Below are 56570 nucleotides of genomic sequence, written 5' to 3'. Positions count from 1 at the left end.
CCGGAATCGGCACGATCGGCGAGGCGTTGCGCCTCGATGTGACAGCCGTCGACCACCTCGGCCCCGACCTGCGGCTGACCGCCGTGCCAGGGCCCGCGCCCGAGCCGCCCGCCACCAAGGAGAGCTGACGTTGTTCACCGGAATCGTTGAAGAGCTCGGCGAGGTCGTCGCCGTCGAAGAGCTGCCCGACGCCGCCCGCTACCGGATGCGCGGCCCCGTCGTCACCGAGGGCGCCCGGCACGGTGACTCCATCGCCGTCAACGGCGTCTGCCTGACCGTCGTCGACCTGGAGGGACCGGAGTTCACCGCCGACGTGATGGCCGAGACCCTGAACCGCTCCAGCCTCGGCGGTCTCGGCCCCGGGGACCGGGTCAACCTGGAGCGCCCGACCGCCGTCGGCGGGCGCCTGGGCGGGCATCTGGTGCAGGGTCACGTCGACGGCACCGGCGAGATCATGAAGCGCAAGACCTCGGACAACTGGGAGGTCGTCACCGTCTCGCTGCCGGGGGGCCTCACCCGTTACGTCGTGGAGAAGGGCTCCATCACCGTCGACGGCGTCAGCCTCACCGTCGTGGACGCCGGGCCCGACTTCTTCACGATCAGCCTCATCCCCACGACGCTCGCGCTGACCACGCTCGGCGTCAAGCAGCCCGGAGACAAGGTCAACCTGGAGGTCGACGTCGTCGCCAAGTACGTCGAGCGGCTGCTCGCCCCGCACGCCGCCCGCGCGGGCGGAGCACGGGAGTGAGCGCACTGGACTCCCTCAACGGCGTGGCCTTCTCGGTGTTCGGCGAGGACATCAAGTGGGCCGACATGACCGGCAACGTGCTGGGCCTCGGCGCGCTCGCCCTCGGCTGGCGCCGCTCCGTGGCCGTCTGGCCGGCCCAGTTGCTCTCCGGCGCGGTGCTCGTCGTCGCGTACGCCTCCGCCGGCCTCACCGGCGGCGTCGGCAAGCAACTGCTGGTCGTCGGCGTCTCGGTGTGGGGCTGGGCGCAGTGGGCGCGCGGCCGGCGCGAGAGCGGTGCGATACGGGTGCGCTTCGCCACCTGGACCGAGCGCGCCTGGCTCGTCGGCGCCACCGCGGTCGGCACCACCGCCGTCGCGCTGCTCTTCCTCGCCGTCCCGTCCCTGTCCTGGAACCCCTGGCCGGACGCCTACCTGTTCACCGGCTCCGTCGCCGCCATGGTCGCCATGGCCCGCGGCTGGGTCGAGTTCTGGTTCGCCTGGCTCGCCGTCGACGCCGTCGGCGTCCCGCTCGCGTACTCCAGCGACCTGAAGTTCTCCGCCCTCGTGTACGTCGTCTACGGCGTCGTCGTCCTCCTCGGCCTGCGCGCCTGGTGGACCGCGAGCCGCCGCACCGCCCCGCCCGCCACCGGGCGGCCGGAGGCACTGGAAGGAGCCGCCGCATGACCGCCCTGCAGACCTGGCAGCACGCCGGGGACGTGGAGGACCTCCGCCTCGACCCCGTTGAGCGCGCGATCGAGGAGATCGCCGCCGGCCGGCCCGTCGTCGTCGTGGACGACGAGGACCGCGAGAACGAGGGCGACCTCATCGTCGCCGCCGAGCTGATCACGCCCGCCACCGTGGCGTTCATGATGCGCGAGTGCAGCGGCATGATCTGCATGCCGATGGAGGGCGAGGCGCTGGACCGGCTCGGCATCCCGCAGATGGTCCAGCGGAACACCGAGTCCATGCGCACCGCCTTCACCGTCACCGTGGACGCCGCCGCGGCCCACGGTGTCACCACCGGCATCTCCGCCTCCGACCGGGCGACCACGATCCGGCTGCTCACCGACCCCGCGGCGGTCGCCACGGACTTCGTCCGGCCCGGCCACATCTTCCCGCTGCGCGCCCGTGAGGGCGGGGTGCTCGTCCGCGACGGGCACACCGAGGCCGGCGTGGACCTGGCCCGGCTCGCCGGGCTGCGGCCGGCCGCGGCGATCGTGGAGATCGCCGGCGAGGACGGCGAGATGCTGCGGCTGCCGCAGCTCGTCCCGTTCGCCCGCAAGCACGGCATCGCGATCGTCTCCATCGCCGACCTCATCGCCTACCGCCGCACCACGGAGTCCGTCCCCGCCGCCCCCGGGCCCGCCACCGTCCCGGCCGCTGCGGAGTCCTTCACCGTCCCGGCCCCCGCCCCGGCGGCGGCCCCCGGCGTACGCCGCGAGGCCGAGACCCGGCTGCCCACGGCGTACGGCGACTTCACCGCGTACGGCTACCGCTCGGCCGCCGACGGCGTCGAGCACATCGCCCTGGTCATGGGCGACGTCGCCGGTGACGACCGGGACAAGGGGGTGCTCGTGCGCCTGCACTCCGAGTGCCTGACCGGCGACGTCTTCGGCTCCCAGCGCTGCGACTGCGGCCCGCAGCTCCACGCCTCGCTGCGGCGCGTGGCCGCCGAGGGCCGCGGCGTCGTGATCTACCTGCGCGGGCACGAGGGCCGCGGCATCGGCCTGCTGTCCAAGCTGCGCGCCTACGAGCTGCAAGAGCGCGGCCGGGACACTCTCGACGCCAACCTGGAGCTGGGCCTGCCCGCGGACGCCCGCGACTACGCAGCCGGGGCCCGTATGCTCGCCGACCTCGGCGTCACCTCGGTGCGCCTGATGACCAACAACCCCGAGAAGGTCGAGGCCCTGCTCCGCCACGGGCTGACCGTCACCGGCCGCGAGCCCACCCCCGTCGAGGCCGGTGAGCACAATCTGCGCTACCTGCTCACCAAGCGCGACCGCATGGGCCACCACCTGCCCTGGCTGGAGGGCGCCCCCGTCGCGGTGTGCAGCAACCAGTGACCCCGTAGCGGCACCCGATATCAGGCATATGTCACCTGTTCCACCACCACCCACCCCGGCAGAGAGCGAAAGAGGAGAGCCGTGAGCGGCAAGGGCGCACCCGAACTGACCGTGAAGAACTGCGAGGGCCTGCGGGTCGCCGTCGTCGCCGCGCTCTGGCACGAGCAGGTGATGGACGGGCTCGTCGACGGCGCCCTGCGCGCCCTCGGCGAGCTGGGCATCACCGAGCCCACTCTGCTGCGGGTGCCCGGCAGCTTCGAGCTGCCGGTGGCCGCCAAGGCGATGGCCGGCCGCGGCTACGACGCCGTCGTCGCCCTCGGCGTCGTCATCCGCGGCGGCACCCCGCACTTCGACTACGTGTGCCAGGGCGTCACCGAAGGGCTGACCCGCGTCGGCGTGGAGACCGGGGTACCCGTCGGTTTCGGCGTGCTCACCTGCGACACCGAGGAGCAGGCGCTCGCCCGCGCCGGTCTCGCGGACTCCGTGGAGGACAAGGGCCACGAGGCGGTCACCGCCGCCGTGGCCACCGCCGCGGCGCTGCGCACCGTGACCGAGCCCTGGCGCTGAGCGTCCCCGCGGACCCCGTAGACTGGGCCCACCATGGCCAGCAAGACATTCGAGGAGCTCTTCGCCGAGCTCCACCAGAAGGCCGCCACCGGCGACCCCGCCACCTCCCGCACCGCCCAGCTCGTCGGGCTGGGTGTGCACGCCATCGGCAAGAAGGTCGTCGAGGAGGCGGCGGAGGTCTGGATGGCCGCCGAGTACGAGGGCGAGGAGCGCACCGCGGAGGAGATCTCCCAACTCCTCTACCACCTTCAGGTGATGATGGTCGCCCGGGGCATCTCCCTCGACGACGTCTACGCCCATCTCTGACGCCCGTACGCACCCGCCCTCAGCCACCGGCAGAAGCCCACCGGCAGAACAGGAAGAGTCACGACCATGCTGCGCATCGCCGTCCCCAACAAGGGTTCCCTCGCCGAGCCTGCGTCGGCGATGCTCCATGAGGCCGGCTACCGGCAGCGCACGGACCGCCACGAACTGGTGCTCACCGATGCCGCGAACGACGTCGAGTTCTTCTTCCTGCGCCCCCGCGACATCGCCGTCTACGTCGGTTCGGGGCGTCTGGACATCGGCATCACCGGCCGCGACCTGCTGCTCGACTCCGGTGCCGGCGCCGAGGAGATCATGCAGCTCGGCTTCGGCGCCTCCACCTTCCGCTTCGCCACCCGCCCCGGCACGGCCGCCGGCGTCGCCGACTTCGGCGGCAAGACCGTGGCCACGTCCTTCTCCGGGCTGGTCGCCAAGCACCTGGCGGACAACGGCGTCGACGCCGAGGTCGTCCACCTCGACGGCGCCGTGGAGACCGCGATCAAGCTCGGGGTCGCCGAGATCATCGCCGACGTCGTCGAGACCGGCACCACGCTCCGGCAGGCCGGACTGGAGATCATCGGCGAGCCGATCCTCACCTCCGAGGCGATCGTCATCCGCGGCACCGGCTCGCGGGAGGAGCCGAAGGTACGGCAGTTCCTGCGCCGGATGCAGGGCGTGCTCGTCGCCCGCCGGTACGTGATGATGGACTACGACATCCGCGCCGAGCACCTGGAGCAGGCCGTCGCCCTCACCCCGGGTCTGGAGTCGCCGACCGTCTCGCCGCTGCACCACGAGGGGTGGGTCGCCGTCCGCTCGATGGTGCCCACCGCCGACGCCCAGCGGATCATGGACGAGCTGTACGAACTGGGGGCCCGCGCCATCCTCACCACCACCATCCACGCCTGCCGCCTGTGACCGCCGCCGAACTGCCGGTCACCTTCCGGCCGCACCGCACCCGGGCGGTGCTCGTCGCCTCCGGCTTCACGATCTTCGCCACGCTCACCGCGATCGGCTTCACGCTCAGCATGAACCTGGGGGAGCGGATCAGCTTCGTCGTCGTCGGGCTGTTCTTCCTCGGCGGGCTGCTGCTCCTCGGCCGTCCCCACGTGGTCGCGGCCGACGACGGTGTCACGGTCACCAACCTGACCCACCGCCGGCACCTCGCCTGGGCCGAAATCCTCCGCGTCAACCTGCGGCCCGGCGACCCCTGGGTCTCCCTCGACCTCGCCGACGGCACGAGCCTGCCGGTCATGGGCATCCAGCCGGGCATCGGCCGGGAGCAGGCCGAGCGGGACGCGCGGGTGCTCGCCGGGATGGCGGCGGAGCGCGGCACGGGCGCACCCGGCGCCTGAGGCTGCCCCCAGGCCCGGGTCGTGTTTACTCTGGTGCGCAGGGCCCTCCAGGGGCCTTCCCGGAGCCGAGCGCACCGGGTCACCCGGCGACCCGAGGAGTGAGCCCCCCAGGGCGATGGACGGATCCTCCTGTAGTACCGGCGCCGCCTCCCGCGTGGCGGCGGCGCGATGATCACCTCACTGGCCCTGCTGGGCCTGGCGTTCCTGCTGATCCTCGCCAACGGCTTCTTCGTGGCGGCCGAGTTCGGGCTCGTCGCCGTGGAGCGCCCGCAGGCGGAGCGCGCCGCCGCGGCCGGCGACCGGCGCGCCGCCCGTGTCGTGGCCGCGCTGCGGCAGTTGTCGTTCCAGCTCTCCGGTACGCAACTCGGCATCACCCTCACGTCGCTGGTCGTCGGCATGCTCGCCGAGCCCGCGCTCGGAAGGCTGCTGCGCGGCCCGCTGACGGCCGCGGGGCTGCCCGCCGGCGTGGTGCCCGGCACGGCGCTGGCCACCGGGGTGCTGCTCGCCTCCGCGGCGCAGATGGTCCTCGGCGAGCTGGTGCCGAAGAACTGGGCGGTGTCCCGGCCGCTGGCCGTCGCCCGCTTCGTCGCCGGGCCGCAGACCCTGTTCTCGCGCTTCTTCCGGCCGCTCATCGCGCTGCTCAACGCCGCCGCAAACCGGCTGGTGCGGCTGCTGGGAGTCGAGCCGGCCGAGGAGCTGGCGTCGGCCCGTACGCCGACGGAGCTGGGATCGCTGGCGCGCAGCTCGGCGCAGGCCGGGATGATCGAGCCGGACGCCGCCGACCTGTTCGTCCGTACCCTCTCCCTCGGCGGGCTGACCGCGCAGCACGTGATGACCCCGCGGGTCCGGGTGGTCGCGCTGCAGTCCTCCGCCACCGCCGCGGACGTCCTCAACCTCACGCGCGCCACCGGCCTGTCCCGCTTCCCCGTCTACACCGACCGGCTCGACGAGGTCACGGGCATGGTTCATCTCAAGGACGCGCTGGCCGTCCCCGCCGGGCGGCGGACACGCACGCCCGTCGCGCGGATCGCCGTGCCGCCGCTGCTCGTGCCCGGGACGCTGCCGGCGCAGCCGCTGCTGGAGAAGCTGCGCGGCGGGCAGCCGATAGCGGTGGTCGTCGACGAGTACGGCGGCACCGCGGGCGTCGTGACGCTGGAGGACATCGTGGAGGAGCTGGTCGGCGAGGTCCGCGACGAGCACGACCGGGAGGTCGACGGCGTACCCGACCTGCGCGCCGCGCCCGCCGCCGACGGGCATCCGGCCTGGGACGCCGACGGCGGCTGCCGCCTCGACGCACTGCGCCGGATCGGGCTGACGGCGCCGGAGGGCCCGTACGAGACGGTGGCGGGACTCGTCGCCGCGCTGCTGGGCCGGATTCCGGCGGCCGGGGACGCGGTGGCCCTGCCAGGCTGGCGGCTGGCCGTACGGCACGTCGACCACCATCGGGCGGCGCTGGTCCGGCTGGTGCGTACGGCGGACGCCGTGGCCGCCGCGGTCCCGCGCCGGACCGGGGGGAGGGCCGCGTGAGCGCGCTCCAACTGGTCTTCGCGGCGCTGCTGGTGCTGGCCAACGGGTTCTTCGTCGGCGCCGAGTTCGCCCTCGTCTCCGTACGGCGCAGCCAGATCGAGCCGTACGCCGCCGGGGGCTCCGCGCGCGCCCGGCGGGTGTTGTACGGACTGGAGCACCTGCCGCAGATGATGGCCGCGGCGCAGTTCGGTATCACCGTCTGCTCGCTGACCCTCGGCGCGCTGGCCGAACCCGCCATCGCCTCGCTGCTGGAGCCCGCCTTCCACGCCGCCCACGTGCCCGACGGCCTGATCCACCCGCTCGGCTACGCCGTCTCGCTGGCTGTCGTCGTCTGCCTCCACCTCGTCGTCGGCGAGATGGTGCCCAAGAACATGGCGCTCTCCGCTCCCGCCGGCGCGGCGCTGTGGCTCGCGCCCGCACTCGTCGCCTTCGCCCGGCTGTGCCGCCCCGCCACGGCGCTGCTCGGCGCCCTGGCCCGGCACCTCCTGCGGCTGGTCAGGGTGGAGCCGCGCTCCGCGCTCACCAGCGTCTACACCACGGAGCAACTGACCGACCTGGTCGCCGACTCCCGCGAGGCCGGGCTGCTGGGCGACGGCGAGCAGCGCCGGCTCAACGACGCGCTCGGCCTCGGCTCGCGGCCCGTGACCGACGTGCTGCTCGCCCCGGCCTCGATGGTCGTCGTGGATGCCTCGGTCACCCCACGGCAGGTCGAGGAGCTGACGGTACGGACCGGCTACTCGCGCTTCCCCGTGCGCGGCGCCGGCGGCGGCCCGACGTACCTCGGCTATCTGCACGTGAAGGACGTCCTCGACCTGGACGAGCGCGAACGGGCCGTGCCCGCCCACCTGTTCCGGCCGATGACCGTGCTGCACCCCGGTCTGCCGCTGGACGACGCGCTGGCCGCGATGCGGCGCGGCGCCTCCCACCTGGCGGCGGTCGCCGACCCGGCCGCGCCGGGGCGGGTGCTCGGGCTGGTGGCGCTGGAGGACGTGCTGGAGCTGCTGGTCGGCGAGGTCCGTGACCCCGCCCACCGGCTGACGGCGCGTCAGCGGACCGCGGGCGGGAGCGCCGCGGAGTCCGTGCCCACCTCGGTCGGCTGACGCAGGGGCGGCTCAGCCGGCGTCCGGTTCCTGGGTCGGCTCGCGGCCGGAGAGTATCTCGCCGTACGCCTGCATCAGGTCGGGCAGCCGCAGCGTCGCCAGATCCTCGCGGCCCGGCGGCCCCGGGTAGGCCGACAGCCGAAGATCGCGGTAGGCGCAGCTCTTCTCGTACAGCGTGCGCAGGAACCTGCCGTTGCCCAGCTCGTCGATCCAGCCCTGGTCGACGACGTGCCCGCAGATGCTGCGCAGCTCCTCGACCGACTCCTCGTCCCACGAGTCGCCGTTCTGCGCGGCCAGCACCTCGCCGATGGCGGTCAGCTCCAGCGGGCGGTAGCTGGGGAAGTCGACGCGCGTCGTGAAGCGGGACGTCAGGCCCGGGTTGCTGTGGAGCAGGCGGTCCATGCCCTTGGGGTAGCCGGCGAGGATGACGACGAGCCGGTCGCGGTTGTCCTCGGCGCGCTTGAGGAGCACCTGCAGGGCCTCGTCGCCGTATGCATCGCCGCGCGAGTAGCCGACGCCCGCGAGGCTGTACGCCTCGTCGATGAAGAGCACGCCCCCGAGCGCGGAGTCGATGAGGTCGTTGGCCTTCACGGCGGTCTGGCCGAGGAACTCGCCGACGAGGTCGGCGCGCCCGGCCTCCACCAGCCGGTCGCTGGCGAGCAGCCCGAGCGCGTAGAAGACGCGGCCCAGGATGCGCGCCACGGTGGTCTTGCCCGTGCCGGAGGGCCCGGAGAAGACGAAGTGTCGCTTCGGCGGCTGCACCGGCAGGCCCTCGCCGGCCCGCAGGCGGGCCATGTTGAGCTGCGCCGACAGCGCCCGTACCTGCCGCTTGACGGGATCGAGGCCGACCATCCGGTCGAGGTCCGCCAGCGCCTCGGCGAGCATCGCGGGGTCGGCGGCTGCCGGCTGGTAGGGGGAGCCCGCGTGCAGCGAGGTGCGCTCGCGCTGCACGCCCGGGCCGCCGGCCGGGGCCGGCGGGCGCAGCACCTCGTCGGCGGGCACCAGCTCCCGGCCGTCGGGCGCCGGGGGAGGAGGATCGCCCGGCGCGGTCTCCTGCTCGGCGCCGCCCAGGGGCACCGACGCCAGGCCCGGCACCGGGTCCAGGCCGTCGAAGTCGTCGAGGCCGTCGATGGCGGCGATCCGGGCGGCGGTGTCCATGAAGGAGGGGTCGATCCGGTGCACCGCGCGGTACAGCGGCAGCGCCGCGGCGCTGCGCCCGGAGCCCTCCTGCGCGCGGGCCAGCCAGTAGCGCAGCTCCTTGCGCTGGGGCTGCTCGCTGCGGCAGCGCATCAACGCGGCGGAGAGCATCGGCACGGCCTGCCCGTACATCTCCAGCCGCACCCGCGCCATACCGGCGAACAGCCCGGCCTCGATGCCCAGCAGCGGGTCATCCGTCAGCGGCACGGTCAGCCGGACGAGCTGCTCCCAGTCCTTGACCAGATAGGCGCGGCAGGCGTGCAGGAAGCGCACCTGCGGGTCGGTCTCTGCCGGGGGACAGGCGGCGAGCGCCTGCTCCAGCTCGGCCACATGCCGCCCGTCCAGCCAGTGCGAGGCGTGCGCGAGCAGCAGGTCGCGGCCGGTGTCGAGCACGGGCTGGACCCACCAGCCCAGCCAGTACCAGGAGTTGAGGGGACGGCGGTGCCGGGCGCGCTGCTCGCCGAAGCGGTCGCGATGCCGGTACATCTCCAGCAGGGCCGTCGCGGTGTCCGCCCGCAGCGCGTGCAGCCCCAGCCAGGCGTCGGCCATCTGCGGGTCAAGCCGCACGGCGGACCTGAACTCCTCCTCGGCCCTGGTGTACGCGCCCATCGTGTAGGCGTCGACGCCCCGCAGCCAGGCGAGCTCCGCGGGGGCCTCGGGCCCGCGCGCGCCGTTGTCCATCACGTAGCCACCAACCGTTCCCCCGCGGATCTCCTCGGGTCGCTGGTCGGCCGTCCCTCGCGAACTCCCCTGCACAAAAGGGGAGTTGCGGCAAAGACGGCCTGCTCGCATGGTACCCGCGGCGGCGATGCGGGCCGACGGCACGTATCGGACGCGCGCGCGGGGGACCCGGCCGCCCGCCGCGGTGACCGTGGGTGAGGGGCGCCCGGTCCGTAAGTCATCCCATTGTTCCCTCTTTGGACAGAACGAAGCCCCCGATCACGGGGGAACAATCGGGGGCTTCGCGCGTGAAGCGGTGCCGGTGGGGCCCGCTCACTGAGAACGTAAGTCCTGTACTACCCCTGGGTCAAGCGGAGTTGGGGCGTGGAGGGGTCTATTCCGGCCGGGCCCGGGACCGGCTACGTACGGTGTGCGCCCCGCGCGGTCACCGGGCGTGCGCAGGCCCCGGGACCAGCCGGTACGCGTCCTTGCGGCGCACCACCAGAAGGCCGGCGTACGGGCGGGACGGGTCGGCCGAGAAGTGCGCCCGCTCCGCCCGCTCCCACTCGTCCCAGAAGCCCCCGAGGCCCGGCCCGTCGCGCCGCCGCCCGCGCGCCCACGCCGCCGCGGCGGGTACCTCCATCCACAGCAGCCGGGCCAGATGCGGGCGCAGCTCCCGGCGGCCCGCACCGACGCCCTCGACGAGCACCACGGACGCCGGCGGCACCGTGCGCTGCGCGGTGAAGGCGCGGGCGTGCCAGTCGTACGCGTCGTGGACCGCCGGGCGCCCCTCGGCCAGCGGTGCGAGCACCTGACGGCGCAGCCGACCGGTCCAGCCGAAGAAGTCGCGGTGCGTCGCGAAGTCGTCCAGCCGGAGTACGGGCGCCCCGCCCAGCGCCGCGGCGAGCCGGCCGGCGAACGTCGTCTTGCCGGACCCGGCGTGCCCGTCGACGGCCACCAGCCGCACGGGCCCGCACGAAGGCGCGAGGCCGCGCAACTCGCGGACCAGGGCGGCCGGCACGGGGTCGGGGGCCGGGTCGTGGGTGGCGCTCATCGCCGCAAGGCTACGGCGACCGCTCCGCGAGGTCCTTCTCCACCCCAGGTCACACCAGTGGTATGAACCAATGTTCACCCATCTCGTAGCACGGATTGACTTCCTAACGGCAGACCGAGGGTGAATAGTTGTGGCCTGCCCCCCAGCATGCGCCGCAACTGTCTGGAGAGTCTGCCATGCCCTCAAGTGCGTCACGGCGTACCGTGCTGGCTGCCGCCCTGGCAGCCGCAGCGGCCGGTGCCGCCCCGGCCGCGTCCGCCTCCGCGCTCCCCGCCCCCGCCGTCCCCGACGGCGCCGCCGCCGGCCGGCCGCCGCTCGGCAACTCCCTCGCCGACTACCGCGGCTGGGCCTCCGCGCCGGCGTGGCGCCGCGGCAGCGCCCGCGGGACGAAGGTCGTTTCGGGACGCCGTCCCGGCATCGTGATCGGCCGGCCCGCGGGCCGCAGCGACTACGCCGACCCGCACACCGGGACCACCGCCTCCTGGGAGTACGCCACCTGGACCTCCCCGGTCCACCGGCTGGCCCTGCCCGCCACCGAGGTCGTCGCCTCCTGGAACGCCGCCACCCCGGCCGGCACCTGGCTGATGGTCGAGCTGCGCGGCACGTACAGCGACGGCGGCCGCACGCCCTGGTACGTGATGGGCCGCTGGGCCGCGGGCGACGCGGACATCCGCCGCACCACGGTGGACGACCAGTCGGACGGCAAGAGCAGCATCTGGACCGACACGTTCGCCATCGACGACGCCGCCGGCGGATTGCGGCTGGTCGACTACCAGTTGCGGGTGACCCTCTACCGCAAGCCCGGCAGCGACGCGACGCCGCAGGTGTGGCGGGTCGGCGCGATGGGCTCCGACGTACCGGACCGCTTCGAGGTACCGGCGAGCAAGCCGCGGCTCTCCCGCGAGCTGGTCGTCCCGCGCTACTCGCAGAACGTCCACGCCGGCCGCTACCCGGAGTACGACAACGGCGGCGAGGCATGGTGCAGCCCCACTTCCTCGCAGATGATCATCGAGTACTGGGGCCGCAAGCCCACCGGCGGGGACCTTCAGTGGGTCAACCCCGACTACGACGACCCGCAGGTCTGCCACGCTGCCCGCTCCACGTACGACTACCAGTACGAGGGCTGCGGAAACTGGCCGTTCAACACCGCCTACGCGAGCACGTACCGCGACATGAACGGCGTCGTCACCCGGCTCGGCTCGCTCGCCGACGCCGAACTGCTCGTCGCCGCCGGCATCCCGCTGATCACGTCCCAGTCCTTCATCGAGGAGGAACTGGACGGCGCGGGCTACGGCACGTCGGGCCACCTGATGACCGTCGTCGGCTTCACCAAGGACGGCGACGTCGTCGCCAACGACCCGGCCTCCCCGGACAACCCGGCGGTGCGGCACGTCTACAAGCGCCGCCAGTGGGAGAACATCTGGCTGCGCACCAAGCGCTACGACGCGACCGGCGCGGTCCGCTCCGGCACCGGCGGCATCTGCTACGTGCTGTGGGGAAGCGAGATCACCGCAGCTCAGCAGGCGGCGCTGGCCGCCGTCGGCATCCGCTGACGCCGCGGCGCCACGTCACCGCAGGACCCGCCCGAAGGACAGCGGGCGGGTCCTGGTGTGCCCGCCGGGGAGCGCCCGGAGGATCGCCAGCCGGCCTACCGCCCCCACCGGAATCCCGAACGGCCTGCCCGCCGCCCTCGCGTCCGTGCACCGGACGAGTCCCGGTGGGCGCGGTGTTCCGTGCGCTCAGCCCTCGACGAACTTCAGGCCGACGACACCCGCGAGGATCAGCCCCAGGCACGCCAGCCGGGCCGGCGATGCGCTCTCGCCCATCGCGAGGACGCCCGCGGCGGCCACCCCCAGCGAGCCGAGCCCGACCCAGACGGCGTACGCGGTGCCGACGGGCAGGCTGCGCAGCGCCATGGTCAGCACCACGACGCTCACCATCGCCGTCACCAGCCCGATGGCCGAGGGCCAGAGGCGGGTGAGGCCGTCGGAGTGCTTCAGGGCCGTGGCCCAGACGAGTTCGAGGCCGGCGGCGATCAGCAGGAATATCCAGGGCACGGGGTCTCCCGGGTTCTGTCGTTCGGGTCGTACGGAGGCGTTGCGCGGGACCGCGGGCGGGCGCGCTACGCGGCGAAGCCGCCGTCCACGGCGATCGCCGCGCCGGTGATCTGCGCGCCGCCGGGTCCGGCGAGGTGCGCCACGGTGGCGGCGACGTCCTCGGGGCGTCCGTAGCGGCCCAGCGCGCTGATGGCGCGGGCGGCGTCGGCGTCGGGGGAGTCGGCGGGGTTCATCTCGGTGTCGGTGTCGCCGGGGTGGACGACGGTGACCGAGATCCCCTGCGGGCCCAGGTCGCGGGCCAGCCCGCGGGTGAGGCCCGTCAGCGCGGACTTGCTGGCGGCGTAGAGCGTCCAGCCCGGTATCGGCACCCGCTCGGCGAAGCTGCTGCCGATGCTGATGATCCGGCCGCCCGGGCCGAGGTGCCGGGCGGCGGCCTGACAGGCGAGGAAGACCGCGCGGACGTGGATGGCGAGTGCCGCGTCCACGTCCTCACGGCGCACCTTGGCCAGCGGCCCGTACGGCGCGATGCCGGCGTTGTTCACCAGGATGTCCAGCCGGCCGAGTCCGGCGGCGGCCCGGTCCACCGCGGCGACGACGGCGTCGGGGTCGGCGGCGTCGGCCGGGAGGGCCAGGCCGCGCCGGCCGGTCCTCTCCACGGCGTGTACGACTTCCGCGGCCCGCTCGGGCGAGCGGTGATACGTCACGGCCACGTCGGCGCCCTCCTCGGCCAGCCGCCGCGCGATCGCGGCACCGATGCCGCGGCTGCCGCCTGTGACCAGGGCCGTCCGGCCCGCAAGCTGCGTCATGATCGTCCCCTTCGGTATCCGGAGAGTTCTCCGGTTGGTGTCTGCCCGAAGGGTAACCGGAGAGTTCTCCGGATGTCGAAGGGAATCGGAGAACTCTCCCCTTCGCTATCCTCCGGACAGGAAGGAGCGCAGGTGACACAGGACGACACCACCGGGCGGCGGCGCCCGGCCGGCACCGAGCTGCCCGTGGTCGGCGGCCCGCCGCCGGAGCGCGCGGACGCCGCACAGAACCGCCGCAGGATCCTCGCCGCCGCCGCCGCGATGGTCGCCGAGCGCGGCCCCGACGCGCTGTCCATGGACGAGGTGGCCAAGGCCGCGGGGGTCGGCGTCGGCACCGTCTACCGCCGCTTCGGCGACCGCGCCGGACTGGCGTACGCGGTCATCGACGACCGCGAAGTGCAGTTCCAGACGGCGTTCCTGAAGGGCCCGCCGCCGCTCGGGCCGGGCGCCGGCGCGCGGGAGCGCATCCGTGCCTTCCTGCACGCCCTCGTCGACCGCACCGAGGAACAGCTCGGGCTGCTGCTCGTGGCCGAGACGGACTCCGCCGACGCCCGGTTCACCGAGGGCTCGTACGAGCTGTACCAGCAGCATCTCGCGCTGCTCCTCGGCCGGATCCGGCCCGAGGCCGACGTACGCTGGCTCGCAGACGCGCTGCTGGCGCCGCTGGCCGCCAACCTCTACGACTACCAGCGCCGGGCCGGCGGCATGAGCGTCGCCCGCGTCAAGGCCGGCTACGACGACCTGCTCGCCGGACTGGTGCCCGAGGCCGGTTCCGCCGCCTCCTGACGACGCCGGGAACCGCCCCCGCGAACCGGCCGGTTCGCCACGCACCCCGTCTGTGCCGCCGTACCGCCGATCGGGCATACTCCCCTTCACCGCAGCCGTACATGCCGGCTCGCCGCAACCCGGCGGGGCAGCATCGTGCTGCAGCAACACAACGGGCGGCGCCGCCATATCCCGGCCGGAGCCGCCGTCGACAGCGCCGTACGCGCGCCCGGCGAAGAAGGAGTGCACCGCATGGCCGTACGTGGTCCGCTGCCCGTGGAACGCGAGCTGCCCACCGAGGAGTCCCGCGACCTGCTGGCCCTCGTCCGTGAGCTGGTCCGGCGGGAGATCGCGCCCCGCGCGGCCGAAGAAGAGGAAGCGGGCCGCTTCCCACGGGAGTTGTTCGGCACTCTGTCGCGGTCGGGACTGCTCGCGCTGCCCTACGCGGCCGAGTACGGCGGCGGGGAGCAGCCGTACGCGGTCTACTTGCAGGTGCTGGAGGAACTGGCCGCCGCCCGGCTGACCGTCGGCCTCGGCACCTCCGTGCACACCCTCGCCACCCACGCGATCGCCTGCCACGGCACCGAGGGACAGCGCAAGGAGTTCCTTCCGGCGATCCTCGGCGGCGGCCTGCTCGGCGCGTACTGCCTCTCCGAGCCCGCCTCCGGCTCCGACGCCGCCGCCCTGACCACCCGCGCCGTACGCGACGGCGACACCTGGACCCTGGACGGCACCAAGGCATGGATCACCCACGCCGGCGTCGCCGACTTCTACACCGTCCTCGCCCGCACCGGCGGTCCCGGTCCCGGCGGGATCACCGCCTTCCTCGTCCCCGGCGACGCCCCGGGGATCAGCGCCGCGCCGCCGGAGAAGAAGATGGGCATGAAGGGCTCGCCCACCGGCCTGGTGCACTTCGACGGGGTCCGGATCCCCGACGCGCGGCGCCTGGGCGAGGAAGGGCAGGGTTTCGCCATCGCGCTCGACGCGCTCGACTCCGGCCGCCTCGGCATCGCGGCATGCGCCATCGGCGTGGCGCAGGGGGCACTCGACACGGCGCACGGATACGCGCTGGAGCGGCAGCAGTTCGGCCGGCCCGTCGCCGACTTCCAGGGACTGCGCTTCATGCTCGCCGACATGGCGACGCAGATCGCGGCCGGACGCGCGCTGTACCTCGCCGCCGCGCGACGGCGCGACGCCGGGCTGCCCTTCGCCCAGGACGCCGCGATGGCCAAGCTGTTCTGCACGGACGCGGCGATGCGGGTGACGACGGACGCCGTGCAGGTGCTCGGCGGCTACGGCTACACCGCGGACTTCCCCGCGGAGCGCTACATGCGCGAGGCGAAGGTGCTGCAGATCGTGGAGGGCACCAACCAGATCCAGCGCGTGGTCGTCGCTCGGCACCTGCTGGGCGCCGAGGCGGACCGGGGATAGCGGCCGGTCCGTGCGGCGCCGGGAGGCGCGGGACGGGGCCGGTGCGGGCGGGCGCTGCCGGCCCGGGTCCGGGCGTCAGCCGCGCCGGCGCATCCCCGGCAGCCGCCGCCGCGCCGGCCCGTTCCCCGGGCCGCCGACGTGCGAGAAGGGCTGGCGGCGCCAGTCGAGGCCCTCGGGCAGCGTGAGCAGTGCCGCCGGATCCTCCGCGCGCGCGTCCAGCCGCGCGTCCTGCGGCACCGCGGCCGACAGCGGGCTGCCGGAGCCGGTGCACACGGTCAGCCCGAACGGGTTCGCCGGCGTGACCCGGGCGTGCTCGGGCAGCACGTCCTCGCCCTCCAGCAGGGCGATGGGCTGCACGCAGTCCGGGCAGAGCACCCGGAAGATCAACGAGGTCTCGGCGTAACCGCCGTCCTCGTCATCGACGGCATCAGGATCGACGAGCTCGACATGCTCGGAACGGCGCATGCTGCTCCCCCTCGGGTTGGGCCACCTGGTCGGTCACGTGGTGGTCTCGACCACAGCAAGGATTTCCCTCGCTGTCATCCGAATAATCGTCCGCGGGGCACCCCCGGCTCCCGGATGGACTGTGGCCTTCGTCACACACGGCCGCGTGCGCCGTAAACGCCCCCGCACGGCGCTTCCCCGGCGCCCCGGTGGCCCCGGATGTACCTGACCCCCGCAAACGAAGTAGGTTGATGCGTTGTGGAGGAGTTGGACAGGCACATCGTGGAGCTGCTCGTCAGGGACGGGCGCATGAGCTATACGGACCTGGGCAAGGCCACCGGCCTGTCCACCTCGGCCGTGCACCAGCGGGTGCGGCGGCTGGAACAGCGCGGGGTGATCCGCGGCTACGGGGCCATCGTCGACCCGGAGGCCATCGGCCTGCCGATGACCGCGTTCATCTCGGTCAAACCCTTCGACCCCAGCGCCCCCGACGACATCGCGGACCGGCTCGCCGACGTCCCCGAGATCGAGGCGTGCCACAGCGTGGCCGGGGAGGAGAACTACATCCTCAAGGTGCGCGTCGCGGCCCCCGCGGAGCTGGAGGACCTGCTCGCCCGCATCCGCTCCCTCGCCGGGGTCTCCACCCGCACGACGGTCGTGCTCTCCACGCCGTACGAAGCCAGGCCGCCGCGCATCTGACGGCGCGGCACCCCCGATCCGAATCCGAGGCACCGCAGCCGTGACCGCCGAGAGTCCCGCCGCCCGATCCGCCGACCCCGCCGACTCCGCGCGGGGCCGGGCCGGTTCCGCCCGCCGCACCGTCCTGCTGCGCGGCGGCACCGTCCACAGCCCCGCCGACCCGTTCGCCACCGCCATGGTCGTCGAGGGTGACCGCGTCGCCTGGGTCGGCTCCGAGGGCGCGGCCGACGGCTTCGCCGGCGCCGGGACCGTCGACGAGGTCGTCGACCTCGAAGGCGCTCTCGTCACCCCGGCGTTCACCGACGCGCACGTCCATCTGACCGCCACCGGGCTGGCGCTGACCGGCCTGGACCTGTCCGGCGCCACCGGGCTGGCCGACGCACTCGCCCGGATCCGCGCGCACGCCGCCGCCCGCCCCGCGGGCCGGGTGCTGATCGGCCAGGGGTACGACGAGACCGGCTGGCCGGAGGGCCGCCCGCCGTCCCGCGCCGAGCTGGACGAGGCCGCCGGCGGCCGGCCGCTCTACGTCACCCGCGTCGACGTGCACTCCGCCGCCGTCAGCACGGCCCTGCTCGACCTGGTGCCCGGCATCGCCGGGCGCGACGGGTACGCCGCCGACGCGCCGCTGACCCGCGACGCCCACCACGCCGTACGCCGCGCCGCGTACGCCGCCATGTCGCCGGCGCAGCGCGCCGCCGCGCAGGGCGCCGCGCTCGACCGGGCGGCGGCCGTCGGCATCGGCTCGGTGCACGAGTGCGCGGGCCCGGACATCAGCGGCGCCGACGACTTCGCGGCGCTCCTCGCGCTGGCCGCCGAACGGCCGGGGCCGCGGGTGACCGGCTACTGGGGCGAGGCCGTCTCCGGCCCCGAGGACGCCGGGCGCCTGCGCGAACTCGGCGCCTTCGGCGCGGCCGGCGACTTCTGCGTTGACGGCTCCCTGGGCTCCCGTACCGCCCATCTGACGCAGCCGTACGCCGACCGCCCCGGCCACCGCGGCAACGGCTACCTCGACGCCGCCGCCGTCGCCGACCATGTGGCCGCCTGCACCGAGGCGGGGCTCCAGGCCGGGTTCCACGCCATCGGGGACGCCGCCGTCGCCGCCGTGGTCGACGGCGTACGGGCGGCGGCCGGGCGGGTCGGCCTGGACCGGGTACGGGCGCTGCGGCACCGCGTGGAGCACGCGGAGATGCTCACGCCCGAGACCGTCGCCGGGTTCGCGGAGCTGGCACTCACGGCGTCGGTGCAGCCGGCCTTCGATGCCGCGTGGGGCGGCGAGGAGGGCATGTACGCACGCCGGCTGGGGACCCGGCGGGCGCGGACCCTCAACCCGTACGCGGCGCTCCTGCGCGCCGGCGTGCCGCTCGCCCTCGGCTCCGACGCCCCGGTGACCCCGCTCGACCCCTGGCGCACCGTCCGGGCAGCCGCGTTCCACCACACGCCCGAGCACCGCATCTCCGCCCGCGCCGCCTTCACCGCCCACACCCGCGGCGGCTGGCGGGCCGTCGGCCGCGACGACGCCGGCGTGCTCGTACCCGGCGCGCCCGCCGACTACGCCGTCTGGGCGGCCGGCGACCTCGTCGTGCAGGTGCCCGACGAGCGGGTGGCGAACTGGTCGACCGACCCGCGTTCCGGTACCCCGGGCCTGCCGGACCTCACACCCGGCACGGAGCTTCCCGTGTGCCTGCGTACCGTCGTGGCCGGAAACACCGTCCACCCGGGGCCGATCGGGTGAGTTAACGATCTTCGATAGGCCGAACGAACGCCGTCCCGGGCGTGGGACCGCGGCCTGATTTCGGGACTGACCAGCCGCTTCGGCGAAACGCCACAGGTGACACGGCTGTTGACACGAAGCGGGCAACGGCGGGTAGTTTCGGCCGAGTCCACCACAGGAAGTCCGGCCGGATCACCTCCGCGCAGTCGTGGAACGCTCTGGGCCACGGATGGTGTGCCGCACCGGCGCCCCATCGCAGGCAGCCAGGTCCAGGACTCCGGCACGGGGCGAGGGAGGATGGCATCCGCCGGGCTGGTGTGACCCCGGGTGGGGCCCGGACGCTCAGTAGACAACGGCCCTCGGTCGATCCGCAGCCAGCGGGTCCCAGGTCGGACCGAAGGGCGCCGGGCCCGACCCGCAGCGGCATCGCCCGCATCCGGGGGAGGGCCCACGGGCCGCGCCGTACGCGGTGCCCTCTCCGTTCCCCCGCGGCGTGTGCGTTCCGCGCAGAGGCGAGACCCGCGACACCCGCGGCCCGTCCCGCGGTACCGTTGCGGACCGCCTCGGTGCCGGACCGCAGTGGTCTCTGGCTATGGTGGGCGTCCCGTCCCACGCGGCCGTGTGCGCGCGAGGACGGCTCAAGCGGGAATTGCGGAAGGGACGGCAGTGACAGACGGGGTTCAGGGGCGCTACGGCCCGCTGGGCGGGATCCTGGTGATCATCCCGACGTACAACGAGGCCCTGAACCTCGAGTCGATCGTCTCCAGGGTGCGCGCCGCGGTGGCGGACGCGGACATCCTGGTCGTCGACGACAACAGCCCGGACGGCACCGGGAAGCTCGCCGACGAGCTGAGCGCCGACGACGCGCACGTACACGTGCTGCACCGGGCGGGCAAGGAGGGCCTGGGCGCCGCCTACCTCGCCGGCTTCGGCTGGGGCCTGGAGCGGGGCTACGGCGTGCTGGTCGAGATGGACGCCGACGGCTCGCACCGGCCGGAGGAGCTGCCGCGGCTGCTCACCGCGCTCAAGGGTGCCGACCTGGTGCTCGGCTCCCGGTGGGTGCCCGGCGGCCGGGTGGTCAACTGGCCCAGGTCCCGGGAGTTCATCTCCCGCGGCGGCAGCGCGTACTCGCGGATCTGGCTCGGGCTGCGCATCCGGGACGTCACCGGCGGGTACCGCGCCTTCCGCCGGGAGACGCTGGAGGGTATCGGGCTGGAGAGCATCGCCTCGCAGGGGTACTGCTTCCAGGTGGACCTGGCCCGGCGGGTGGCCGACGCCGGCTACCACATCGCGGAGGTCCCGATCACCTTCGTCGAGCGGGAGCGCGGTGACTCCAAGATGAGCAAGGACATCTTCGCCGAGGCGGCGTGGCGAGTGCCGGCCTGGGGCGTGCGGTCCCGGCTGGGACGGATTCTCGGCCGCAGGCACACTTGAGTCATGAGCGATCGCATTCCGCAGCCGTACGAGGACCCGGCAGGCTCCGACGACCGGGGGGCGGGCCGCGGCGGACCCGGTGACGGCCGCGGCCGTCCGCCGCGCCGGCGCCGCTCGCCCGCCCGCACGGTGGCACCCCTGGGCCTCGCCGCCTGGGCGCTGCTGGAGCTGTGGCTGCTGATCGTGATCGGCTCCGAGATCGGCGTCCTGGGCGTCTTCGCCGTGCTGGTGGGCGGATTGATCCTGGGCGCGGTCGTCATCAAGCGGGCCGGCCGGCGTGCCTGGCGGTCGCTCACCGAGCAGCTACAGCGGCAGCAAAGCGGTGCCGCGCCGGAGGCGGACCGCGGGAGCGGCTCGGGCAACGGGCTGACGATGCTCGCCGGGCTGCTGCTCATGGTGCCGGGACTGGTCACGGACGCCGTGGGTCTGCTCCTGCTGCTGCCGCCGGTACGGGCCCTGGTGCGCCGGGGGCTGACCCGGTGGATCGAGCGGTCGGCCGCGGGCCGGGACCTGGGGCGCGTGTACACGCAGGCGCGCATCCACCGCCCGGACGGCAAGGTCGTCCAGGGCGAGGTGCTGCGGGACGACGACGAGGACCGGCCGCCGCGGCGCTGAACCCGGCGTTGTCCGGCCGTTCCCCCTCACGGGCCCGGCGGTCGTCGCGGCCTGCGGCTCCCGGGGCCGCCCGCCCCGCCGTTTTCGGGCACCCGGAAGGGCCCGTCCCCCTCGGGGACGGGCCCTTGCCGATGCCGTTCGTCGGGAGCGGCGCCGTCTCTCAGGCCGACTTGCGGCTGTCGCGCGGATGCACCGCGATGTTCATCGCGCCGGAGCGCAACACCGCGAGCCGCTCGGCCAGGACCTCTTCGAGCTCGTCGCGGGTGCGCCGCTCCATGAGCATGTCCCAGTGCGTCCGGGCGGGCTTGACCTTCTTCTCCTCCGGTCCCTCGCCGTCGACGAGCAGCGCCTGGGCGCCGCACGTCTTGCACTCCCACTCCGGCGGGATCTCCGCTTCGACCGAGAACGGCATCTCGAACCGATGGCCGTTCTGGCATGCGTACTCCACCGCCTGGCGCGGGGCCAGGTCGATGCCGCGGTCCGTCTCGTAGCTGGTCACCACGAGTCGCGTGCCGCGAAGAGCTCGCTCACTCATGAATCGTTGCCTCCCGGGCTTGTCGCCCACAGGACAGGTGTCGCTGTCGTCGTCATCCGGTCAACGTCCGGTCGGCGATGAAGATTCCCGTTCCGGGACATGCGTCGCCCGTCGTGCCGCCCCATTGCTTCTACCCATAGGCGTCCGCTTTGTCACGTGTGACGGAGATGTCACCGACTGATTTCATCTCACTGCATGCTGTAACGATCCGCCTGCCGAGCCGGAGGCGTACACTACCGCTCCGCGCCAGGCAGCACATAATTCACCTCGCGGGTGTCGCGTCACGCTCCGCCCCGCCGACGGGCTCCGGCTCGCCGTCCCCGGGCCCCGGGACGGCGAAGACGCGCATGAAGAACTGGGCCAGCGGGCCGATCGCCAGGGCGTAGACGACCGTACCGGCGCCGACCGCCCCGCCCAGCGCCCAGCCGGAGGCCAGGACGGTGACCTCGATCAGGGTGCGGACCAGCCGTACCGACAGGCCGGTGCGCCGGTTCAGTCCGGTCATCAGGCCGTCGCGGGGGCCGGGGCCGTAGCGGGCCGATATGTACAGGCCGGTGGCCACGCCGTTGAGGGCGACGCCGGCGAGCATCTGCGGTATCTGCAGGGCGAGCCCGTGTACGCCGGGCAGCACCGCGAGCGAGGCGTCCATCGCGAGACCGATGACCACCACGTTGGAGACGGTGCCGAGTCCCGGGCGCTGCCGGATCGGGATCCAGAGCAGCAGCACGGCCGCGCCGACCACGATCGTCGCAACCCCCATCGACCACCCGGTCTGCTTGCCGAGACCCTGGTGGAAGGTGTCCCAGGGGTCGAGCCCGACCCCGGCGCGCACCATCAGCGCGCAGCTCAGCCCGTACAGCGTGAGGCCGACGTACAGATGCCCGAGTCTGCGGGCCGTACGGGCTTCCCTCCAGCGAGACAAGACTGGCTCCCCTCTGGTCCTGTTGGATGGCTGCGTGCCACTATGTGGACTGCACTTGTGTGAGTGACATGGCCAATCGGGGAAGGGTGGCCTGGTTTTCATGGCGGAATGGACATCAGCCGTCGGTGCGGTTCAGCTCGCACGGCTGCTGCGGTCGCAGGAGAGCGCGGGCGCCGTCGCGCTCGACCGGCCCGGCCGCCGTGTGCCCGCGTACCGTTCGCTGGCCGACGGCGTGCGCCTGCTGGTGCTCGAAGGCCGCATCCCGGTGGCCACCCGGCTGCCCGCCGAGCGCGAGCTGGCCGCCGCCCTGGGCGTCAGCCGCACCACCATCGCGGCGGCGTACGAACATCTGCGTGCGGCCGGGTTCCTCGAATCCCGCCGCGGCGCCGGGAGCTGGACCTCCGTGCCCGCAGGACACCCGCTGCCCACCCGTGGCCTGGAGCCGCTGCCGCCGGACGCCACCGGCTCGATGATCGACCTCGGCTGTGCCGCGCTGCCCGCACCCGAGCCGTGGCTGACCCGCGCCATGCACGGCGCCCTGGAGCAGCTCCCGCTCTACGCCCACACCCACGGCGACTATCCCGCCGGACTGCCCGGGCTGCGCGCGGCCATCGCCGAGCGGTACACCGCACGCGGGGTGCCGACCATGCCGGAGCAGATCATGATCACGACCGGCGCGATGGGCGCGATGATCGCCATCTGCCGGCTGTTCGCGGGCCGCGGCGAGCGCATCGCCGTGGACTCGCCCAGCTACGCCAACATCCTGCAGCTCATGCGCGAGGACGGCGCCCGTCTCGTGCCCGTGGCCATGGCCGAGGGGCTGACCGGCTGGGACATCGAGACCTGGCGGCAGACGCTGCGCGACGCCGCTCCCCGGATGGCATACGTCATCCCCGACTACCACAACCCCACCGGTGCCCTGGCCGGCGACGACCAGCGGCGCGCGCTCGTCGACGCCGCCCGGCGCGCGGGCACCGTCGTCGTCGCGGACGAGACGATGAGCGAGCTGCACCTGGACGACATCGGCGAACGACCGCGTCCCGTGGCCTCGTACGACCCGGCGGGCGCCACCGTCGTCACCGTCGGGTCGGCCAGCAAGGCGTTCTGGGCCGGCCTGCGCATCGGCTGGGTGCGAGCCGCCCCCGAGGTGATCCGCAGCCTGGTCTCCGCCCGCGCGTACGCCGACCTCGGCTCGCCTGTGGTGGAGCAACTGGCCACCACCTGGCTGCTGGAGGGCGGCGGCTGGGCCGCGGCAACCGGCCTGCGCCGCTCCCAGGCCCGCGCCAACCGCGACGCGATCGTGGCCGCCCTCAAACGCCGCCTGCCCGACTGGGAGTACACCGTGCCCCACGGCGGGCTGACGCTGTGGGTGCGCACGGGCGGCCTGTCCGGCTCGCGGATCGCCGAGGCGGGCGAGCGTGTGGGCGTACGGATTCCGTCGGGCCCGCGGTTCGGCGTCGGCGGAGCTTTCGAGGGGTATGTACGGCTGCCGTTCACCGTCACCGGCGCGGTCGCCGAGGAGGCGGTCGGCCGGCTCGCGGCGGCGGCCCGTGCCGTGGCCGAGGGCGCCGGGCCCGTGGCGGCGGAACCGGCCGGGGCGTTCATCGCGTGACGCGGTGGCCGCGCCGCCGGCCACCGCCGTGCGTCAGCCGCCGACCTGCTCCGCCGTCGCGCCGGCCGCCGACCCGCCTGCCGGCGGCTCCGGCAGCAGCTCCAGCACGGCCCGCCGCAGCGCCTCCGGAGTCTCGCGGTGGTGCGGGTCCGGCGTCGCGGGCACCTGCAGCCGGTGCACCGGGCCCTGCCCGAGGCGTACGTAGCCGCGACCCGGCGGGACGTCGTACACCGGTGTGGTGTGCGGCGCGGCGCCGAGCACGGAGGCGACCTGCGCCGCCGAGGCCGCGCCCAGCACGACGCGGGCGCGGGTGTGGTCCCGTACCGCCGCACCCAGTGAGGCGGCGCAGTCGAACTGGTCCGCCACCACCACGGTGACGTTCGCCGCCCGGCCGTGCCGCAGCGGCACCTCCAGCAGGCCCTGCGGGTCCTCCCGTCCGCCCGCGGCGGCCAGATGGCTCAGTGCGGCGGGCCGGTCCACGATGATCCACAGGGGCCGCGGTCCCGGTGACCGTGCGCCGTCAGCCGCCCGGCCCCCGGTGGCGGCCGGGCGCCGCAGCCGGTGCTCCGTCTCCTCCGCCGCCCAGCGCAGCAGCGCCAGGGAGCCGGCGACCGTGGACTCCACCGCGAGCACCCCCGTCCGCCCCGCGAGGAAGCCGAACTCACCCGTGGATCCGCCGTCGACCACCAGCACCTCACCGTGCGGCAGCGCCTGCAGGGCCAGCGACCGCAGCAGTGTCGTCGTGCCCGTGCCGGGCTGGCCGAGGGCGAGCAGGTGCGGCTCCGTGGAGCGCGGGCCGGTCCGCCACAGCACCGGCGGCTCGTCGCGGTCGCCGGTCTCCGTGCGCACCGGCAGCGTCCGCCGCACCCCCTCGGCGTCGGTGAAGCCGAGCACCGACTCGCCCTGTGCCGTGACGTACGGCTGCGCACCGATGTCGGTGGGCAGCGGGCCGAGGACGGTGAGGTCGAGGCGGTTGTCGTCCTCGTGCCAGTCGAAAAGGTACTCGCGCCCGCGCCCGCACTTGGCGTACAGCACGTGCTCGATCCGCGCCCGGGCCTCCGGCTCGCCGTCGCGGAAGTACGGCGGATAGCGCAGCCGCAGCCCGGTCAGCCGGCCGTCGCCGTCGAACTCGGCGCCGCCGAAGACCTGCTCGGCGTCGCCCTCGTGCGCGTAGAGGGGGTGCGGGTCGTCGGGGGAGGAGAGATACGGCACCAGCGCCTCGTACAGCGCCGTGAGCCGCTCCTGCCGCCGTGCCGCCTCGTCCTCGTTCTGCGCCCGCTTGGACGGGTCCCGGTCGCGGCCGGCCCACCCCACCGCGGCCAGCAGCGCGATGCCGGCGGCAGGCGGCCCGTACGGCAACAGGTACACCAGCAGCAGGCAGGCGCCGGCGAGGAAGGCGGTCGGCCCCCGCCGCTGCGGCGGGGTCGCGCCCCAGCGCCGCCGGGCGGCGATCAGAAGCCGGCCGGAGCCGCGGGCCAGGACCACCACCGGCCGCAGCACGTCCGCGGCGCCCTCCGCCGCCGTCCCGGCCGGCTCGCGGCCACCGGCCGCCGGGGGCGTCTCGCGGCCGGGCAGCCGGAGGAACGGTCGTCGCATGCGTCGGGTCTCCGAGTCCTGGTGCGGGACGCCGCGGGCCGGGGGCGTCCTAGAGCTTGATGCCGCCGAGCAGGCTGGCGAGGCTCTGCCCGCCGGCCTTGATGCTGGGGGCGATCGCGGTGCCCGCCAAGTAGAACCCGAAGAGGGCGCAGACGATGGCATGAGCCGGCTTCAGCCCGTCCTTGCGGAAGAACAGGAAGACGATGACTCCCAGAAGGACAACGCCTGAGATCGAAAGGATCACGGAAATCTCCAGGGGCAATGGAGCCGTCAGAGGTCGTGTGCCAGCCTGGCAGTGAGATTTACCGAAGAAAAGCGGCAATTGGGTGATTTGATCAGTCGTCACCCGAGTGGCCGGAGAGTGCTCGCGACCCCGCCCCGGCCGTGCACGGGCGGGCCCGGCGGCCGACAGCGGAGGGCGTCACCCGTCCAGCCCGGGCTGGTGCGCGGGCGCGGGGCAGACGCGGCGGCCCTGCTGGTCGAAGACGTACAGGTGCTCCAGGTCGATGAGCAGCGGCACGTGCGTGCCGGGCCGCACCTGAACGTCGGGCCCGGTCCGTACGACGAGGTCGCCCCCGGCGATCGCCGCGCGCTCGGCGCTCTGCGGCGGCGCGGCCGGCACCACGGGTGCGTCCAGCACCCCGACCGCCCTGCGGTCGCCCCGCTCGTCCTGGCCGCGGCCGTGCAGGTGGGCCACCGCCCTGTCGCGCAGCCGCCCGAGCACGGTCCCCTCCTTGCCCTTGCGGTGGCCGCCGGGAGCGGTGTCGGCACGGGGCCCTTCCAGCGCCGGTACGAGGGCCGCGCGCGAGCCGGTGTCCAGATGCAGCAGCGCCTCGTGGCCCAGGTACTCCACGTGCTCGACGATGCCGCTCATCGCGCACTCGCCGGCGCGCGCCAGCGACGGCCGGGCGATGCGCACGGCCTCCGAGCGCAGGCCGACGATCACCGGTCGCCCCTGCTGGATGCGGAGCATCTGGTGGTCGGGGGAGAGGGGGTCCGGCAGCACCAGGTTCTGCCGGCCGAGGTCGATCGTCATCCGGCCGGGCAGCGGCGCGTGCACGACGGCTTCGAGGAGGTTGATCCGCGGGGTGCCGATGAACGCGGCGACGAAGATGTTCTCCGGCAGGGCGTACGCCTCGCGCGGCGAACCGACCTGCTGCAGCACGCCGTCGCGCATCACGGCGATCCGGTCGCCCAGCGACATCGCCTCGGCCTGGTCGTGCGTGACGTAGACCGTGGTGACCGCCAGCTCGCGGTTGAGCCGGGCGACTTCGGCGCGCAGGTGGTTGCGCAGCTTGGCGTCGATGTTGGACAGCGGCTCGTCCATGAGGAACGCGGTGGGCTCCCGCGAGATCGCCCGGCCGATCGCGACGCGCTGCCGCTCGCCGCCGGAGAGCTGCGCGGGGTAGCGGTCGAGCAGGTCCTCGATGCCCAGCAGCCGGGCGGTGGCGTCCACGCGGGGGCCGACGTCGCCGCGGGCCTCCAGCTTGAGCGGGAAGCCGATGTTGTCGCGGTTGGTCATCCGCGGGTAGAGGGCGAAGTTCTGGAACACCATCGCCATGCCGCGCTGCCCGGGCGCCAGTTCCGAGGCGTCCTCGCCGTCGAGCAGCAACTGCCCCTCGGTGACGGACTCCAGTCCGGCGATCATGCGCAGGACGGTGGACTTGCCGCATCCCGAGGGTCCGAGGAGGACGACGAACTCGCCGGGCTCGATGTCGAGCGAGAAGCGGTCGACCGCCCGGATGCCGCGCTCGTAGACCTTGCTGACGCCGTCCAGCGATATCGCACGTGACATGGGTATTGTTCCGTATTTCGGTGATAAGGATGCGGTAGACGTGCACAGTTGGGTTACGGGCCCCGAAAGATAGCGAAATTCACCCGGACTGGGAACGCCTTGCGCAGCCCTCGCACGCATCGGCGCGCGTATGGCCGGGAACCGGCCTACCGCCGTCGCCGCGAGGGCTGTTGCAGCAGCTCCCGCTCGTCGGCCCGGACGAGCCGGGCGCCGCCGCCGTCCTCCTGGCGGGCCTGCTCCAGGCGCAGCAGGGCGGTTTCACGGCCGCCCAGGGTGAGCGTCATCACCTGGTTGCCGAACCACGGCCCGCCGGTCTTGCGCCAGCCGATCGGCGGGGCGCCGAGCCTGCCGTGCCGGGCGAGGGCACGGCCCAGGAGCCGGCCGGCGCGGCTCCAGCCGAAGCGGAAGCCGGCCCTGAGGGGGGCGGGGACGCTGTTGTGCATCGGCGAGCAGGTGAGCTGCGCGACCACCGGCCGCGCTCCCTCCGCAGGCTCCGGCTGCGGCCAGCGCGGCTCCGCCACGTAGGCGTGGTGCACGTCGCCGGAGAGCACCAGCACCGAGGCCGGTGCCCGGTCGGCCCGGCCCACCTCGGCGATGAGGTCCGTCAGTTCGGCGAAGGACCGCGGGAAGGCCGCCCAGTGCTCCAGGTCCGCGCGCCGCCGCAGCTTCTCGCCCAGCCGCGCCCAGCGTGCGCCGCGCTCACCCGCGCACAGCGCGGCGTTCCACCTCTCGGCGTCGTGCACCGCGGGCGGCAGCAGCCAGGGCAGCGAGGTGCCGACGAGGAGGTGGTCGTACGCGCCCGGGTCGGCCAGCGCCTGCCGGCGTACCCAGTCCATCTCGGCCGGGTCGACCAGCGCCCGGTCCTTCTCCTCCAGCACGCGCGCGGCGCGCGAGTCGACCATCAGCAACCGGGTGCGCCCGAGGTCGCGGCGGTAGCTCCAGCGCACGGCGGCCGGATCGGCGTCGGCGCGCTCGGCGAACTCCCGCAGCGGCTCCGTGCCGTCGCCGGCCTCGCGGACGGCCGCGTAGAGCGGATCGGACGCCAGCTCGTCGGGGGAGAGGTTGCCGAGGTGCTGGTAGACCCAGTACGACATCAGCCCGCCGAGGATCCGCTCGCGCCACCAGGGCTCGCCGCGGATCGACTCCAGCCAGGCGGCGGACGTGTTCCAGTCGTCGATGACGTCGTGATCGTCGAAGATCATGCAGGAGGGCACGGAGGCCAGCAGCCGGCGCACCTCGGGGTCGAGCCAGGACTCGTCGTACAGGTGGGTGTACTCCTCGTAGTCGGCGATCTGGTCGCCCGGCGGGACGCCGAGGTCGCGGCGGCCGGCGAGCCATGCGTGGGTGGCGGCGGAGGTCTCGTCCGCGTACACCTGGTCACCGAGGAGGATCAGGATGTCGGGCCGCTCCGCGTCCGGGTCACTCTCCAGCCTGCGGGAGAGGGTGTCCAGGGCGTCGGGCCCGACGGGGTCGTGGCCGCGGCCGGGCTTCGCGGCCCAGCGGCAGGAGCCGAACGCCACGCGCACCGCGGCGCCGGGACGGGGGCTGCGGATGGTGCTGGCGGGGGCGCCGGGCAGCGGCCAGACCTCGTCGCCGTCGAGGAGTACGCGGTACGGGGTGGGAGCGCCCGGCGTCAGACCGGTCACGGTGATCAGCGCGTAGTGGTGACCGCCGACCTGCCAGGTACGCGCGCTGCCCCCGGCGCCGTCCGCGCAGCGGACCTGCGCCTCGCAGGGGCCGCCCGTCTCGACCCAGACGGTGGCGCGGGTGTCGTCGGCGTACCGCAGCAGCGGCCCGAGCCGCAGTTCCGCCATCGTCGTCTCCTCATCCCGGTGGCCGCGCGCCACTGCGGGGGAACGCGCGGACCGGCCCGGAGGTTCCGCGGGGGACGGTGCTCCGGACCTGACGGGTCAGGCTGCCGTGGCGGGGACGGCGCGCCCGGGCACCAGCGACTCCAGCAGAGCCAGGCAGCGGGCGAACGACTGCCATTCCCGGTCCCGGTCGCCGTCCCCGTCGGCGTCCACGTCCGCCGGGCCGCCGGTCCCGGCGGGCGCGGTGAACCGGGACCACACGGCCTTGCCGAACGGCCCCGGGGCACTCCAGCCCCACGCGTCACTGAGTGTCGCCACGATCTGCAGACCCCGCCCGGACTCGGCCACCTCGTCGGCCTCGCGCGGCGCAGGCACGCCGTCGCCCGGATCGAAGACCGCGCAGACGACCTCCCCGCCGCGGCGTACGAGGGTGAGCGTCACCGGCTGAGGTTCGGCGACGGGCAGCGGGGGACAGCCGGGCACACCGTGGCGGACGGCGTTGGTCACCAGCTCGGAGACCACGCACTCGACGCTGTCGGACAGTTCGTCGAGTTCCCAGTCACGCAGCGTGGCGCGAACCGTACGACGGGCCTCCGCTATCGACCGTGGATGGGCATCGAGGGCGCAGGCAGCGAACGCCGATGCCTCGGCCCGCTCCCCGAAGGCTGCCGGCATGCCGATTCCCCGATCACGATGTGTCGCTGTGGAACGTGCTGGTTGTTCAATGGTGAGCGATATCGACCTCCGGATGCAAGTACAGATGCACTTTCATCCGCAAGGACAGGTGCACGGCCCTCCGGGAAGCCGGGCATACGGGTCGCGCCGGGCACCGGGGGCGTCCGCGCGGACGCGTGCGGGGGGCGGTCAGTCACACAGCGCGTTCGCCGCCGCCGCCGTGACGGTCTCGACAACGTCGATCCCCGCCTTGTAGGAGGCGTGGCCGTCGGAGAGGACGGCGACGAGGAGCGTGTGGCCGCCGTGCTCGACGCGGCCGATGCTGTTGACGTCCCACAGCCCGGTCGCCGAGCGCGGCAGCCAGCCGTTCTTCAGCGCCGCCGCGCCGGCGTCGTCCGCCGCCGCGGACACGCCCCAGCGCTGGTCGTCGACCACCGTGGTCATCAGCTTCTCGAGGACGTGGCGGGAGTCGTCGCTGAGCGGCGAGCCGCCCTCGCCGTACACCGCTTCGAGAAGCGCCACCTGGTCGGCGGCGGTGGTCTGCGTCAGCCCCCAGGTGCCGCCGTCGCCGGGCTCGGTCGCGGTCAGGCCGAGGCGCCGGTTGGCCTCCGCCAGGCCGGCGCCGCCCCCGATGTCCGCCCAGAGCGCGTCGGTGGCGTCGTTGTCGCTGCTGCGTATCATCGCCGCGGCCAGCTTCTCCTGCCCGGCGCTCAGCTCCCTGCCGTCGTCCTGTGCCTGGAGCAGCAGGGCGGCGAGAATGTCGACCTTGACGATGCTCGCGGTGTCGAACGTGCCCTTCCCCGACGCGTATGTGGCCCGTGCGCCCGAGTCGAGGTCCGTGACGGCGATGTCGTACTCCCCGGGCGCCTCCGGCAGCGCCTTGAGGGCCTTCGTCACCGCCGCGTCGGGGGAGGAGGACGGCGTCTCGCCGGCGGGCGTGTAGCGGACGTGGAGCGTGCGCGGCGTGCCGGTGGTCTGCGCGGTGTCCGCCGCGAGGGGGACGGAGGACGACGCGGTGACGGCGATCACGGCGAGCGTGACCGCGGCGAGCCCGGCGGACCGCGGCGAGGGGAGGTTTCTCGGCACGCTGCCGGAGGCTAGGCGACCGGGGTTGCCAAACAACTGGGAATCAGATGAACATTCGATGAGAAAAGGGACACCTATGGTACATGTCACGATCTGGCGTGACGTCCCCTGCGGTGACGGTCAGCGGTGACGGCACGATGCGCGGGCGGCCTGTGCCAGGCCCGGCCGCCTCCGGCCGCGGCGCCGTGACGGTGCCCTCGCCGGCCCGGCGGATCAGAAGAGGCGGATCAGCGCCGAGGCGTCCACCGCGTGCAGGGGGTCCTCGCCCGCGAGCAGCCGCAGCACCTCGGTGACCGCCGACTCGCCCAGCCGCCGGTGGCACTCCGCCGTAGCCGCCGCCCGGTGCGGGGTCAGCAGCACGTTCGGCAACCGCCGGAACGGGTGGCCGGCGGGCAGCGGCTCGGCGTCGAAGACGTCGAGGGCCGCGTCGATACGGCCGGTGCGCACCTCCGCCAGCAGCGCGTCCTCGTCGACGAGCCAGGAGCGCGCGGTGTTCACCAGCCCCGCACCGTCACGCAGGAGGGCCAGTTGCGGTGCGCCCAGCAGCCGGCGGGGCGCCTCCGTTGCCGGGGCGTGCACCGCCACCACGCGGCTGGTGCGCAGCAGCTCCTCCAGTGGCAGCACCCGTGCGCCCAGCTCCGCGGCATCCGACTCCGGCAGGAAGGGGTCCGTCACCGTCACCCGGGCGCCGAAGGCACGGACCAGCTCGATGTACGCGCGGCCCGTGCGGGAGGCACCGATGACGCCCACCGTGCTCGCACCCAGCTCGTGCCGCGGCGGTGCCTGCCCGGCGCTCTCCCAGTCGGCGCCGCCGCGCATCGCGTGGTCGAAGCGGTGGATCCGGTGCAGCAGCGCGAGGGTGAAGGCGAGCGCGACCTCGGCGACCGGCCGGGCCATCGCGTCACCGGCCTGCGTGACCCGTACGCCGCGGCGGAAGGCGTCCTCCGTGACGTACGGGGCGACGGCGGAGCCGGTGTGCGCGAGGAGTTCGAGGCGGTCGGCCGCCGCGAGGAGCCCGGCGTCCAACTGCGGCGCACCCCAGGCGGTGACCAGCGCCCGGGCCCCGGGCAGGGCGGCGGCCAGAGCCGCCCGGTCGCGGTGCTCGTCGAGCACGGTCAGCTCCGCGGCGTCCGCAAGCCGCCGCCACACCGCGTCGGTGAAGAACTGTGCGCGCAGCTCGGGCGGAACGCACACCACCACCCGGTCCCGGGCGGCGGCCCGGTCAGCGGGGCCAGTCATCCAGGTGCTCCTTCACGACGTCGTCGCGGGTCGGCCAGGGGTACGCGGTGGAGACACGGGTCAGCTCGTCCTCCTGGCCGGGGGAGAGCGCCTCAACGGGGTTGCGGCACCAGGTGCCCGCGAGCAGCCCCTGCTGCCGCAGCACCTCATGTACCCGCGATGCAGCCGCGGAACCCGCCCCGCACGTCAGAAAACACGCTGGTGGCGTCCGTGAGCTGCGGCCGGCGGGCCGGGATCGTCGTGGCCGGCGGCGTCCTCGCCGGCCGGATGCCGCGCATGGGCTTCATGCCCCGCACCGCAGCAGCCTGAGCCCGCGAGACGGCGGCTGACCGGCCCGGTCAGCCGCCGGCCACCGGGCGGAGGGCCAGCCTGGCGCGCTTCGGCGGCAGGTACACCTCCGGCAGGTCCACTTCGGGCAGCGTCACCTCCGGGCCCACGGTGAAGCCCTCGCGGCTCAGCCGGTCGATCGCGGGCCCGTTGCCGGTGTCCGGGTCCGCCACCAGGCGGCGTGCGCCTCCCGCCGCGGCGAATCCGATGATCACCTGCATCAGCGCTCCGGTGAAGCCGGGTCGCGCACCGCCGGCGGCCGGAGCGACCAGCAGGTGGATGCCGAGGTCGCCTGACTCGGCGGGGTAGCACTCCGAGACCCGGTCGGCGGCCGGCTCGTACGTCTGCAGCAGCATGACCGGCACACCGTCGCGCAGCAGCAGATGGGCGTGGTGGGTGGAGAGGGCGTCCATGTGCGCGTAGACGTCGCGGACTTGCACGCGCGTCAGCCCGGCCATGCCCCAGAAGCGGGCACGCTCCGCGGTGACCCAGTCGTGCAGCAGGCCGGCGTCCGCGTCCGGGACGACGGGCACGACGCGCACCGTGCCGAAGCCGTCGGGCTTGTGCTCGTAGCTCGGGGCCCGGTCGCGGGGTGCGGGGTCAGCGGTCGCCATGGGACTCCTCCAGGGCCTGCCAGTCGGTGAGTACGGGGACCAGTTCGCCGCGCACCCACGGCGCGAGCTGGTCGCGGTGGTGCGGGTCGCCGGGGACGCCGCAGGCGCCGAACGGAACCACCCAGCGGCTCTCCTCGCGGCGGTCGACGTCCCACACGTAGCGGGCGGCGGGGCCGCGGGCGCACAGGTCGGTGATGCCGGGGACGGCGGACGTGGCCAGCACGCAGTCCTGGTCCCCGGCCAGGCCGGGCCACGGCCCGCCGCCGGCGCCGCCGGGCTCGCCGGGCAGCGCCTGCCAGGGCGCCAGCCGGTGCGCCTCGCCCCAGGTCGCCGGGTCACCCGGCGCCGGGGCGGCGAGTTGCGCGGCGGCCTCCTCGGCGGCGGCCCGTACCAGCGCGGCCCGGTCGATCTCCGGCAGCCGGTCCGTGGTGAGCAGGGCGCCCAGGGCGTAGGCGATACGGGTGTGCAGGTCCAGCCAGGGCATCAGCAGTGCGGGGTACGGAGGCGGGTCGGCCAGCGGCGCCAGCGCGGGGTGCGTAGCCAGGGCGCGGACGACGGCGGAGCGCAGCCGTGCGTACGCCAGCGCGTCGGCGCTGCCGGCGTCCATCCGCAGATCCCACCGCACCAGCCGGTCGCGCAACGCGGCGGCGGCGGGGCCGAGTCCGCCGAGTCCGCCGAGCAGACCGACCAGCGGGCGGGCCGCCGCGGCAAAGGTGTCGGTGTGGACGGCGGCCATGTCCCCGGCGTGCCGGGGCCTGCCGCCGGTCAGGAGTTCTCGGATGCGCTCGGCACGGTGCGGCGCGGCGAACTCGGCGCCGAACGGGGCCGCGGGACCACGTTCGTTGGCCATCACCGCGATCCCGCCGGTCACCGGCACGGACGGCATCGGCGCGTGCCGCCCGCGCCACGCGTATGCCTGCTCCCACGCCGGTACGACGCCGCGCTGGTTGGCCTCGTGGCGTATCGGCACGGTCCCGGCGACGCGGTGCAGCAGCCCGCCCCGGGTGTCGGCCGCGAGCACCACGTTGACCGGCTCCGCCCAGCGGTCCAGCGCCGCGTCCACGTCGGCGACGCTGCGCGCGGCGAGCAGCGCGGGCAGCGCCGGAAACCCGAGGTCGCCGTACACCCGGGGCGGATACCTGAGGCTCAGCGCCTCCCACTCGCCGCCGGCCGCTCCGTCCGGCTCCTCGGCGATCACCGGGCCGCGGGCGGTCTCGACCACCTCCACCTCCACCGGCTCCGCCCCCGCGACCTCGACGGTCTCGGTGTGCGCCGCCGCCGGCCGCCAGCCGTCGGGGCCCAGCGCCTCGACGCGTCCCGCGCGGCGGCGCAGCCGCTCGCGGTAGAGGTCCTGATAGTCGGCCATGGCGTTGGTGATGGCCCAGGCGACACCGCCGGTGTGGCCGAAGTGCGGCAGCCCGGGCACGCCCGGGACGGCGAAGCCGACCACGTCGTACTCCGGGCAGGCCAGATGGACCTGCTGGTAGACGCCGGGATTTTCGATGAACCGGTGCGGGTCCCCGGCGATCAGCGCGCCGCCGCCGGCGGTGCGCTCGCCGGACAGCAGCCAGCCGTTGCTGCCCGCCGTGCCCGGCCCGTCGGTGGCGAACAGCTCCACCGCCTCGGCGCCCAGCCTCTCGGCGACCATCCGGCGCCAGAGCTTGGCCGGGAAGCCGGCGAAGAGGATGTGGGTGGACAGCCAGAGGGCCAGCGGCGTCCACGGCGACCAGCGGCCGGGCGCCAGGCCGGTGGCCGCGAACTCCGGGGCCCGCGCGGCGCCTTCGGTGAGCCCGGCGTTGACCCCGTCGACGTACGACGAGACCCAGCCGGCCGTCTCGCGGTCCAGCTCGGCCAGGCGCCGGAAGCAGCGGCGCGCGGTGTCGTCCAGCCGGACGCGGCGAGCGAAGACGTCCCAGTCGAGGGCGGCCCCGCCCAGGAACGAGGCGGAGGTGCCGGCGGCGCGGTGCCGCTCGACCTCCAGTTGCCAGGCGCGGTCGAAGGCGGCGTTGTGTCCCTGGGCGTAGGCGAGTTCCCGGGGGTCGGCGGCGCGGATGTGGGGGATCCCCCAGGAGTCGCGGTACACCTCGATGCTCAACGCCGTCGCCACCCTCGCTCGAAAGAAACTTAGGGCAGCCTAACCAAAAGAGTCGGGTGGGGCGCGGTCGGGGGTCCGCGCCCCACCCGGTCGGGGGCCTTGCCTCAGTGCCGGATGAGGGCCGTCGGGGGGCCGTACCTCATCCGGACGAGGGGCCGCCCGGGCTTTCCTCCGCGGAATCGAGCTCGCGCGTTCCGCCGCCGGCCGGCAGTTCCGCGTGCTCGTGGTCGTGTGCGACCGCGCGGTACTCCTCGATGGTGGGCTTCGGAATCTGCGTGCCCGGCCCGAACATGCCGCGCGCCAGCCTGGCGCGAACCCGGTTCGCGACGCTCGGCGGCGGCCTGCGTACACCGTTGGCGTCGACGGCCGGGGGCAGTTCGTAGGGCTGGGGCTGGTCGTGCGAGGTGAGCTTGTGCAGCTCCGCCTGCGACAGCGGCTCGTGCACCTCGATGTACTCGCCGTGTGGCAGCCGCTTGATCATGCCGGTCTCGCGGCCGTGCAGCACCTTTTCGCGGTCGCGCAGTTGCAGCGCGAGACAGATGCGCTTGGTGATGATGAACGTGAGCACCGGCACCACGAAGACCCCGATCCGCAGGCCCCAGGTGACGTGGTTGACCGAGACGTTGAAGTGCGTGGCGAAGATGTCGTTGCCGCCGCCGATGAGGAACAGGGCGTACAGCGACAGCCAGGAGGTGCCGAGCGCCGTCCGCACGGGCACGTTGCGCGGCCGCTGCAGCAGATGGTGCTCGCGCTTGTCGCCCGTGATCCACGCCTCGACGAACGGGTACGCGCCGATGGCGACCATCATGAGTGGGAAGAGGGCGATGGGGATGAACACCCCGAGTGCGAGGGTGTGGCCCCAGGCGTTGATCTCCCAGCCTGGCATGACGCGCACCATGCCTTCGGCGAAGCCCAGATACCAGTCCGGTTGCGCGCCCGTCGACACTTGGTCCGGTCGGTAGGGGCCGACGTTCCAGATCGGGTTGATGCTCGCTATCGCCGCGATGATGGTGATGACGCCGAAGACCAGGAAGAAGAACCCGCCGGCCTTGGCCACGTACACCGGCATGAACGGTGCGCCGACGACGTTCTTCTCCGTCTTGCCGGGGCCACCCCACTGCGTGTGCTTGTGGTAGAAGACCAGGATCAGGTGTGTCACCACCAGCGCGACCATCAGCCCTGGCAGCAGCAGGATATGCAGAGCGTAGAAGCGTGGAATGATCTCGTGCCCGGGGAACTCGCCGCCGAAGATGAAGAACGACAGGTACGTGCCGATCAGCGGGGTGGAGAGCGTGGCGCCCTCCACGAAGCGCATGCCCGTACCGGAGAGCAGGTCGTCGGGGAGCGAGTAGCCGAGGAGGCCCTCGAAGAGGGCGGTGAACAGCATCAGCCAGCCGAACAGCCAGTTGATCTCGCGCGGCTTGCGGAACGAGCCGGTGAAGAAGTGCCGCATCATGTGCACGAACATGCCGATGATGAAGATGAGCGCGGACCAGTGGTGGATCTGGCGCACCAGCAGTCCGCCCCGCACGTCGAACGAGATGTCCAGCGTGGAGGCGTACGCCTCGGACATCCGCACGCCGTTCAGCGGCGCGTACGAGCCGTCGTAAACCACCTCGTTCATCGAGGGGTTGAACCACAGCGTCAGGTAGACGCCCGTGAGCAGGACGACGATGAAGCTGTAGAGGCAGATCTCACCCAGCAGGAACGACCAGTGGTCCGGAAAGACCTTCCTGGCGTACCGGCGGCCGGCGTTGTGAAGTCCGAGCCGGCTGTCGGTCCAGTCGGCGAAACGTTCGCCTGACGACGCCCGAGTTGGACGGGCACCCATCGCGCTCTGCGATGAGTCCGTCTGGGTTACGGACATGCGGTTGCTCCTGCCTCCCTGAGTGCACTCACCTCTAATGACGGTGACAGGAGGCCGAATGTGACACGTACGCGGGGGGGTGTGAGTCACATCACACGATGCTTCAACTGCCCGGGATCTCCTGCTCGGTCCAGACGACCTTGCCGCGCGGCCCGTAGCGCACACCCCAGCGGTCGGCCAACTGCGCGACCAGGAACAGCCCTCGCCCGCCTTCGTCGTTGCTCGTGGCGTGCCGCAGATGGGGCGCCCCGTGGCTGGAGTCGGAGACCTCGCAGGTCAGCACCGACTGGCGGATGAGCTTGAGACCGATGGGCCCGGGGGCGTGCCGGACCGCGTTGGCGAGCAGTTCACTGATGATCAGCTCGGTGGGCAGGGTCAGTTCGCGCAGCCCCCAGTCGGTGAGCCGGCGGCGCACCAGATCGCGGGCGTCGGAGAGGGCGGCGCGATCCACCGGCAGCTCCACGGAGACCACCTGATCCGGTGGCAGCGCCCGGAGCCGGGCCGCCAGCAGCACCGCGTCGTCGCTCGGCCGCACCGGCAGCAGGTCGCGTACGGCGGCGTCGCACAGGTCCTGCACCGGGCGTGCCGGATCGGCGAGGGCGCGGCGCAGCCGGTCTCGCGACTCCTCGGGCCGGGCGGGCAGCAGCCCGTTGGTGTAGAGCGCGAGCAGACTGCCCTCGGGAAGGTCGAGTTCGACGCTTTCGAACCTGCCGGAGCCACTGCCCAGCGCCGGCCCGGTCGCCCCCTCGACGACCTCCGTGCCGCCGTCCGGCCGGACGACGACGGGGGGGCGGATGACCGGCCAGCGCCATGGTCACCCGCATGGCGATGGGGTCGTGGATGGCGTACACGCAGGTCGCCGCGGGCGCCGTCCGCGTGCGCCGCGGGTCGGCGAACGGGTCGGGCGGCTCCTCCATGAGACGGGACACCAGCCCGTCCAGATGGTTCACGAGCTCGTCCGGCGGCAGGTCGAGGCCGGCCATGGTGTCGATCGCCGAACGCAGCCGGCCCATGGTCGCCGCGGCGTGCAGCCCCGTGCTGGTGACGTCGCCCACCACCAGCGCCACGCGGGCGCCGGACAGCGCGATGACGTCGAACCAGTCGCCTCCCGCGCCGCCGGTGCCGGTGATGGTGCCCGGCACGTACGCCAGGCCCGCCTCGATCGCGCTGTTCTCCGGCAGGCGCGCGGGCAGCAGGCTGCGCTGCAGGGCCGAGGCGGTGGTGGTCGTGCGGGTGTGGCGGCGGGCGTTGTCGACGCTCACCGCCGCCAGCTCGGCGATCTCGGTGGCCAGCCCCAGATCGGCGTCGTCGAAGGGGGTGGGGCGCTCGGAGCGGTAGAGGGTGATGAGGCCGAGAAGCGCACCCCGGGCGCTCAGCGGTACGAGGATGAGCGAGTGTGCGTCGTCCGCGGCGTCGGGCAGGCTCGTGGAAGCGCCCTGTGCGTCGGCGGGTCCGCCCGCGGGGTCCGGCTCGGGTACGGGCGCCTGCCGGTCGCCGCCGAGGACGACCGCGGGCCCGGGATGCGCCGGGTCCTGGATGAGCCGCGGGCGCAGGTCCGTCAGCGCACTGGACTGCGGCGAGGCGTACGGGTAGCGCACCTGCGCACCGACGCCGCCCTGCTCCCGGTACGCCAGCGGCGCCGCCGCCGCCCGCCGCAGCGCCAGCTCCTCCACCCCCTGGGAGGGCGCCGACTCCTCGCCCCGCCACACCGAGTCGGCGATGTCGATCACCGCCGCGTCAGCCAGTGCCGGCACGACGACCGCGGCCAGCTCTCGCGCCACCTGGCCGACGTCGAGCAGGGCGCCGATGCGGGCCTCCGCGGCGTACAGCAGCTCCAGCCGGGAGCGTGCGCGGCGGCGCTCGGTGATGTCGCGGACATGGGCGAGCACCGCCACGAGGGCGCCGCCCTCGTCGTCCGCCATCGGGAACGCGGACACCGACAGCACCCGGTCGCCGTCGCCGGCCATCCGCACGCCGCGCACCGGGTCTCCGGAGGCGAGCACGTGCCGCAGCAGTTGCTCCAGCTCGTCCCCGTCGGCGACCGCCCCCACGTCCCGCGCGGCCGGGGCGCTTCGCCCCGTACGCCCCTCCTCTCCTCCCGCCGGCTCCCCGGGCACTCCCGGCAGCAGGCGCGCGGCGGCGTTGGCGCGCAGCAGCCGCAGCTCGGCGTCGAAGACCAGCATCGCGGCCCGTGCCCGGGTGAAGAGCACGCCGAGCAGCAGCGCGTCGAGCCTGCCGTCGTGGGGCGCGCTCTCGTGGGCACGGGCCATGCCCCCAATCTCGTCTCCGCGGCAGGATCCCGCATCCGCAGGGAGCCGCCTTTGCTCCCCGCTCAGCCGTTCGGGTGCCGTCCGCCGGGCGTGTCCGGCCGGCCGTGCTCCTGCTCGTCCTCCTCGCCCTGCTGTCGGTGGGCGTGGGGTGGGGGGAGGAGGGGGACGAGGGGGAGGAGGACTGCGAGCCCGACGGTGTGCCGCCCGCGGCCGACACCGTCGCCCGCGACGAGGCGGCAGGCGACGGGCTGCCGGAGTCCCCCGAGCCGCTGCTCGGGCCCGGCTCCGGCGTCGCCGGGCCGTCGTCCCGGCGGTCGGCGGTGCGGTGGAGGGCCGGGAGCGCTGCGCGCGCTCCGGGGCTGTGGACCGCCCGGCGGGCGGGCCCGACACCGGCGGGTTGCCGGCCGTCTCCGCCCCCGGGAGTTACGGCACCACCACGATCTTCCGCCCCTTGCCCGAGGCGAACTGCTCCAGGGCGGCCGGGTACTGCTCCAGCGGCAGCCGGTCGCTGATGAGCAGCTCGGGGTCGAGTACGTCCGCGGCGAACAGCTCCGCCGCGCGCTCGTAGCTGTGCAGCACGGCCATCGAGCCGGTGATGGTGATCTCCTCGTTGTAGATGCGGTACGGCTCGATGGTGGCCGTCGTCGCGTAGTCCGCCACGCCGAACTGCAGGAACGTTCCGGCCTTGGCGACCCGCCCGAGGCCGTCCTGGATCGCCGCCGCGTTGCCGGTGGCGTCGATGACGACGTCCCAGCCTTCCGGCTGCCCGAACTCCTCCGGCGAGGCCGCCGCGCGGCTGCACCCCACCTTCTGCGCGGTGGCCAGCCGCTCGGGGTTGAGGTCGACCACGTCCACCGCGGCGGCGCCGGTGCGCTTGGCCAGCTCGAGCATCATCAGCCCCATCGTGCCCGTGCCGTAGATGAGCACATGGGCGGCGAGCTTGCTGCCCAGCACGTCGTAGCCGCGCACCGCGCACGACAGCGGCTCGATGAGCGCCGCGTCCTGGGTGCGTACGTGGTCGGGCAGCCGGACGCAGTTGGCGACCGGCGCGACCGCGTACTCCGCCGCGCCGCCCGCGACCGTGACGCCGATGGCGCCCCACCGGTCGCAGAGGTTGCCGTGGCCCGTACGGCATTTGCGGCACTCGTGGCAGTAGAGCGACGGGTCGACGGCGACCCGGTCGCCGACGGCCACCTCCGTGACGTCACGGCCGACGCCGACGACCTCGCCCGCGAACTCGTGCCCCGGCACCACCGGCAGCGTGGGTGCGAACTCGCCCTGCAGGATGTGCAGATCGGTTCCGCACAGCCCGCACGCCGCGACGTCCACCACGACCTCGCGGGGACCGGGGGAGGGGTCGGGGACGTCGGTCACGGTGACCGTGCCGGGGGCTTCGATGACGGCGGCCCTCATTTGACGGCTCCTAGGGACAGGCCCTGGACCAGCTTGTCCTGGGCGGCGAACCCGGCGGCGAGCACCGGGAGTGAGATCACGACGGAGGCGGCGCAGACCTGGGCGAGGAAGAGCCCCTGACTGGTGATGAAGCGGGTGAGGAAGACGGGGGCGGTCTCCGCCGTCACCCCCGTGAGCACCCGCGCGAACAGCATCTCGTTCCAGCTGAAGATGAAGCAGATCAGCGAGGTGGCGGCGATGCCCGGCCCGGCGACCGGGGCGATCACCCGGGTCAGCACGGTGGTGAGCCGGGCGCCGTCGATCTGCGCGGCCTCGACGATCGAGACGGGGATGTCCGCGAGGAACGACTGCAGCATCCACACCGCGATCGGCAGGTTCATCGACGTGTAGAGCAGAACGAGCAGCCAGATGTTGTCGAGCATGCCGGTGTTCTTGGCGAACAGGTAGATCGGCAGCAGCCCGGCGACGACCGGCAGCATCTTGGTGGACAGGAAGAAGAACAGCACGTCGGTCCAGCGCTTCACGCGCCGGATGGACAGCGCGTACGCGGCCGGCAGCGCCAGCGCGAGCACCAGCAGGGTCGAGAACACGCTCGCCATCAGCGAGTTGAGCAGCGCGGGCCACGGGCTCGGGCCGCCGCCGGAGCCGAAGAACGTGCGGTAGCCGTCGAGGGTGAGCGACGCGGCGACCGCGGGCGGGTTGGCGGCGGCGTCCGTCTCCGCGTGCAGCGACGTGAGCACCATCCACGCCACGGGCAGGAAGAACGCGACGCCGACGAGCCACGCCAGCAGCCCGAGTCCGGCGCTGCGGCGCCGGGCCCGGCGCAGGGCGGGCGGCAGCGCGGCGCGGCCGGTGCGGGCCGGCTTCGGGGCCGTGGCCGCTGCGGTCGTGGTCATGCGCGGGACACCTCCTCCCGGAACAGGGACGACACGACGCGCAGCGCGAAGGTCGCGATGACGAGGGAGCCGATGACCACGAGCACGCCGGCGGCCGAGGCCAGTCCGTACTCGTGCGCCTGGTAGAAGGTCTGGTAGATCGTGTACGGCAGGTTGGCGGTGCCCAGCCCGCCGGAGGTGATGGTGAACACCGCGTCGAAGTTCTGGACGATGTACACCGAGCCCAGCAGCACGCCCAGTTCCAGATAGCGGCGCAGATGGGGCAGCGTGAGGTAGCGGAAGATCTGGAAGTTCGAGGCGCCGTCCAGCCTGGCGGCCTCCACCATCTCCGTCGGCCGGCTCTGCAGCCCGGCCAGCAGGATCAGCATCATGAACGGGGTCCACTGCCAGATCAGGGCCGCTTCGACGGCTATCAGCGGCATGTCCGACACCCAGTCGGGCTGCGGCGGCGATTCGTCGCCGAAAAGCTCCGCGACCCAGGTGAGGGCGCCGTTGAACAGGCCGTACTCGGGGTTGTAGAGCGCGTGTTTCCACAACAGCGCGGCGGCGACCGGTACCAGCAGGAACGGTGCGATGAGCAGCGTGCGCACCAGACCCCGCCCGGGGAACGCCCGGTCCAGCAGCAGCGCGATGAGCAGCCCGAGCACGACGCTGACCAGGACGACCGCGGCGGTGAGCACCGCCGTGGTCACCACCGACTCGCGCAGGCTCTCGTCGTTCGCCACCTGGCTGTAGTTGTCGAGACCGGCGAAGCTCCGGTCGTCCGGACGCAGCGAGTTCCAGTCGAAGAGGGAGATCACCAGCGTTGCCACGAAAGGCAGTTGGGTGACGGCGATCAGGAACACCAGGGCCGGCAGCAGCGGTGCGCGGGTCGCCCAGGCCCGGGCCCCGCGGCCCGGCCGGCGGGGTGCCGGCCGGCCCGCGCGGGGGGCCGGGCGCTCGGGGCGTACGGCGGTCGGGGTGCTCATCGGTCCCGGTACTCCCCGCCGACCTCCTCGGCCAGTTCCTGGGAGCTCTCCAGCGCGTCCTCGACGGACTGCTTGCCCGCGATGGCCGAGCTGATCTCCTGGGAGACCTTGGTGCCCAGGTCGGAGAACTCGGGGATGCCCACGAACTGGATGCCGGGCGCGGGCCGCGGCTGGGTGCCCGGGTCGCGTGGGTCGGCGCCCTCGATCGCCTCACGGGTGATGTCGGCGAAGGAGCCGGCGGCCTTCAGGTAGTCCGGGTTGGAGTACGTCGACGCGCGCTTGCCCGCGGGCGCGTTGGCCCAGCCCAGTTCCCTGCCGACCAGCTCCTCGTACTCCTTGCTCGACGCCCAGGAAATGAACTTCCAGGCGTTCTCGGGACGTTCGGACGCCTTCTGCACGCCCCAGGCCCAGGTGTAGAGCCAGCCGGAGGACTCGGTCTTGTCCACCGGCGCCGGCGCGTAACCGATCTTGCCGCGGACGGGCGAGTCCGCCGCCTCCAGCGAACCGGTGGCCGCGGTGGCGTCGTACCACATGGCGGTCTTGCCCTGGGTGAGGTTGTTCAGGCACTCGGCGTACCCCGACTGGGCCGCACCGGCCTCGCCGTGCTCGCGCACGAGGTCGACGTAGAACTTCACCGCCTTGGTGAACTCCGGCGACGAGAGCTGCGCCTCCCAGTTCTCGTCGAACCAGGTGCCGCCCATGGTGTTGACCACGGTCGTCAGCGGCGCGATGACCTCACCCCAGCCGGGCAGGCCGCGCAGGCAGATGCCCTTCATACCGGGCTCGGCACCGTCCACCTCGGCGGCGAGGTCGGCGACCTGCTGCCAGGTGGGCTTGTCGGGCATCTTCAGGCCGTTCTCGGCGAAGACGTCCTTCCTGTACATGAGGAAGGACGACTCACCGTAGAACGGCTCGGCGTACAGCTTGCCGTCCTCGGCCGTCAGCGACTCGCGCATCGGCGCGAGGACGTCTTCCTGGTCGAACTTCGCGTCGTCGGCGGCGTACTCGTCGAGCGGCAGCAGCCAGTCGTTGCCGGCGTAGAACGGGACCTCGAAGTTGCTGATCGTGGCCACGTCGTACTGGCCCGCCTGGTTGGCGAAGTCCTGGCTGATCTTGTCGCGGACCTCGTTCTCCGGCAGCACGGTGAAGTTCACCTCGATGCCGGTCTTCTTCGTGAAGTGCTTGGCCGTCAGTTTCTGCAGTTCCACCATCTGCGGGTTGTTGACCATGACGACATTGACGGAGCCGTCGCCCCCGGAGCTGCCGCCGCCCCCCGCGCCACTGCACGCGGCGAGCAGGGCCGCGGCGGTGACCACGGGCACGAGGGTGCGGATGGTGCGCTTGCTGCGGGTCGAAGTGAGCATCGCATGCTCCCAAGGAGGGTCGGGGAGGGGAATCGGGGCGCACGAAGCCGGGCCACCCGGTCTGCTGCCGGTCCGGGAAGGCGTGGCGTACGCGGGACGGGGGATGTGGTGTGCGGCCTTACGGAACGGGTGCCGGGCCGGTCAGGTACGGATGACCTGCGGGCCCAGCAGCGAGTAACGGTGGGCTTCCGCGGCGGGCAGCCCGGAGTCGGTGATGATCACGTCGAAGTCGGAGACCTCCGCGAAGCGGCAGAAGCTCACCGCGCCGAACTTGGTGTGGATCCCGGCGAAGACCTTCCGCCGGGCCACCCGCATCGCCTGCGCCTTGACCTCGCTGACCGCCGGATCCGGGGTGGTCAGTCCGTACGCACGGGAGATGCCGTTGGCACCGACGTACGCCAGGTCGATGACGAAGCCGGCGAGCATCCTGGTCGTCCAGTGGTCCACGGTGGCCAGCGTGCCGCCGCGCACCCGGCCGCCGAGCAGGAGCACCGTGACCCGGTCGTCTCCGGCCAGCGCGCTCGCGGTGGCGAGCGAGGCGGTGACGATGGTCAGCGGACGGGGCCGCGGCAGCGCCTCGGCGATGAGCTGGGGGTTGAAGCCCTCGTCGATGAAGACCGTCTCGGCGTCGCCGAGAAGCTCCGCCGCCGCGGTGGCGATACGCGACTTCTCCGGTACGTGCATGGTCGTGCGGTACGCGAGCGTGGTCTCGAACCCCGCGCTCTCCACCGGATACGCGCCGCCGTGCGTGCGCCGGACGAGCCCGTGGTCCTCCAGGAGCGTCAGGTCGCGCCGTACGGTCTCCCGGGACACGCCCAGGTCGGCGGCCAGCTTGGCGACGTCGACCTTGCCGGCCCGCCGGGCGGTCTCCAGGATGACCCGTCTGCGTTCTTCTCCGTCCACGATGACCACCTGCCTTCGCGGTTTGGCTGTGGGGTGTGCCGGAGTGGCGAAGCCCTGCCCGTTCGGGCTTCCGAAGGCATTTCTACCGGCGGCCGAACCCTCCGGCCAGGCTTCATGCACCACATGTGGTGACCGTTTGTGCCCGCTTGCGCCGCCGTATAGCCGCTGGGGAACGGCAGTCGGCCGCCTTCGCCGCACGCCGGGTGTGCCCGCCCCGGCCAGGCGGCGTGCCCGTTCGGTGCCCGCTTGGGCGGCGGGCGTGGGTTCGGTCTTCGTTCGTTTCGGGACATGAACGCGGTGAGAACAGCCGAATCCATTGACTGTGCCCGCGCGAAGGAGTTCACTTTCGCACCGAAACAGGTCTGGACCAAGCTCCCGATACCCGGCTGACCAGTCGGGACGCCCGGTATCCGCGGGCGTTCCCCGGTCGGCAACCCCCCACCAGAGGATCGAGGCGCACCTTCATGACATCACGGAGCAAACGGCGTCGCCGTACGCCCGCCGTCCTGCTGCTCGCAGCCGTCTGCGCCGGGCTGAGCTGGACGCCCGGCTCTGCGGGCGCCGCGCCGGACGGCCCCCGGGCTGTGACCTTCGAAGACAACTTCGACGGGCCCGCGGGTTCCGCCGTGGACGGCGGCAAGTGGCTGATCGAGACCGGCGACAACGTCAACAACCACGAGCGGCAGTACTACACCGCGGGCAACGCCAACGCCGCGCTGGACGGCCAGGGCAATCTGGTGATCACCGCGAGGAAGGAGAACCCCGGCGACTACCAGTGCTGGTACGGCCGGTGCGAGTACACCTCCGCCCGCCTGAACACCTCGGGGCGGTTCACCACCACCTACGGCCATGTCGAGGCGCGGATGAAGCTGCCGCGCGGGCAGGGCATGTGGCCCGCGTTCTGGATGCTCGGCAACGACATCGGGCAGGTGGGCTGGCCCGCCAGCGGCGAGATCGACGTGATGGAGAACGTCGGCTTCGAGCCGAGCACCGTCCACGGCACCCTGCACGGGCCGGACTACTCCGGCTCCGGCGGCATCGGGGCCGGTTACACGCTCCCGGGCGGTGAGGCGTTCGCGGACGGCTTCCACACCTTCGCCGTGGACTGGTCGCCGAACGAGATCACCTGGTCCGTCGACGGCAACGTCTACCAGACGCGCACACCGGCGGACCTCGGCGGCCGGCAGTGGGTCTTCGACAAGCCGTTCTTCCTCATCCTCAACCTGGCGGTCGGCGGCTACTGGCCCGGCGACCCCGACGGCAGCACGACCTTCCCGCAGCAACTCGTCGTCGACTACGTCCGCGTCACGACGCCCGACGCCGCGGAGTAAGCCGCCCGGCACGCCTACGTGTCGTAGGTCTGGATCCGGCGGCCGTGGCCGCGCTCGGTCAGCGCCGCGAGGCGCGGGGCGAGTTCGGCCGCGACCGCCGCCACGTCGACGGTCAGCAACCGCCGGTCGCGCATGAGTACCCGGCCGTCGACGATGGTCGTGCGCACGTCGCCCGCGCGGGCGCTGTGCACCAGGGTGGCGGCGAGGTCGTGCACGGGCTGCGTGTGCGGCCCCGTCAGATCGACCAGGATCACGTCGGCCCGGCGGCCGGGCGCCAGCGAGCCCACCCGGTCGCCGAGGCCGACGACCTGCGCGCTCTGGGCGGTCGCGTGGTGCAGCACCTGGCGTGCGGTGGCCCAGGTGGCGTCCCGCTCGGCCGACTTCTGCACCAGCGCGGTGAGCGCCATGGTCTCCCAGACGTCGAGCGTGTTGTTCGACGCCGCCCCGTCGGTCGCCAGACCCACCGGCACGCCGGCCGCCCGCAGCGCGCGGACCGGCGTGGTGTCCCAGCCGAACTTCAGATAGCCCCGCGGCGCGGTCGCCACCCCGGCGGCCCGCGCCCCGCCCAGCAGCGCGATGTCGGCGTCCGTCAGCCCGGTGCCGTGCGCGATCAGCACGTCGGTGTCGAGCAGCCCGCAGCCCTGGAGCACCTCGATGGGCGTACGGCCGTGCCGGACGATGCTGGTCTCGGTCTGCTCCCGGTTCTCCGCGGCGTGCAGGTGGACCAGCAGTCCGTGCTCCCGTGCGAGCCCGGCGGTGGCCTCAAGATCGGCGTCCGTCACGGTGTACGGCGCGTGGGGCGCCAGGCACGTGGTGATCCGCCCGCCGGCGTCGCCGGCGCGGCGCAGGGCGAACTCCAGCGACCGCTCGCGGCCTTCGGGGCCCTGGGAGGAGAAGTACGCCAGCCCCAGCACCGCGCGCAGTCCGGTGGCCGTGACCGCGTCGGCCACCCGGTCCATGGCGAAGTAGTGGTCGGCGAACGTCGTCACGCCCCCGCGGATCATCTCCGCGCAGGCCAGCAGCGCCCCCAGTTCGACGTCCCGGTCGGAGAGGTTGCTCTCCACCGGCCAGATCCACTCGTTGAACCACTCCTCGACCGGCACGTCCTCGGCGAAGCCGCGCAGGAACACCATCGGCGCGTGGGTGTGGCAGTTGATCAGGCCCGGCATCGCGACCTGGCCGCGGGCGTCGATGCGCTCGGCGGCCGGCACCCGCGCCGCCTCCGCGGCGGATGTCACCGCCGCGACGGCGCCGTCACGGATCACGATCCCGGCGTTCTCGGCGAAGGCCACCTCGCCCGCGGGGCCGTGCACCAGCGCGGTGCAGCCCTCGATCACCAGGCCGGCGGGCTCCGCGCCCGGCCGTCCGCCCGCGGTGTGCTCAGGCTGCGTCATTCTCGGCTCTCCTCGCTCGACCCGGGGATCTCGTCGAGAACGCTACCGACCGCCACCGACGACGCGCGGCGGGTCCGGTCCGTACGGCCGTGGGGCCGGGGACCGCCGCTGCCGCGGCCCTTGACGCGGCCCGCTCGGGAGTGGATTCATGGGAGCGCTCCCATTCCGTCAACCGACCTGCGAGGAGCCGCACATGAGCGCAACGAGAACCACACCCCTCATCGCTCATCGACGCCGCCGGCGCGGCGGGACCCGGACCGTACGCGTCCTGCTCGCCGCCCTCCTCGGCCTGGCCGCCGCCGTCGCCGGCTCCGGTCCGAGCGCCGGGGCCGAGCGCGCCGCCGTCGGGCTGCACACCGAGGACGGCCGGCTGCTGGAGGGCAACGGCAACGACTTCGTGCTACGCGGCGTGAACCACCCGCACGCCTGGTACACCGGCGAGCTGGACTCGCTGCGCGAGATCAAGCAACTGGGTGCGAACAGCGTGCGCGTGGTCCTGTCCAGCGGCGATCGCTGGCCGCGCAATGACGTCGCCGACGTCGACAACGTTGTCAGCCAATGCAAGGCGAACCGGCTCATCTGCGTGCTGGAGGTCCACGACACCACCGGCTACGGCGAGGAGGGCGCCGCGGTCTCCCTCGACCGGGCCGCCGACTACTGGATCAGCGTCCGCGACGCCCTCATCGGTCAGGAGGACTACGTCATCGTCAACCTCGGCAACGAGCCGCACGGCAACCAGGGCTACGAGCGCTGGACGGCCGACACCCAGGGCGCCATCGGCAAGCTGCGCGGCGCCGGGTTCCAGCACACCCTGATGGTGGACGCCCCCAACTGGGGCCAGGACTGGACGAACACGATGCGCAGCAACGCCGGGGCCGTCGCCGACTCCGACCCGCAGGGCGACACCCTCTTCTCGATCCACATGTACGGCGTCTACGACACCGCCGCCGAGATCCAGGACTACCTGACCTCCTTCACCGGGGCCGGACTGCCCATCGCCGTCGGTGAGTTCGGGCACAACCACTCCGACGGCAACCCCGACGAGGACGCCATCATGAGCCTCACCCAGGAACTGGGCCTGGGCTACCTGGGCTGGTCCTACAGCGGCAACGGCGGCGGGGTCGAGTACCTCGACATGACGAGGAACTTCGACCCGGCCGCGCTGACGGACTGGGGGGAGCGCTTCTTCAACGGTGAGAACGGCGTCGCGGCCACCGCGAAGGAGGCCACCGTGTACGGCGGCTGACAAGCCGGCACCGGACCGCCCGGCGGTGGGGGAGACCCCCCGTACCGCCGGGCGGACGGCACCGGCTTCCGGCCGGGGGCGCTGCGTCCGTGCCTCCGTCCCGCACGGCGGCGCGCCGCGCGGAGCCTAGCCCTGGCCGCCGGAGCCGTTCGCCTTGCCGAAGCTCGTGTACACCGCGGCCAGGTCCTCGCCACCGTGCCCCGCTTCCGACGCCTGCGCGTACAGCGACCTGAGAGCCCCCAGCAGCGTCGTGTCGACTCCCGCACCGCGGGCCGCGCCGTCGATCAGGTCGACGTCCTTCAGTGCGGCGTCGAGCGCGAACTGCGGCTCGTACGAGCCCGTGAGCATCCCCTCGCCCTTCGCCTGCGCGTACCCGCTGTCCGCGGGTGCCCCCTCGATGGCCCTGAGGAACAGCTTCGGGTCCAGCCCGAGTGCTCCGGCCAGGGCGAGTGACTGTGCCGTCGCCGCCGTGATCGAGGCGATCCAGGCGTTGCACGCCAGCTTCAGCGCCGTGCCCGCACCGACCTGCGGCCCGGTCCACACGGTTTTCACCGAGATGGCCGCGGTCAGCGGCTCGATCCGGGCGAAGACCTCGGGGTCGCCCGCCGTCAGCAGCGTCAGACGACCGGTCTCCGCGGGCTGTCTGGTGCCCAGCAGCATGGCCTCCACCAGTGTGCGCCCGGCCTGGGTGGCCAGCTCGGCGGCCCGGCGCGTGCCCTCGGAGCCGATGGTGGCCGTCTGTACCCACACGGTGTCCTCCGCCGACGCCGCCAGCGATTCCGCCAGGACGCTGAGCACGGAGTCCGCGTCGTACAGCGCGATCAGCACCGCGTCGGCGTCGCGCACGGCCTCCGCCGCGCTCGGGACGACCCGGGCGCCGTCGGCGGCGAGCTGCTGCGCGCGCTGCCGCGTGCGGTTCCACACGGTCACCTCGACGTCGTCGCGGAGCAGGGAGCGCGCCATGCCGGCGCCCATCACGCCCGTTCCCAGTACTGCTGCTTTCACCTTGCGGTCTCCTCTGTTGTCGCTCGGCAGCGCGGCGCCGTACCCGACGAGCCGCGGATCACAGCTCCTCGTGCACGTCCGGGTCGCCGCCCACGCGCCGTGGCGGACGGCCGGCGACCGCGGCCATCTCGGCGGCCGACAGCTCGAAGCCGAAGACGTCGAGGTTCTCGCGCTGCCGCCGGGGATCCGCGGACTTCGGGATGGGCACGGCGTCGAGCTGCGTGTGCCAGCGCAGCACCACCTGGGCGGGCGTCACGCCGTGCGCTTCGGCCACGCGGGCGATCGCCGGGTCGGCCAGCACGTCGGTGCCGCGGCCCAGCGGGCTCCAGCTCTCGGTGACGATGCCCTTTCCCGCGTGGTACGAGCGCAGTTCCTCCTGCGGGAAGTGTGGGTGCAGCTCGATCTGGTTGACCGCCGGCAGCACGCCGGTCTCCCGCTCCAGCCGGTCCAGTTGGGCGACGGTGAAGTTGGAGACGCCGATCGAGCGTACGAGGTCCTCCTCCCGCAGCTTGATCATCGCGCGCCAGGAGTCGGTGTACAGGTCCACGCGTGGCAGCGGCCAGTGGATCAGGTACAGGTCGACGTAGCCCACGCCCAGCCGCTTGCGGGACTCCTCGAAGGAGGCGAGCGTCTGTTCGTAGCCGTGATGGCGGCCGGGGAGCTTGGTGGTGACGACGACGTCCTGGCGAGGCACGCCGCTGCGGGCGATGCCGCGGCCGGTGCCGGTCTCGTTGCCGTAGTTGAGCGCGGTGTCGACCAGTCGGTAGCCGGTCTCCAGGGCGGTGGCGACCGCCCGTTCGGCCTGGGCGTCGTCCATCGGGTACGTGCCGAGGCCGAGTGCGGGGAGCTTCGTGCCGTCGTTGAGCGTGCGGACCGGAGCGCTGGTCACACCTGCTCCTTCCCTTTATCGTACGGTGCGTTCAGTATAGGCCGGAGGCCGGAGGCGGGCATGGGCGAAACGGGTGGGCCGCGCGCTCCACGGGGCCGGCCGCGCAGCGAGCGGGCCAGGGCCGCGGTCCTCGCCGCGGCGACGGAGCTGCTGATCTCCGGCGGGGTGCAGGCGGTCACCATGGAGGGGATCGCGGCCCGGGCGGGGGTCAGCAAGTCGACGGTCTACAAGTGGTGGCCCACGCGCGGGCACGTGATGCTCGACAGTCTGTCGCACGTCTCCGGGAGTGCCCACACCGGGCAGTCCGGCGGCGCGAGCCTCGCCGACGCCCTCACCGCCGAGGTGGGCGCGCTCGTCCGGGTCTTCCGCGATACCGCCGCCGGTCCTCTGGCGGCCGACCTCGTCGCCGCCGCGCAGGCCGACCCCGGCATCCGTACCGCGCTCGACGAGCGGTGGGTGCACCCGCGCCGCGCCACCTGCGCCCGCCTGCTCCACGAGGCCGTCGCCGGCGGCCTGCTGCGGCCGGACACCGACGTCCCCGCCGCCGTCGACCAGCTCTTCGCGCCCGTCTACCACCGCCTGCTCCTCGGCCACGCCCCGCTCGCCGGCGACCTCGCGGCCACTCTCGTGCGCCAGCTCCTCGACGGCCTGGGCGACGGCCGCGGGCGCCCGGGCGAAGATCGGTGATCATCCGGGCGACGGCCCCGTACCCACCCCAATGCGGCGCAGAACTCCCTTACGTCTCAAGGGGTATGGGGCGGTGTCCACGGACTGGACGCGATCCCGCGGCGGGCCGTAGCGTGCTCTTCCGCGCGGGCGGACAGCGAAGGCGTGTGGTCGGCCTCCCGATGAACCGGCACCTGGGGGGTGCTTACCGAATGGATCCGTATGGTGTGCGCCCGGCCGGACGGCCACGGGCGGACTGACCCGGTATGACAGAAGCTGACGCACCGTTCACCGAGGCGGTAGGCGCCGCGCAGGCCGGCGACGAGACCGCGTTCGTGTACCTGTACCGGACGGTGCACCCCTGCCTCGTCCGCTACGTGGGCACACTCGTCGGCGACGGAGCGGGAGACGGCGAGGCCGAGAAGATCACCGCGGGCGCCTGGCAGGACATCGCCCGCGACCTGCCTGCGTTCGGCGGCGACGCCCTGCGCTTTCGCGCCTGGTGCGCCCGCATCGCCCGCACCCGCGCCCTGGCGCACCTGCGCGGCCGCCCGGACTGCCCCGCCCGGGGCCCGCGGCCTTTCGGCGGCCCCCCGCCCACCGGGCGCCACCACCCGGGGGGCCGGGAGCGACCGGACGGCGGGCGTACCCTTGCCCTGATCGCCTGGCTGCCGCGCGCGGAAGCCGACGCCGTCGCGCTGCGGGCGATCGTGGGGCTGGACGCCGAGCGAGCCGCCTACGTGCTCGGCACGAGCCCCGCCGCGGCCCGCTCCGCCACGCTGCGCGGCCTGCGCCTGCTGGCCGACCAGCTCGGCGACGCCGCGGCCGGCGCCCGCACGACCGGCGAACCGGCGGGTGACCCCACCCGCACGGCCACGTGGATGCTCAGGGGTATGTGATGGGCGACGACGACCGGAACACCTGGCTCGATGAGTGCGCCGCCGAGCGGCTGTTCGCCGGTGAGCAGGTGGACGCCGGTGCCACGCTGCCGCCCGCCGACCGGGAGACCGCCGAACGGATTGCCGCGCTGCTGGCCTCCGCGGCCCGGGTCGGCCGCCCCGCGCTCGACGCCGAGCTGCCGGGGGAGCAGGCGGCGCTGGCCGCCTTCCGCGCCGCACGTGCCGCGGACGCGGCAAAGTCCGCGGACCCCGCCCCTCGCGACGAGGCGGCCGGCGGCCGTTCGCGTCGCGGTCCGGCGGCGAACGGCCTTGCCGTGAACGGCCGCGGTGTGAACGGCCGGGCCTCCGACCGGGTCCGCCCCGGCCGCGAGGTGCGCGTGCGGACGTGGCGGGCGGCACCCGAACCGGTGGTGCGGCTGTCGTCCGCCGGCGCGGGTGCCTCCTCCCCGCCCCGTACGCCGCGGCGGCGGAGCCTGCGCACCGCCGCGGCCGTCACCGCGGCCGGCTGCGTGCTCGGCGGTGTCGCCCTCGCGGCCGGCGCGGTCCTGCGTACGCCCCCCGCCACCCCGGAGCCGTCCGCCGGCCCCGCCAACTCGCAGCCGGCCACCGCGGACCCGGAGCGCACCGGGGACAGCGCCGACGAGGGTGCCGCGTCCGCGGGCGGCAGCCGGGTGGACGACAGACCGGAAGGCAGGCGGGACGCGCCGGACACCGGTACCGCGCCCGGCGGGGGAGCCGACGACGCCGGGGCGCCGGAGGGCACGCACGACGAAGCGGGCCCCGGCGGCCCGGGGCCGGGCGCTGAGCAGGGCGCGGCGGTGGATCGGCTGTGCGAGAAGTTGCTCGCCGCACGCGACGGCGAGGGGAATGCAGGCGACCACAGGTCCTGGAACCGCCTCGTCCGCGAGGCCGGCGGGGAGAAGGCCGTCGTCCGCTACTGCGAGAAGCGTGTCGGCGGACATGGCCGGGGCGGCCCCGGCCACAAAGCAGACCACGACCACGAGCACGAGCGGGACCACGAGGAGAAGAGGGACGACGACTGAACCGGCGGGAACGAGGAGGACCGCCGCGCGGCACCCGGCCCGTGCGCCCTTCACTCGAACTGCGTCAGCACCATCGTCACCAGCCAGAGCACGATGGCGCACGCGATCGTGATCGCCGGCCAGCTCCGCGCCGTCTCGCCCAGCGGATGCCGCCGGCCGACCGACGTCCACACCACCCAGAACGCCTCCGCTTCCGCGGGCTCCACGCGCTCGCCGTCCAGCAGCCACAGCGCGGGCCCGTCGCCGCCCGGCGCCGCACAGCCGGCGGGCGCGCGGTCGCCGTGCACCTCCTCGACCTCCTTCACCAGACGGCCGCCGCAGTAGCTTTCGCGTCGGATCAAGGGGGTTCCTCTCGGTGGCGGATGCCGCGGAAGAAAGAAGATGCCCGGGCAGGAGGCCGATCATAAGGTGGGGCGGTGACAGACGAGGAGCGCGAACGGCTGCGCACGACCTTCACCGAGGTACCTGAGCTGTACGACCGGGCCCGTCCCCGCTACCCGCCGGCGATGTACGACGACCTCGCCCTCGCCGCCCCCGCGCGGCTCGGTCCCGGCTGCCGGGTGCTGGAGATCGGCTGCGGCACCGGGCAGGCGACCGGGCCGCCGGCCCGACGCGGCTGCCGGGTGACCGCGGTGGAACTCGGCGCGGACATGGCGCGGGTCGCGCGCCGTAACCTCGCCGGGTTTCCGGACGTGAACGTCGTCAACGCGGCGTTCGAGGAGTGGCCACTGCCGCCGGAGCCGTTCGATGTGGTGCTCGCCGCCACCGCTTTCGCCTGGGTCGACCCCGCGGTGCGGATGTGGAAGTCGGCGGACGCGCTGCGCCCCGGCGGGGTGCTCGCCACCATCCGTACGCACCACGTGGCCGGCGGCAGCGAGGAGTTCTTCGCCGAGGCGCAGGGCTGCTACGAACGCTTCGACCCCGCCACCCCGCCGGGGCTGCGCCTGCGGCCCGCCTCCGCCATCCCCGAGGACCGGGACGACCTCCGCGGCGAGGAGCGCTTCGGCGCGCCGGTCTTCCACCGCTACGAGTGGGAACTGCCGTACTCCACCGCCAAGTACCTCGACCTGCTGCGCACGTACTCCGGCCACCGGGCGCTGCCCGCCCCGGCCCGGGAGGCGCTGCTCGCCTGCCTGGCGGGCCTGATCGACGGGCGCCACGGCGGCCGTGTCGTCAAGCGCTACCTGACCGAGCTGCGGATCGCCCGCCGCCTCGGGTGACGTGCCGTCAGCCGTGCCGGTAGCGCAGCAGCAGCATCGCCGCGTCATCGTGCAGGGGCGCCCGGACGTGTTCGATCACGTCCTGGCGCAGGGCGGTCAGCGCCCCTTCCGGATCGGGGTCCTTCAGCAGTCCGGCGCGCTGCTCCAGCGGGTAGAAGGCCCCGGTGCGGTCGCGGGCCTCGGTGACGCCGTCGGTGTAGAACAGCAGTTGGTCCCCGGGCGCGAACCCCGCCGTGTGCGGTTCCGGCCGGGCGACCCCGTGCTCCCCGAGACCGAGCGGCAAAGCCCGCTGCGGCGGCGCGAGATAGCGCACGTCGCCGTCCTGCCGCACGGCGAGCGGGGCGGGATGCCCGAAGTTGAGCAGCGTCACCTCATGGCCGTCGCCCACCTCGGCGAGGATGGCGGTGACGAACTTCTCGCCGTCGAGCTGCCGGTCGAGCGCCCGCTCCAGCCGCTCCCCGACGGCCGTCAGGTCCGGTTCGTCGTACGCCGCCTCGCGGAAGGCGCTGAGCACGACCGCGGCGGTCTCCACCGCCTCCAGTCCCTTGCCCTGCACGTCCCCGACGATCAGCCGGACGCCCGCCGGCGAGGTCATCACCTCGTACAGATCGCCGCCGATCCGTGCCTCCGCCACCGCCGAGGTGTACGAGACCGCTGCCCGCAGCCGGCCCGCGCTGCGCGGCACCGGGCGCAGCAGCACGCGCTGCGCCACCTCGGCGATCGAGCGCACGCTGGCCAGCTCCTCCTCGCGGCGATGCCGCATCCGCACCGCGAGCAGCGCGGCGATCGTGACGCCGACGACCGACAGCAGGGCCACGTAACCGCGCCGCGACTCGAACATCACGTCCGAGATTCCGAGCAGGACGCACAGCACCAGCGCTATCCCGCCGACGAACACCGTGCGCTGCCAGCCTCCGACCAGGCCCGCGAAGGCAGGGCCGAGCGAGACCAGGGGGAGGAAGCCGACGCCGGGCCCGGCGGTGACGTCCACCACGGCGACGCAGCCCATGACGAAGTACGGCAGCGCGTTCAGCGTGCGGTGATGCGGCAACTTCCGGTCGTTCATGCGCTACTCGTTACTCCAGCCGCTGTTCGGCTCTGCACCTCGGACGGCGCGGAGATACGGCCCCCGTCGCGGCCGGCCCCACCCGGTGAGGCTAGGCAAGGAGCCGCCCATCCGGGACCGATGCGGCCGAATCGTTGCCTGTCCGGCACCTTGGTCGGCGTGCCGCCCCCGTTCGGCCGGGGATGGAACGCCCGCAAGCGGGCGGTGCCCGGCGGCGTCTCCCACGGGTGCGGCCGGATCCGAACGGGCCACACCCGACGCAGGTCGCGACGCGAACGAACTTTCATTGTCCCGCAGGTGCGGCGCCGTCGGCACGGTTCCGGTCGGGGTAGTGGCCCCCGCCCGGCGGCCCCGTGAGCCGCCCCGGGATGAACTGATCTCTCCGGTACAACGCCGGGTTGTGCGGATGGGTGCACATGTTGTTTGAATCGGTCCCTGGCCTGGGGATTTGATGAGGCTATTGACAACGTCCCGTTGTGTGAGGAGCCGCCGTGGCCAAGCCGCCTTTTACGCATCTGCATGTGCACACGCAGTATTCGCTGCTGGACGGTGCGGCGCGGTTGAAGGATATGTTCGCGGCGTGTCGTGAGATGGGGATGTCGCATATCGCGATGACGGATCACGGGAATCTGCACGGTGCGTATGACTTCTTTTCGCAGGCGACGGGGGCCGGGGTGACGCCGATCATCGGGATCGAGGCGTATGTGGCGCCGGAGTCGCGGCGGAACAAGCGGAAGGTGCAGTGGGGGCAGCCGCATCAGAAGCGTGATGACGTGTCCGGTTCGGGTGGGTATACGCATAAGACGATCTGGGCGGCGTCCCGTACGGGTCTGCACAATCTGTTCCGGTTGTCGTCGGATGCGTACAAGGAGGGGTGGCTGCAGAAGTGGCCGCGGATGGACAAGGAGGTGATCGCCGAGCATGCGGAGGGGCTGATCGCGTCCACGGGGTGTCCGTCGGGTGAGGTGCAGACGCGGTTGCGGCTGGGGCAGTTCGACGAGGCGCTGAAGGCGGCGGCGTCGTATCAGGAGATTTTCGGGAAGCAGCGGTATTTCCTGGAGCTGATGGATCACGGGATCGAGATCGAGCGGCGGGTGCGGGACGGGCTGCTGGAGATCGGGCGGAAGCTGGGGATTCCGCCGCTGGTGACGAATGACTCGCATTACACGTATGCGCATGAGGCGACGGCGCATGATGCGCTGCTGTGTATTCAGACGGGGAAGAATCTGTCGGATCCGGACCGGTTCAAGTTCGACGGGACGGGTTATTACCTGAAGTCGACCGAGGAGATGTATGCGGTCGATTCCTCGGA

The 56570-nt window shown here is 73.5% G+C and carries 54 protein-coding genes and 2 pseudogenes (1 of these 56 running past the window's edge); 25 read left to right on the top strand and 31 right to left on the bottom strand.

All coding sequences use genetic code 11. The annotated features are described in order from the left end of the window. From ribD to I003_RS0106445, 10 genes are all read left to right on the top strand, one after another. Nucleotides 1–128 carry the end of a bifunctional diaminohydroxyphosphoribosylaminopyrimidine deaminase/5-amino-6-(5-phosphoribosylamino)uracil reductase RibD gene (gene ribD / locus I003_RS0106490; RefSeq protein ID WP_027770771.1) on the top strand. 1042 nt of this gene lie to the left of the window's left edge, so only the last 128 of its 1170 coding nucleotides appear in the window; the start codon falls outside the window, past its left edge; it ends in the stop codon at nucleotides 126–128. Nucleotides 129–130: 2 nt separating this feature from the next. Next, entirely contained in the window at nucleotides 131–748 is a 618-nt protein-coding gene (locus I003_RS0106485) for a riboflavin synthase (RefSeq protein ID WP_027770770.1), read from the top strand. Beyond that, complete coding sequence (locus I003_RS0106480; RefSeq protein WP_027770769.1) at nucleotides 745–1410, top strand: nicotinamide mononucleotide transporter family protein; 666 nt, start codon at nucleotides 745–747, stop codon at nucleotides 1408–1410. Before I003_RS0106485 ends, I003_RS0106480 begins: the two co-directional genes overlap by 4 nt. Continuing rightward, nucleotides 1407–2789: a bifunctional 3,4-dihydroxy-2-butanone-4-phosphate synthase/GTP cyclohydrolase II gene (locus tag I003_RS0106475; RefSeq protein ID WP_027770768.1), complete on the top strand. Its 1383-nt coding sequence runs from the start codon at nucleotides 1407–1409 to the stop codon at nucleotides 2787–2789. The genes I003_RS0106480 and I003_RS0106475 overlap by 4 nt, the downstream gene beginning before the upstream one ends. A gap of 81 nt (nucleotides 2790–2870) precedes the next feature. After that, nucleotides 2871–3356: a 6,7-dimethyl-8-ribityllumazine synthase gene (gene ribH, locus I003_RS0106470; protein WP_027770767.1), complete on the top strand. Its 486-nt coding sequence runs from the start codon at nucleotides 2871–2873 to the stop codon at nucleotides 3354–3356. A 33-nt stretch (nucleotides 3357–3389) separates the two neighbouring features. Then, nucleotides 3390–3662, top strand: coding sequence for a phosphoribosyl-ATP diphosphatase (locus I003_RS0106465; RefSeq protein ID WP_027770766.1), 273 nt, complete (start codon nucleotides 3390–3392; stop codon nucleotides 3660–3662). Between the two features lie 66 nt (nucleotides 3663–3728). Next, nucleotides 3729–4574, top strand: coding sequence for an ATP phosphoribosyltransferase (hisG, locus tag I003_RS0106460; protein ID WP_027770765.1), 846 nt, complete (start codon nucleotides 3729–3731; stop codon nucleotides 4572–4574). Continuing rightward, complete coding sequence (locus I003_RS0106455; RefSeq protein ID WP_027770764.1) at nucleotides 4571–5011, top strand: PH domain-containing protein; 441 nt, start codon at nucleotides 4571–4573, stop codon at nucleotides 5009–5011. The genes hisG and I003_RS0106455 overlap by 4 nt, the downstream gene beginning before the upstream one ends. A gap of 168 nt (nucleotides 5012–5179) precedes the next feature. Continuing rightward, nucleotides 5180–6538: a hemolysin family protein gene (locus I003_RS0106450; RefSeq protein WP_027770763.1), complete on the top strand. Its 1359-nt coding sequence runs from the start codon at nucleotides 5180–5182 to the stop codon at nucleotides 6536–6538. Then, nucleotides 6535–7638: a hemolysin family protein gene (locus I003_RS0106445; protein ID WP_027770762.1), complete on the top strand. Its 1104-nt coding sequence runs from the start codon at nucleotides 6535–6537 to the stop codon at nucleotides 7636–7638. The genes I003_RS0106450 and I003_RS0106445 overlap by 4 nt, the downstream gene beginning before the upstream one ends. A 12-nt stretch (nucleotides 7639–7650) precedes the next feature. On the opposite strand, the gene I003_RS0106440 is transcribed toward I003_RS0106445, so the two are convergent. Continuing rightward, nucleotides 7651–9516 (bottom strand): AAA family ATPase, encoded by a 1866-nt coding sequence (locus I003_RS0106440; RefSeq protein WP_027770761.1) that lies wholly within the window; start codon nucleotides 9514–9516, stop codon nucleotides 7651–7653. A 424-nt stretch (nucleotides 9517–9940) separates the two neighbouring features. Further along, nucleotides 9941–10549: a hypothetical protein gene (locus I003_RS0106435; protein WP_027770760.1), complete on the bottom strand. Its 609-nt coding sequence runs from the start codon at nucleotides 10547–10549 to the stop codon at nucleotides 9941–9943. A gap of 176 nt (nucleotides 10550–10725) precedes the next feature. On the opposite strand from I003_RS0106435, the gene I003_RS0106430 reads away from it, so the two are divergent. Further along, on the top strand, nucleotides 10726–12102 hold the full coding sequence (locus tag I003_RS0106430; protein ID WP_027770759.1) for a peptidase C39 family protein: 1377 nt from the start codon (nucleotides 10726–10728) through the stop codon (nucleotides 12100–12102). 186 nt (nucleotides 12103–12288) lie between these two features. Here the strand turns inward: I003_RS0106430 and I003_RS0106425 are convergent, their stop codons facing one another. Both I003_RS0106425 and I003_RS0106420 read right to left on the bottom strand, forming a co-directional pair. Next, nucleotides 12289–12606 (bottom strand): DMT family transporter, encoded by a 318-nt coding sequence (locus I003_RS0106425; RefSeq protein ID WP_027770758.1) that lies wholly within the window; start codon nucleotides 12604–12606, stop codon nucleotides 12289–12291. Between the two features lie 65 nt (nucleotides 12607–12671). Continuing rightward, nucleotides 12672–13412, bottom strand: coding sequence for an SDR family oxidoreductase (locus tag I003_RS0106420; protein ID WP_027770757.1), 741 nt, complete (start codon nucleotides 13410–13412; stop codon nucleotides 12672–12674). A 132-nt stretch (nucleotides 13413–13544) separates the two neighbouring features. Between I003_RS0106420 and I003_RS0106415 the strand changes: the two genes are divergently transcribed. Both I003_RS0106415 and I003_RS0106410 read left to right on the top strand, forming a co-directional pair. After that, on the top strand, nucleotides 13545–14198 hold the full coding sequence (locus I003_RS0106415) for a TetR/AcrR family transcriptional regulator (RefSeq protein ID WP_027770756.1): 654 nt from the start codon (nucleotides 13545–13547) through the stop codon (nucleotides 14196–14198). Between the two features lie 231 nt (nucleotides 14199–14429). After that, nucleotides 14430–15608 carry an acyl-CoA dehydrogenase family protein gene (locus I003_RS0106410; protein WP_027770755.1) on the top strand — a complete coding sequence of 393 codons (1179 nt, stop codon included), beginning with the start codon at nucleotides 14430–14432 and terminating at the stop codon, nucleotides 15606–15608. Nucleotides 15609–15683: 75 nt separating this feature from the next. Here I003_RS0106410 and I003_RS0106405 read toward each other — a convergent pair whose 3' ends face one another. Then, a complete protein-coding gene (locus tag I003_RS0106405) occupies nucleotides 15684–16073 on the bottom strand; it encodes a hypothetical protein (RefSeq protein ID WP_027770754.1) in 390 nt (129 codons plus the stop codon). 237 nt (nucleotides 16074–16310) lie between these two features. On the opposite strand from I003_RS0106405, the gene I003_RS0106400 reads away from it, so the two are divergent. From I003_RS0106400 to fxsA, 4 genes are all read left to right on the top strand, one after another. Then, nucleotides 16311–16751, top strand: coding sequence for an Lrp/AsnC family transcriptional regulator (locus tag I003_RS0106400; protein WP_027770753.1), 441 nt, complete (start codon nucleotides 16311–16313; stop codon nucleotides 16749–16751). Nucleotides 16752–16791: 40 nt separating this feature from the next. Further along, nucleotides 16792–18483, top strand: a complete 1692-nt coding sequence (locus tag I003_RS0106395; protein ID WP_027770752.1) for an amidohydrolase family protein — start codon at nucleotides 16792–16794, stop codon at nucleotides 18481–18483. Between the two features lie 645 nt (nucleotides 18484–19128). After that, a complete protein-coding gene (locus I003_RS0106390) occupies nucleotides 19129–19896 on the top strand; it encodes a polyprenol monophosphomannose synthase (protein ID WP_027770751.1) in 768 nt (255 codons plus the stop codon). 3 nt (nucleotides 19897–19899) lie between these two features. After that, entirely contained in the window at nucleotides 19900–20511 is a 612-nt protein-coding gene (fxsA, locus tag I003_RS0106385; RefSeq protein WP_027770750.1) for an FxsA family membrane protein, read from the top strand. A 160-nt stretch (nucleotides 20512–20671) separates the two neighbouring features. On the opposite strand, the gene I003_RS0106380 is transcribed toward fxsA, so the two are convergent. Then, nucleotides 20672–21046, bottom strand: coding sequence for an RNA polymerase-binding protein RbpA (locus I003_RS0106380; protein ID WP_026276152.1), 375 nt, complete (start codon nucleotides 21044–21046; stop codon nucleotides 20672–20674). Nucleotides 21047–21308: 262 nt separating this feature from the next. Further along, nucleotides 21309–21968, bottom strand: a complete 660-nt coding sequence (yczE, locus tag I003_RS31605) for a membrane protein YczE (protein WP_051368117.1) — start codon at nucleotides 21966–21968, stop codon at nucleotides 21309–21311. A 100-nt stretch (nucleotides 21969–22068) separates the two neighbouring features. Between yczE and I003_RS0106370 the strand changes: the two genes are divergently transcribed. Continuing rightward, a complete protein-coding gene (locus I003_RS0106370; protein WP_027770749.1) occupies nucleotides 22069–23580 on the top strand; it encodes an SCO1417 family PLP biosynthesis transcription factor in 1512 nt (503 codons plus the stop codon). A 33-nt stretch (nucleotides 23581–23613) separates the two neighbouring features. On the opposite strand, the gene I003_RS0106365 is transcribed toward I003_RS0106370, so the two are convergent. The 19 genes and pseudogenes from I003_RS0106365 to I003_RS0106275 form a co-directional block, all read right to left on the bottom strand. Continuing rightward, nucleotides 23614–25176: a membrane protein gene (locus I003_RS0106365; RefSeq protein WP_027770748.1), complete on the bottom strand. Its 1563-nt coding sequence runs from the start codon at nucleotides 25174–25176 to the stop codon at nucleotides 23614–23616. Nucleotides 25177–25225: 49 nt separating this feature from the next. Continuing rightward, complete coding sequence (locus I003_RS0106360; protein WP_027770747.1) at nucleotides 25226–25420, bottom strand: hypothetical protein; 195 nt, start codon at nucleotides 25418–25420, stop codon at nucleotides 25226–25228. A 177-nt stretch (nucleotides 25421–25597) separates the two neighbouring features. Next, nucleotides 25598–26971, bottom strand: coding sequence for an ABC transporter ATP-binding protein (locus tag I003_RS0106355; protein ID WP_027770746.1), 1374 nt, complete (start codon nucleotides 26969–26971; stop codon nucleotides 25598–25600). A 146-nt stretch (nucleotides 26972–27117) separates the two neighbouring features. Beyond that, a complete protein-coding gene (locus tag I003_RS0106350) occupies nucleotides 27118–28785 on the bottom strand; it encodes an alkaline phosphatase D family protein (protein WP_027770745.1) in 1668 nt (555 codons plus the stop codon). 96 nt (nucleotides 28786–28881) lie between these two features. After that, nucleotides 28882–29457 (bottom strand): ATP-binding protein, encoded by a 576-nt coding sequence (locus I003_RS0106345; protein ID WP_027770744.1) that lies wholly within the window; start codon nucleotides 29455–29457, stop codon nucleotides 28882–28884. Between the two features lie 189 nt (nucleotides 29458–29646). Beyond that, the gene (locus I003_RS0106340; RefSeq protein ID WP_027770743.1) at nucleotides 29647–30543 is read right to left on the bottom strand and encodes a serine hydrolase; all 897 of its coding nucleotides are present in this window, start codon (nucleotides 30541–30543) and stop codon (nucleotides 29647–29649) included. A 213-nt stretch (nucleotides 30544–30756) separates the two neighbouring features. Next, a complete protein-coding gene (locus I003_RS0106335; protein ID WP_027770742.1) occupies nucleotides 30757–31782 on the bottom strand; it encodes a hydroxyacid dehydrogenase in 1026 nt (341 codons plus the stop codon). Then, nucleotides 31766–31927, bottom strand: a complete 162-nt coding sequence (locus tag I003_RS34545) for a hypothetical protein (RefSeq protein ID WP_486584115.1) — start codon at nucleotides 31925–31927, stop codon at nucleotides 31766–31768. The genes I003_RS0106335 and I003_RS34545 overlap by 17 nt, the downstream gene beginning before the upstream one ends. Nucleotides 31928–32120: 193 nt before the next feature. Then, a complete protein-coding gene (locus tag I003_RS0106320) occupies nucleotides 32121–32723 on the bottom strand; it encodes a GNAT family N-acetyltransferase (protein ID WP_027770741.1) in 603 nt (200 codons plus the stop codon). Continuing rightward, nucleotides 32710–34818 carry a penicillin acylase family protein gene (locus I003_RS0106315; protein ID WP_027770740.1) on the bottom strand — a complete coding sequence of 703 codons (2109 nt, stop codon included), beginning with the start codon at nucleotides 34816–34818 and terminating at the stop codon, nucleotides 32710–32712. Before I003_RS0106315 ends, I003_RS0106320 begins: the two co-directional genes overlap by 14 nt. 139 nt (nucleotides 34819–34957) lie before the next feature. Beyond that, complete coding sequence (gene qcrB / locus I003_RS0106310) at nucleotides 34958–36685, bottom strand: cytochrome bc1 complex cytochrome b subunit (protein WP_486584114.1); 1728 nt, start codon at nucleotides 36683–36685, stop codon at nucleotides 34958–34960. Nucleotides 36686–36788: 103 nt separating this feature from the next. Then, nucleotides 36789–37136 carry an ATP-binding protein gene (locus I003_RS36750; protein WP_486584113.1) on the bottom strand — a complete coding sequence of 116 codons (348 nt, stop codon included), beginning with the start codon at nucleotides 37134–37136 and terminating at the stop codon, nucleotides 36789–36791. Between the two features lie 102 nt (nucleotides 37137–37238). Then, nucleotides 37239–37481, bottom strand: a pseudogene (locus I003_RS36745) (SpoIIE family protein phosphatase); the annotation flags it as partial. Nucleotides 37482–37536: 55 nt separating this feature from the next. Continuing rightward, nucleotides 37537–38868 (bottom strand): annotated as a pseudogene (locus tag I003_RS36740) (PAS domain-containing protein); the annotation flags it as partial. A gap of 510 nt (nucleotides 38869–39378) precedes the next feature. Further along, nucleotides 39379–40368 (bottom strand): zinc-dependent alcohol dehydrogenase family protein, encoded by a 990-nt coding sequence (locus I003_RS0106295; RefSeq protein WP_027770736.1) that lies wholly within the window; start codon nucleotides 40366–40368, stop codon nucleotides 39379–39381. Beyond that, a complete protein-coding gene (locus I003_RS0106290) occupies nucleotides 40365–41264 on the bottom strand; it encodes a carbohydrate ABC transporter permease (RefSeq protein WP_027770735.1) in 900 nt (299 codons plus the stop codon). Before I003_RS0106290 ends, I003_RS0106295 begins: the two co-directional genes overlap by 4 nt. Further along, nucleotides 41261–42232: a carbohydrate ABC transporter permease gene (locus I003_RS0106285; RefSeq protein WP_027770734.1), complete on the bottom strand. Its 972-nt coding sequence runs from the start codon at nucleotides 42230–42232 to the stop codon at nucleotides 41261–41263. Before I003_RS0106285 ends, I003_RS0106290 begins: the two co-directional genes overlap by 4 nt. Next, on the bottom strand, nucleotides 42229–43596 hold the full coding sequence (locus I003_RS0106280; protein ID WP_027770733.1) for an ABC transporter substrate-binding protein: 1368 nt from the start codon (nucleotides 43594–43596) through the stop codon (nucleotides 42229–42231). The genes I003_RS0106285 and I003_RS0106280 overlap by 4 nt, the downstream gene beginning before the upstream one ends. Before the next feature lie 141 nt (nucleotides 43597–43737). Beyond that, the gene (locus I003_RS0106275; protein ID WP_199784241.1) at nucleotides 43738–44499 is read right to left on the bottom strand and encodes a DeoR/GlpR family DNA-binding transcription regulator; all 762 of its coding nucleotides are present in this window, start codon (nucleotides 44497–44499) and stop codon (nucleotides 43738–43740) included. A gap of 464 nt (nucleotides 44500–44963) precedes the next feature. Between I003_RS0106275 and I003_RS0106270 the strand changes: the two genes are divergently transcribed. Then, on the top strand, nucleotides 44964–45830 hold the full coding sequence (locus I003_RS0106270; RefSeq protein WP_486584112.1) for a glycoside hydrolase family 16 protein: 867 nt from the start codon (nucleotides 44964–44966) through the stop codon (nucleotides 45828–45830). Nucleotides 45831–45844: 14 nt separating this feature from the next. Here the strand turns inward: I003_RS0106270 and I003_RS0106265 are convergent, their stop codons facing one another. Then, nucleotides 45845–47224: an amidohydrolase gene (locus tag I003_RS0106265; protein WP_027770730.1), complete on the bottom strand. Its 1380-nt coding sequence runs from the start codon at nucleotides 47222–47224 to the stop codon at nucleotides 45845–45847. 193 nt (nucleotides 47225–47417) lie between these two features. On the opposite strand from I003_RS0106265, the gene I003_RS0106260 reads away from it, so the two are divergent. Next, on the top strand, nucleotides 47418–48470 hold the full coding sequence (locus I003_RS0106260) for a glycoside hydrolase family 5 protein (RefSeq protein ID WP_027770729.1): 1053 nt from the start codon (nucleotides 47418–47420) through the stop codon (nucleotides 48468–48470). Nucleotides 48471–48596: 126 nt separating this feature from the next. On the opposite strand, the gene I003_RS0106255 is transcribed toward I003_RS0106260, so the two are convergent. Together I003_RS0106255 and I003_RS0106250 are read right to left on the bottom strand one after the other, a co-directional pair. After that, a complete protein-coding gene (locus I003_RS0106255) occupies nucleotides 48597–49475 on the bottom strand; it encodes an NAD(P)-dependent oxidoreductase (RefSeq protein ID WP_027770728.1) in 879 nt (292 codons plus the stop codon). Nucleotides 49476–49533: 58 nt separating this feature from the next. Next, the gene (locus tag I003_RS0106250) at nucleotides 49534–50364 is read right to left on the bottom strand and encodes an aldo/keto reductase (protein WP_027770727.1); all 831 of its coding nucleotides are present in this window, start codon (nucleotides 50362–50364) and stop codon (nucleotides 49534–49536) included. 60 nt (nucleotides 50365–50424) lie between these two features. Here I003_RS0106250 and I003_RS0106245 point away from each other — a divergent pair, with 60 nt between their 5' ends. From I003_RS0106245 to I003_RS0106235, 3 genes are all read left to right on the top strand, one after another. Then, on the top strand, nucleotides 50425–51051 hold the full coding sequence (locus I003_RS0106245; protein WP_027770726.1) for a TetR/AcrR family transcriptional regulator: 627 nt from the start codon (nucleotides 50425–50427) through the stop codon (nucleotides 51049–51051). Between the two features lie 245 nt (nucleotides 51052–51296). Then, nucleotides 51297–51929 carry a hypothetical protein gene (locus I003_RS0106240; RefSeq protein WP_027770725.1) on the top strand — a complete coding sequence of 211 codons (633 nt, stop codon included), beginning with the start codon at nucleotides 51297–51299 and terminating at the stop codon, nucleotides 51927–51929. Further along, nucleotides 51929–52972, top strand: a complete 1044-nt coding sequence (locus I003_RS0106235; protein WP_027770724.1) for a hypothetical protein — start codon at nucleotides 51929–51931, stop codon at nucleotides 52970–52972. Before I003_RS0106240 ends, I003_RS0106235 begins: the two co-directional genes overlap by 1 nt. A gap of 50 nt (nucleotides 52973–53022) precedes the next feature. On the opposite strand, the gene I003_RS0106230 is transcribed toward I003_RS0106235, so the two are convergent. Further along, nucleotides 53023–53313 (bottom strand): hypothetical protein, encoded by a 291-nt coding sequence (locus I003_RS0106230; RefSeq protein ID WP_027770723.1) that lies wholly within the window; start codon nucleotides 53311–53313, stop codon nucleotides 53023–53025. 75 nt (nucleotides 53314–53388) lie between these two features. On the opposite strand from I003_RS0106230, the gene I003_RS0106225 reads away from it, so the two are divergent. Next, nucleotides 53389–54192: a class I SAM-dependent methyltransferase gene (locus I003_RS0106225; protein WP_027770722.1), complete on the top strand. Its 804-nt coding sequence runs from the start codon at nucleotides 53389–53391 to the stop codon at nucleotides 54190–54192. A gap of 7 nt (nucleotides 54193–54199) precedes the next feature. On the opposite strand, the gene I003_RS0106220 is transcribed toward I003_RS0106225, so the two are convergent. After that, nucleotides 54200–55258, bottom strand: a complete 1059-nt coding sequence (locus I003_RS0106220) for a PP2C family protein-serine/threonine phosphatase (protein ID WP_027770721.1) — start codon at nucleotides 55256–55258, stop codon at nucleotides 54200–54202. A 491-nt stretch (nucleotides 55259–55749) separates the two neighbouring features. On the opposite strand from I003_RS0106220, the gene I003_RS31595 reads away from it, so the two are divergent. Next, the coding region (locus tag I003_RS31595; RefSeq protein WP_037720244.1) for a PHP domain-containing protein at nucleotides 55750–56570 on the top strand (821 nt) is incomplete at its 3' end.

The organism is Streptomyces sp. CNQ329 (assembly GCF_000482585.1).
Note: the sequence above shows the minus strand (reverse complement) of the source record. Positions and strands in the feature narration are given on the sequence as shown.

Bases quoted from the DNA above. Each gene is read 5' to 3' on its own strand.
- I003_RS0106475 (WP_027770768.1), top strand. From the start codon at position 1,407: ATGACCGCCCTGCAGACCTGGCAGCACGCCGGGGACGTGGAGGACCTC.
- I003_RS0106465 (WP_027770766.1), top strand. From the start codon at position 3,390: ATGGCCAGCAAGACATTCGAGGAGCTCTTCGCCGAGCTCCACCAGAAG.
- hisG (WP_027770765.1), top strand. From the start codon at position 3,729: ATGCTGCGCATCGCCGTCCCCAACAAGGGTTCCCTCGCCGAGCCTGCG.
- I003_RS0106450 (WP_027770763.1), top strand. From the start codon at position 5,180: ATGATCACCTCACTGGCCCTGCTGGGCCTGGCGTTCCTGCTGATCCTC.
- I003_RS0106440 (WP_027770761.1), bottom strand. From the start codon at position 9,516: ATGGACAACGGCGCGCGCGGGCCCGAGGCCCCCGCGGAGCTCGCCTGG.
- I003_RS0106435 (WP_027770760.1), bottom strand. From the start codon at position 10,549: ATGAGCGCCACCCACGACCCGGCCCCCGACCCCGTGCCGGCCGCCCTG.
- I003_RS0106430 (WP_027770759.1), top strand. From the start codon at position 10,726: ATGCCCTCAAGTGCGTCACGGCGTACCGTGCTGGCTGCCGCCCTGGCA.
- I003_RS0106420 (WP_027770757.1), bottom strand. From the start codon at position 13,412: ATGACGCAGCTTGCGGGCCGGACGGCCCTGGTCACAGGCGGCAGCCGC.
- I003_RS0106410 (WP_027770755.1), top strand. From the start codon at position 14,430: ATGGCCGTACGTGGTCCGCTGCCCGTGGAACGCGAGCTGCCCACCGAG.
- I003_RS0106405 (WP_027770754.1), bottom strand. From the start codon at position 16,073: ATGCGCCGTTCCGAGCATGTCGAGCTCGTCGATCCTGATGCCGTCGAT.
- fxsA (WP_027770750.1), top strand. From the start codon at position 19,900: ATGAGCGATCGCATTCCGCAGCCGTACGAGGACCCGGCAGGCTCCGAC.
- I003_RS0106380 (WP_026276152.1), bottom strand. From the start codon at position 21,046: ATGAGTGAGCGAGCTCTTCGCGGCACGCGACTCGTGGTGACCAGCTAC.
- I003_RS0106370 (WP_027770749.1), top strand. From the start codon at position 22,069: ATGGCGGAATGGACATCAGCCGTCGGTGCGGTTCAGCTCGCACGGCTG.
- I003_RS0106365 (WP_027770748.1), bottom strand. From the start codon at position 25,176: ATGCGACGACCGTTCCTCCGGCTGCCCGGCCGCGAGACGCCCCCGGCG.
- I003_RS0106355 (WP_027770746.1), bottom strand. From the start codon at position 26,971: ATGTCACGTGCGATATCGCTGGACGGCGTCAGCAAGGTCTACGAGCGC.
- I003_RS0106350 (WP_027770745.1), bottom strand. From the start codon at position 28,785: ATGGCGGAACTGCGGCTCGGGCCGCTGCTGCGGTACGCCGACGACACC.
- I003_RS0106345 (WP_027770744.1), bottom strand. From the start codon at position 29,457: ATGCCGGCAGCCTTCGGGGAGCGGGCCGAGGCATCGGCGTTCGCTGCC.
- I003_RS0106335 (WP_027770742.1), bottom strand. From the start codon at position 31,782: ATGACTGGCCCCGCTGACCGGGCCGCCGCCCGGGACCGGGTGGTGGTG.
- I003_RS0106320 (WP_027770741.1), bottom strand. From the start codon at position 32,723: ATGGCGACCGCTGACCCCGCACCCCGCGACCGGGCCCCGAGCTACGAG.
- qcrB (WP_486584114.1), bottom strand. From the start codon at position 36,685: ATGTCCGTAACCCAGACGGACTCATCGCAGAGCGCGATGGGTGCCCGT.
- I003_RS0106295 (WP_027770736.1), bottom strand. From the start codon at position 40,368: ATGAGGGCCGCCGTCATCGAAGCCCCCGGCACGGTCACCGTGACCGAC.
- I003_RS0106290 (WP_027770735.1), bottom strand. From the start codon at position 41,264: ATGACCACGACCGCAGCGGCCACGGCCCCGAAGCCGGCCCGCACCGGC.
- I003_RS0106285 (WP_027770734.1), bottom strand. From the start codon at position 42,232: ATGAGCACCCCGACCGCCGTACGCCCCGAGCGCCCGGCCCCCCGCGCG.
- I003_RS0106280 (WP_027770733.1), bottom strand. From the start codon at position 43,596: ATGCTCACTTCGACCCGCAGCAAGCGCACCATCCGCACCCTCGTGCCC.
- I003_RS0106270 (WP_486584112.1), top strand. From the start codon at position 44,964: ATGACATCACGGAGCAAACGGCGTCGCCGTACGCCCGCCGTCCTGCTG.
- I003_RS0106265 (WP_027770730.1), bottom strand. From the start codon at position 47,224: ATGACGCAGCCTGAGCACACCGCGGGCGGACGGCCGGGCGCGGAGCCC.
- I003_RS0106260 (WP_027770729.1), top strand. From the start codon at position 47,418: ATGAGCGCAACGAGAACCACACCCCTCATCGCTCATCGACGCCGCCGG.
- I003_RS0106245 (WP_027770726.1), top strand. From the start codon at position 50,425: ATGGGCGAAACGGGTGGGCCGCGCGCTCCACGGGGCCGGCCGCGCAGC.
- I003_RS0106240 (WP_027770725.1), top strand. From the start codon at position 51,297: ATGACAGAAGCTGACGCACCGTTCACCGAGGCGGTAGGCGCCGCGCAG.
- I003_RS0106235 (WP_027770724.1), top strand. From the start codon at position 51,929: ATGGGCGACGACGACCGGAACACCTGGCTCGATGAGTGCGCCGCCGAG.
- I003_RS0106220 (WP_027770721.1), bottom strand. From the start codon at position 55,258: ATGAACGACCGGAAGTTGCCGCATCACCGCACGCTGAACGCGCTGCCG.